The sequence below is a fragment of the Demequina activiva genome, assembly GCF_016862815.1.
Taxonomy (GTDB): domain Bacteria; phylum Actinomycetota; class Actinomycetes; order Actinomycetales; family Demequinaceae; genus Demequina; species Demequina activiva.
The window spans coordinates 280,970-332,541 of sequence record NZ_BONR01000003.1 but is presented as its reverse complement, the minus strand read 5'-3'; the positions used below and the strand labels follow the sequence as shown (position 1 = coordinate 332,541).

General features: G+C 70.4%; 58 protein-coding genes (1 of these 58 cut by a window edge). 36 read left to right on the top strand and 22 right to left on the bottom strand.

Going from position 1 to position 51,572, the window contains the following annotated elements; genetic code table 11:
* The 6 genes from Dac01nite_RS09035 to Dac01nite_RS09015 all read left to right on the top strand — a co-directional run.
* On the top strand, nucleotides 1–1,123 hold a 1,123-nt coding region (locus Dac01nite_RS09035), incomplete at its 5' end, for an RHS repeat-associated core domain-containing protein (RefSeq protein ID WP_203656137.1).
* Entirely contained in the window at nucleotides 1,120–1,575 is a 456-nt protein-coding gene (locus Dac01nite_RS09030; protein ID WP_203656135.1) for a hypothetical protein, read from the top strand. The genes Dac01nite_RS09035 and Dac01nite_RS09030, both read left to right, overlap by 4 nt.
* Before the next feature lie 537 nt (nucleotides 1,576–2,112).
* A complete protein-coding gene (locus Dac01nite_RS12255; RefSeq protein ID WP_505706976.1) occupies nucleotides 2,113–2,286 on the top strand; it encodes a hypothetical protein in 174 nt (57 codons plus the stop codon).
* A gap of 313 nt (nucleotides 2,287–2,599) precedes the next feature.
* Nucleotides 2,600–3,091: a hypothetical protein gene (locus Dac01nite_RS09025; protein WP_203656133.1), complete on the top strand. Its 492-nt coding sequence runs from the start codon at nucleotides 2,600–2,602 to the stop codon at nucleotides 3,089–3,091.
* 381 nt (nucleotides 3,092–3,472) lie between these two features.
* Nucleotides 3,473–5,485 carry a GMC family oxidoreductase gene (locus Dac01nite_RS09020; RefSeq protein ID WP_203656131.1) on the top strand — a complete coding sequence of 671 codons (2,013 nt, stop codon included), beginning with the start codon at nucleotides 3,473–3,475 and terminating at the stop codon, nucleotides 5,483–5,485.
* 82 nt (nucleotides 5,486–5,567) lie between these two features.
* The gene (locus Dac01nite_RS09015) at nucleotides 5,568–6,197 is read left to right on the top strand and encodes a DsbA family oxidoreductase (RefSeq protein ID WP_203656129.1); all 630 of its coding nucleotides are present in this window, start codon (nucleotides 5,568–5,570) and stop codon (nucleotides 6,195–6,197) included.
* A 7-nt stretch (nucleotides 6,198–6,204) separates the two neighbouring features.
* Here Dac01nite_RS09015 and Dac01nite_RS09010 read toward each other — a convergent pair whose 3' ends face one another.
* Entirely contained in the window at nucleotides 6,205–8,103 is a 1,899-nt protein-coding gene (locus Dac01nite_RS09010; protein WP_203656127.1) for a cation:proton antiporter, read from the bottom strand.
* Between the two features lie 94 nt (nucleotides 8,104–8,197).
* On the opposite strand from Dac01nite_RS09010, the gene Dac01nite_RS09005 reads away from it, so the two are divergent.
* Nucleotides 8,198–8,710, top strand: a complete 513-nt coding sequence (locus Dac01nite_RS09005) for an SRPBCC domain-containing protein (protein WP_203656126.1) — start codon at nucleotides 8,198–8,200, stop codon at nucleotides 8,708–8,710.
* Nucleotides 8,711–8,726: 16 nt separating this feature from the next.
* Here the strand turns inward: Dac01nite_RS09005 and Dac01nite_RS09000 are convergent, their stop codons facing one another.
* Complete coding sequence (locus Dac01nite_RS09000) at nucleotides 8,727–9,113, bottom strand: YciI family protein (protein WP_239066590.1); 387 nt, start codon at nucleotides 9,111–9,113, stop codon at nucleotides 8,727–8,729.
* Nucleotides 9,114–9,198: 85 nt separating this feature from the next.
* On the opposite strand from Dac01nite_RS09000, the gene Dac01nite_RS08995 reads away from it, so the two are divergent.
* The 6 genes from Dac01nite_RS08995 (at nucleotide 9,199) to Dac01nite_RS08970 (ending at nucleotide 14,827) form a co-directional block, all read left to right on the top strand.
* A complete protein-coding gene (locus Dac01nite_RS08995) occupies nucleotides 9,199–9,540 on the top strand; it encodes an ArsR/SmtB family transcription factor (RefSeq protein ID WP_203656122.1) in 342 nt (113 codons plus the stop codon).
* Nucleotides 9,541–9,562: 22 nt separating this feature from the next.
* Nucleotides 9,563–10,537: an SRPBCC family protein gene (locus tag Dac01nite_RS08990; RefSeq protein ID WP_203656120.1), complete on the top strand. Its 975-nt coding sequence runs from the start codon at nucleotides 9,563–9,565 to the stop codon at nucleotides 10,535–10,537.
* Nucleotides 10,534–10,803, top strand: a complete 270-nt coding sequence (locus tag Dac01nite_RS08985; protein ID WP_444542496.1) for a DUF4287 domain-containing protein — start codon at nucleotides 10,534–10,536, stop codon at nucleotides 10,801–10,803. The genes Dac01nite_RS08990 and Dac01nite_RS08985 overlap by 4 nt, the downstream gene beginning before the upstream one ends.
* A gap of 112 nt (nucleotides 10,804–10,915) precedes the next feature.
* On the top strand, nucleotides 10,916–11,344 hold the full coding sequence (locus Dac01nite_RS08980) for a cupin domain-containing protein (RefSeq protein ID WP_203656112.1): 429 nt from the start codon (nucleotides 10,916–10,918) through the stop codon (nucleotides 11,342–11,344).
* Nucleotides 11,345–11,474: 130 nt separating this feature from the next.
* Complete coding sequence (locus tag Dac01nite_RS08975; RefSeq protein ID WP_203656110.1) at nucleotides 11,475–13,082, top strand: ABC-F family ATP-binding cassette domain-containing protein; 1,608 nt, start codon at nucleotides 11,475–11,477, stop codon at nucleotides 13,080–13,082.
* Nucleotides 13,083–13,171: 89 nt separating this feature from the next.
* Nucleotides 13,172–14,827 (top strand): alpha-amylase family protein, encoded by a 1,656-nt coding sequence (locus tag Dac01nite_RS08970; RefSeq protein WP_203656106.1) that lies wholly within the window; start codon nucleotides 13,172–13,174, stop codon nucleotides 14,825–14,827.
* Between the two features lie 22 nt (nucleotides 14,828–14,849).
* Here the strand turns inward: Dac01nite_RS08970 and Dac01nite_RS08965 are convergent, their stop codons facing one another.
* Together Dac01nite_RS08965 and Dac01nite_RS08960 are read right to left on the bottom strand one after the other, a co-directional pair.
* Nucleotides 14,850–15,593 carry an NYN domain-containing protein gene (locus Dac01nite_RS08965; RefSeq protein WP_203656105.1) on the bottom strand — a complete coding sequence of 248 codons (744 nt, stop codon included), beginning with the start codon at nucleotides 15,591–15,593 and terminating at the stop codon, nucleotides 14,850–14,852.
* A gap of 88 nt (nucleotides 15,594–15,681) precedes the next feature.
* On the bottom strand, nucleotides 15,682–16,653 hold the full coding sequence (locus Dac01nite_RS08960; RefSeq protein ID WP_203656104.1) for an NAD(P)-dependent alcohol dehydrogenase: 972 nt from the start codon (nucleotides 16,651–16,653) through the stop codon (nucleotides 15,682–15,684).
* Between the two features lie 93 nt (nucleotides 16,654–16,746).
* On the opposite strand from Dac01nite_RS08960, the gene Dac01nite_RS08955 reads away from it, so the two are divergent.
* Complete coding sequence (locus Dac01nite_RS08955) at nucleotides 16,747–17,367, top strand: TetR/AcrR family transcriptional regulator (RefSeq protein ID WP_203656102.1); 621 nt, start codon at nucleotides 16,747–16,749, stop codon at nucleotides 17,365–17,367.
* A 10-nt stretch (nucleotides 17,368–17,377) separates the two neighbouring features.
* Here the strand turns inward: Dac01nite_RS08955 and Dac01nite_RS08950 are convergent, their stop codons facing one another.
* Complete coding sequence (locus Dac01nite_RS08950; RefSeq protein WP_203656100.1) at nucleotides 17,378–17,956, bottom strand: TetR/AcrR family transcriptional regulator; 579 nt, start codon at nucleotides 17,954–17,956, stop codon at nucleotides 17,378–17,380.
* Between the two features lie 99 nt (nucleotides 17,957–18,055).
* The gene (locus tag Dac01nite_RS08945) at nucleotides 18,056–19,501 is read right to left on the bottom strand and encodes an MFS transporter (protein WP_203656099.1); all 1,446 of its coding nucleotides are present in this window, start codon (nucleotides 19,499–19,501) and stop codon (nucleotides 18,056–18,058) included.
* A 75-nt stretch (nucleotides 19,502–19,576) separates the two neighbouring features.
* Between Dac01nite_RS08945 and Dac01nite_RS08940 the strand changes: the two genes are divergently transcribed.
* The 4 genes from Dac01nite_RS08940 (at nucleotide 19,577) to Dac01nite_RS08925 (ending at nucleotide 22,903) form a co-directional block, all read left to right on the top strand.
* On the top strand, nucleotides 19,577–20,203 hold the full coding sequence (locus Dac01nite_RS08940; RefSeq protein WP_203656097.1) for a TetR/AcrR family transcriptional regulator: 627 nt from the start codon (nucleotides 19,577–19,579) through the stop codon (nucleotides 20,201–20,203).
* A 26-nt stretch (nucleotides 20,204–20,229) separates the two neighbouring features.
* Nucleotides 20,230–20,805 carry a dienelactone hydrolase family protein gene (locus Dac01nite_RS08935; RefSeq protein ID WP_203656090.1) on the top strand — a complete coding sequence of 192 codons (576 nt, stop codon included), beginning with the start codon at nucleotides 20,230–20,232 and terminating at the stop codon, nucleotides 20,803–20,805.
* 101 nt (nucleotides 20,806–20,906) lie between these two features.
* On the top strand, nucleotides 20,907–22,391 hold the full coding sequence (locus Dac01nite_RS08930) for an AlkA N-terminal domain-containing protein (RefSeq protein ID WP_203656088.1): 1,485 nt from the start codon (nucleotides 20,907–20,909) through the stop codon (nucleotides 22,389–22,391).
* On the top strand, nucleotides 22,391–22,903 hold the full coding sequence (locus Dac01nite_RS08925) for a methylated-DNA--[protein]-cysteine S-methyltransferase (RefSeq protein WP_203656086.1): 513 nt from the start codon (nucleotides 22,391–22,393) through the stop codon (nucleotides 22,901–22,903). Before Dac01nite_RS08930 ends, Dac01nite_RS08925 begins: the two co-directional genes overlap by 1 nt.
* On the opposite strand, the gene Dac01nite_RS08920 is transcribed toward Dac01nite_RS08925, so the two are convergent.
* On the bottom strand, nucleotides 22,878–23,900 hold the full coding sequence (locus tag Dac01nite_RS08920) for a helix-turn-helix transcriptional regulator (protein ID WP_203656084.1): 1,023 nt from the start codon (nucleotides 23,898–23,900) through the stop codon (nucleotides 22,878–22,880). The genes Dac01nite_RS08925 and Dac01nite_RS08920 overlap by 26 nt on opposite strands.
* Nucleotides 23,901–23,977: 77 nt before the next feature.
* Here Dac01nite_RS08920 and Dac01nite_RS08915 point away from each other — a divergent pair, with 77 nt between their 5' ends.
* Nucleotides 23,978–24,607 carry a hypothetical protein gene (locus tag Dac01nite_RS08915; protein WP_203656082.1) on the top strand — a complete coding sequence of 210 codons (630 nt, stop codon included), beginning with the start codon at nucleotides 23,978–23,980 and terminating at the stop codon, nucleotides 24,605–24,607.
* Between the two features lie 51 nt (nucleotides 24,608–24,658).
* Nucleotides 24,659–25,051 (top strand): FKBP-type peptidyl-prolyl cis-trans isomerase, encoded by a 393-nt coding sequence (locus Dac01nite_RS08910; RefSeq protein ID WP_203656080.1) that lies wholly within the window; start codon nucleotides 24,659–24,661, stop codon nucleotides 25,049–25,051.
* A 12-nt stretch (nucleotides 25,052–25,063) separates the two neighbouring features.
* Here Dac01nite_RS08910 and proC read toward each other — a convergent pair whose 3' ends face one another.
* Both proC and Dac01nite_RS08900 read right to left on the bottom strand, forming a co-directional pair.
* Nucleotides 25,064–25,906 (bottom strand): pyrroline-5-carboxylate reductase, encoded by an 843-nt coding sequence (proC, locus tag Dac01nite_RS08905; protein ID WP_203656078.1) that lies wholly within the window; start codon nucleotides 25,904–25,906, stop codon nucleotides 25,064–25,066.
* 65 nt (nucleotides 25,907–25,971) lie between these two features.
* Nucleotides 25,972–27,225, bottom strand: a complete 1,254-nt coding sequence (locus Dac01nite_RS08900) for a hypothetical protein (protein WP_203656075.1) — start codon at nucleotides 27,223–27,225, stop codon at nucleotides 25,972–25,974.
* 81 nt (nucleotides 27,226–27,306) lie between these two features.
* Between Dac01nite_RS08900 and radA the strand changes: the two genes are divergently transcribed.
* The gene (radA, locus tag Dac01nite_RS08895; RefSeq protein ID WP_203656073.1) at nucleotides 27,307–28,680 is read left to right on the top strand and encodes a DNA repair protein RadA; all 1,374 of its coding nucleotides are present in this window, start codon (nucleotides 27,307–27,309) and stop codon (nucleotides 28,678–28,680) included.
* A 7-nt stretch (nucleotides 28,681–28,687) separates the two neighbouring features.
* Here radA and Dac01nite_RS08890 read toward each other — a convergent pair whose 3' ends face one another.
* Nucleotides 28,688–29,305: a hypothetical protein gene (locus tag Dac01nite_RS08890; RefSeq protein ID WP_203656071.1), complete on the bottom strand. Its 618-nt coding sequence runs from the start codon at nucleotides 29,303–29,305 to the stop codon at nucleotides 28,688–28,690.
* A gap of 56 nt (nucleotides 29,306–29,361) precedes the next feature.
* Here Dac01nite_RS08890 and Dac01nite_RS08885 point away from each other — a divergent pair, with 56 nt between their 5' ends.
* A complete protein-coding gene (locus tag Dac01nite_RS08885; RefSeq protein ID WP_203656069.1) occupies nucleotides 29,362–30,240 on the top strand; it encodes an HhH-GPD family protein in 879 nt (292 codons plus the stop codon).
* A gap of 99 nt (nucleotides 30,241–30,339) precedes the next feature.
* Nucleotides 30,340–30,879 (top strand): thermonuclease family protein, encoded by a 540-nt coding sequence (locus Dac01nite_RS08880; protein WP_203656067.1) that lies wholly within the window; start codon nucleotides 30,340–30,342, stop codon nucleotides 30,877–30,879.
* 89 nt (nucleotides 30,880–30,968) lie between these two features.
* Here the strand turns inward: Dac01nite_RS08880 and Dac01nite_RS08875 are convergent, their stop codons facing one another.
* Nucleotides 30,969–31,985 carry an aldo/keto reductase gene (locus tag Dac01nite_RS08875; protein ID WP_203656065.1) on the bottom strand — a complete coding sequence of 339 codons (1,017 nt, stop codon included), beginning with the start codon at nucleotides 31,983–31,985 and terminating at the stop codon, nucleotides 30,969–30,971.
* Between the two features lie 67 nt (nucleotides 31,986–32,052).
* On the opposite strand from Dac01nite_RS08875, the gene Dac01nite_RS08870 reads away from it, so the two are divergent.
* Together Dac01nite_RS08870 and Dac01nite_RS08865 are read left to right on the top strand one after the other, a co-directional pair.
* Nucleotides 32,053–32,868, top strand: a complete 816-nt coding sequence (locus tag Dac01nite_RS08870; protein WP_203656055.1) for an RHS repeat-associated core domain-containing protein — start codon at nucleotides 32,053–32,055, stop codon at nucleotides 32,866–32,868.
* Nucleotides 32,865–33,311 (top strand): hypothetical protein, encoded by a 447-nt coding sequence (locus Dac01nite_RS08865; protein WP_203656053.1) that lies wholly within the window; start codon nucleotides 32,865–32,867, stop codon nucleotides 33,309–33,311. Before Dac01nite_RS08870 ends, Dac01nite_RS08865 begins: the two co-directional genes overlap by 4 nt.
* A 739-nt stretch (nucleotides 33,312–34,050) precedes the next feature.
* On the opposite strand, the gene Dac01nite_RS08860 is transcribed toward Dac01nite_RS08865, so the two are convergent.
* A complete protein-coding gene (locus Dac01nite_RS08860; RefSeq protein ID WP_203656051.1) occupies nucleotides 34,051–36,645 on the bottom strand; it encodes an ATP-dependent Clp protease ATP-binding subunit in 2,595 nt (864 codons plus the stop codon).
* Between the two features lie 219 nt (nucleotides 36,646–36,864).
* On the opposite strand from Dac01nite_RS08860, the gene Dac01nite_RS08855 reads away from it, so the two are divergent.
* The 3 genes from Dac01nite_RS08855 to Dac01nite_RS08845 all read left to right on the top strand — a co-directional run bounded on the left by Dac01nite_RS08855 (nucleotide 36,865) and on the right by Dac01nite_RS08845 (nucleotide 38,854).
* Complete coding sequence (locus Dac01nite_RS08855; RefSeq protein ID WP_203656050.1) at nucleotides 36,865–37,473, top strand: hypothetical protein; 609 nt, start codon at nucleotides 36,865–36,867, stop codon at nucleotides 37,471–37,473.
* On the top strand, nucleotides 37,470–37,703 hold the full coding sequence (locus Dac01nite_RS08850; RefSeq protein ID WP_203656048.1) for a helix-turn-helix domain-containing protein: 234 nt from the start codon (nucleotides 37,470–37,472) through the stop codon (nucleotides 37,701–37,703). The genes Dac01nite_RS08855 and Dac01nite_RS08850 overlap by 4 nt, the downstream gene beginning before the upstream one ends.
* A gap of 155 nt (nucleotides 37,704–37,858) precedes the next feature.
* Nucleotides 37,859–38,854 carry an endonuclease domain-containing protein gene (locus tag Dac01nite_RS08845; RefSeq protein WP_203656045.1) on the top strand — a complete coding sequence of 332 codons (996 nt, stop codon included), beginning with the start codon at nucleotides 37,859–37,861 and terminating at the stop codon, nucleotides 38,852–38,854.
* A gap of 4 nt (nucleotides 38,855–38,858) precedes the next feature.
* On the opposite strand, the gene dtd is transcribed toward Dac01nite_RS08845, so the two are convergent.
* The 9 genes from dtd to Dac01nite_RS08800 all read right to left on the bottom strand — a co-directional run bounded on the left by dtd (nucleotide 38,859) and on the right by Dac01nite_RS08800 (nucleotide 44,008).
* Nucleotides 38,859–39,284 carry a D-aminoacyl-tRNA deacylase gene (gene dtd, locus Dac01nite_RS08840; RefSeq protein ID WP_203656043.1) on the bottom strand — a complete coding sequence of 142 codons (426 nt, stop codon included), beginning with the start codon at nucleotides 39,282–39,284 and terminating at the stop codon, nucleotides 38,859–38,861.
* A gap of 21 nt (nucleotides 39,285–39,305) precedes the next feature.
* Complete coding sequence (locus Dac01nite_RS08835) at nucleotides 39,306–39,668, bottom strand: DUF2516 family protein (RefSeq protein WP_203656041.1); 363 nt, start codon at nucleotides 39,666–39,668, stop codon at nucleotides 39,306–39,308.
* A 33-nt stretch (nucleotides 39,669–39,701) separates the two neighbouring features.
* Nucleotides 39,702–40,133, bottom strand: a complete 432-nt coding sequence (locus tag Dac01nite_RS08830; RefSeq protein WP_203656039.1) for a type II toxin-antitoxin system VapC family toxin — start codon at nucleotides 40,131–40,133, stop codon at nucleotides 39,702–39,704.
* 3 nt (nucleotides 40,134–40,136) lie between these two features.
* Entirely contained in the window at nucleotides 40,137–40,397 is a 261-nt protein-coding gene (locus tag Dac01nite_RS08825) for a type II toxin-antitoxin system Phd/YefM family antitoxin (protein WP_203656038.1), read from the bottom strand.
* Between the two features lie 49 nt (nucleotides 40,398–40,446).
* On the bottom strand, nucleotides 40,447–41,598 hold the full coding sequence (gene ygfZ, locus Dac01nite_RS08820; RefSeq protein ID WP_203656037.1) for a CAF17-like 4Fe-4S cluster assembly/insertion protein YgfZ: 1,152 nt from the start codon (nucleotides 41,596–41,598) through the stop codon (nucleotides 40,447–40,449).
* Between the two features lie 40 nt (nucleotides 41,599–41,638).
* Complete coding sequence (locus Dac01nite_RS08815) at nucleotides 41,639–42,193, bottom strand: heme-binding beta-barrel domain-containing protein (protein ID WP_203656036.1); 555 nt, start codon at nucleotides 42,191–42,193, stop codon at nucleotides 41,639–41,641.
* A gap of 146 nt (nucleotides 42,194–42,339) precedes the next feature.
* Nucleotides 42,340–42,789, bottom strand: coding sequence for a DUF4395 domain-containing protein (locus Dac01nite_RS08810; protein WP_203656035.1), 450 nt, complete (start codon nucleotides 42,787–42,789; stop codon nucleotides 42,340–42,342).
* A 22-nt stretch (nucleotides 42,790–42,811) separates the two neighbouring features.
* The gene (locus tag Dac01nite_RS08805) at nucleotides 42,812–43,246 is read right to left on the bottom strand and encodes a thioredoxin family protein (protein WP_203656034.1); all 435 of its coding nucleotides are present in this window, start codon (nucleotides 43,244–43,246) and stop codon (nucleotides 42,812–42,814) included.
* A 27-nt stretch (nucleotides 43,247–43,273) separates the two neighbouring features.
* Nucleotides 43,274–44,008: a hypothetical protein gene (locus Dac01nite_RS08800; RefSeq protein WP_203656033.1), complete on the bottom strand. Its 735-nt coding sequence runs from the start codon at nucleotides 44,006–44,008 to the stop codon at nucleotides 43,274–43,276.
* A gap of 56 nt (nucleotides 44,009–44,064) precedes the next feature.
* On the opposite strand from Dac01nite_RS08800, the gene Dac01nite_RS08795 reads away from it, so the two are divergent.
* The 8 genes from Dac01nite_RS08795 (at nucleotide 44,065) to Dac01nite_RS08765 (ending at nucleotide 50,878) form a co-directional block, all read left to right on the top strand.
* Nucleotides 44,065–44,793 (top strand): winged helix-turn-helix transcriptional regulator, encoded by a 729-nt coding sequence (locus Dac01nite_RS08795; protein ID WP_203656032.1) that lies wholly within the window; start codon nucleotides 44,065–44,067, stop codon nucleotides 44,791–44,793.
* Nucleotides 44,794–44,891: 98 nt separating this feature from the next.
* Nucleotides 44,892–45,026: a hypothetical protein gene (locus Dac01nite_RS12200; protein ID WP_275404540.1), complete on the top strand. Its 135-nt coding sequence runs from the start codon at nucleotides 44,892–44,894 to the stop codon at nucleotides 45,024–45,026.
* Between the two features lie 85 nt (nucleotides 45,027–45,111).
* The gene (locus Dac01nite_RS08790) at nucleotides 45,112–47,916 is read left to right on the top strand and encodes a DUF4040 family protein (RefSeq protein WP_239066589.1); all 2,805 of its coding nucleotides are present in this window, start codon (nucleotides 45,112–45,114) and stop codon (nucleotides 47,914–47,916) included.
* A complete protein-coding gene (locus Dac01nite_RS08785; protein ID WP_203656030.1) occupies nucleotides 47,913–48,287 on the top strand; it encodes a cation:proton antiporter subunit C in 375 nt (124 codons plus the stop codon). The genes Dac01nite_RS08790 and Dac01nite_RS08785 overlap by 4 nt, the downstream gene beginning before the upstream one ends.
* A complete protein-coding gene (locus Dac01nite_RS08780) occupies nucleotides 48,284–49,870 on the top strand; it encodes a monovalent cation/H+ antiporter subunit D family protein (protein WP_203656029.1) in 1,587 nt (528 codons plus the stop codon). Before Dac01nite_RS08785 ends, Dac01nite_RS08780 begins: the two co-directional genes overlap by 4 nt.
* Complete coding sequence (locus tag Dac01nite_RS08775; RefSeq protein WP_203656028.1) at nucleotides 49,867–50,232, top strand: Na+/H+ antiporter subunit E; 366 nt, start codon at nucleotides 49,867–49,869, stop codon at nucleotides 50,230–50,232. The genes Dac01nite_RS08780 and Dac01nite_RS08775 overlap by 4 nt, the downstream gene beginning before the upstream one ends.
* Nucleotides 50,229–50,486: an MrpF/PhaF family protein gene (locus Dac01nite_RS08770; protein WP_203656027.1), complete on the top strand. Its 258-nt coding sequence runs from the start codon at nucleotides 50,229–50,231 to the stop codon at nucleotides 50,484–50,486. The genes Dac01nite_RS08775 and Dac01nite_RS08770 overlap by 4 nt, the downstream gene beginning before the upstream one ends.
* Nucleotides 50,483–50,878, top strand: coding sequence for a cation:proton antiporter (locus Dac01nite_RS08765; RefSeq protein WP_203656026.1), 396 nt, complete (start codon nucleotides 50,483–50,485; stop codon nucleotides 50,876–50,878). The genes Dac01nite_RS08770 and Dac01nite_RS08765 overlap by 4 nt, the downstream gene beginning before the upstream one ends.
* 34 nt (nucleotides 50,879–50,912) lie before the next feature.
* Here Dac01nite_RS08765 and nth read toward each other — a convergent pair whose 3' ends face one another.
* Nucleotides 50,913–51,572, bottom strand: the 3' portion of a protein-coding gene (gene nth / locus Dac01nite_RS08760; RefSeq protein WP_239066588.1) for an endonuclease III. 45 nt of this gene lie beyond the right edge of the window; 660 of the gene's 705 nt are visible here — the last part of the coding sequence; its start codon lies off the right edge, out of view; it ends in the stop codon at nucleotides 50,913–50,915.

Sequence of the window (51,572 nt, the reverse complement as noted above, 5' to 3'; positions counted from 1 at the left end):
ACAGGGCAGCGCCCAGGTCGCGATCGCCCCCGACGGCACCGTGACCCGCGACGCCTACACGCCTTACGGTGTGACCCGCGGCACCGATGAGCTAGCCACGGAGCGGGGCTGGCTCGGTCAGATCGAAGACGACACCACCGGTTTGACGTATCTCAACGCCCGCTACTACGACCCTGCTGTGGGCCGGTTCCTGTCCCCCGACCCCCTCATGAGCCCCGGCGACCCACGCACCCTCGACCCGTACCGGTATGCCGACAACAACCCCGTGTCGTATACGGATGCGTCGGGGTTGAAGCCCGCCTGTGGGGCGACCACGAAGTGTCAGGCGTATAACAACGCGCCCAGCATGAACGACGTTGTCCAGGGCACCTACCACCCACCGGCTCAGCCCGCCGGCCCTAGCGGGCAGGGTGCGTCAGCCGCGATTGGGGATTCCGGCACCTCTTCCTGGACCGGCGCCGCTAAGGGTGCGGCGACGACCGCTGCGCAATCGCATGTCAACTACTTGGGCGGGATGCTGAACGGAGCGATCGACACAGTCAACCTCGGCCTCGCGCTGACCCCGGGCCAGCACCTTGCCGGATGGGTCACCGGCACAGGGGTGCCGCACTTTCCCTCTGTCGGCATCTGGGGCGACTACGAGAGCCAACGCTGGTTCAGCTACCTTGGCTCCGGAGCGTTCGTCGTCACGACGACCGTCCTGACCGGAGGAACCGGGTTGGCGGCAATTGGGGGGCGCGCAGCCACCACCGGAGCAAAGGCTGGGGCCGCCGCAAACCCCGTAGTCGGCTTCGCCGACGAAGCGGTTGGATCGGCATACCAGGGCATGCGGTCGGGTGGGGGGCATGCGATCAGGAACCTCCGTGACAAGGGGCTGATCGCCAACAAGGGCAGCTTGGCGTCGCAAGTCGCAGAGTTCCAGCAGTTGACATCTCCGATGTTGCGCTCGCCAGCGAAGACCTTCGACTGGAAGCTCGGTGCCACGATCACTCGCGGGTTTGCGGGAGAGGCGGGCGGTAGCCAAGTGGTCGTTTTCGTCGCCAAAGAAGGCCCGTATCAGGGCAGAGTCCTGTCAGCTGTCGTTCCCGATGCTGGTCAGATGGCCCAATGGGGGCTGCCATGAGCCGGCTGCTCTCCGCTCTAGCGTGGTCGGGGCGCGACACCATGCTGAGTCTTTTCGTTGCCTTTCCTCGCGGGGGCTCATCATCGCTCCAGCCGCCCGAATCGGATTCGGGACCAGACGCCCTGCGCTTCTACGAGCTAGAGGATCCCGAGAACATCCTGCCCGCCTTCGAATGCGTCGAGTTGGACCTCATCTACAACGAGCCGCCGTTACACCTGGCCGATGTCATCGCCGGGTGGTTGCAGCAAGCTCTCGCCGCAGGCGCGAAGCTTGCGTGGTTCGCATTCGAGGGGTCGTTCGACTTCGAGCATGTTCTTACGGCTGACATCGCTGACCAGGTGTACGCCGTCGCCACGCGGGATGGAGTCGAACTTGCGCTTGCGGACGAGCAGCGTGAGGGGGCGGCTTGGCCCGAGACGTTGGAAGCCGTGAGAAGGCGTGCCGGGCTATGAGGAGTGCGCTCACATGGGGACTGGTCATTGTGTCCATGCTTGCTGCCATGCTCGTGACCTTGGTGGCCGGAACCGCACCAACGACCGCGTATTCACTGTCAGTGTCGAGGCACGCCGCTGTCTACGACGCCGACGACCACGTGTGCCCCGCGGCGCTGCAAATCGCGTCGATTGAGCGCGGCCCGCCCTCGGCGTACGACCCCACCACCATTGTCGCCGGCAGCCGTTGGTCCCGCGCCGCTTGCGCAGTTGGCGCACGCCGCGGGTGCGACCCGGGAGCCAGTCCGGGCGCTCGAGGGAGATCTGGCTTCGCTCGCGCGGGCCGGTGTTGCCGCAAACGGCGGAGCGAGGCTCGGCGGTCGGATCGTTATCGAGGACGCGTTGGGAGACGTCGCGATCCGGAATGCGATGCGAGTCAAGCCGGAGGCCGGCGTGTTCGACGTCAACGGTCACGGCACGCCATCGAGCGTTTCCGAGATGTCTGCGAGCGAACTTGCTGGCGCGATTCGAGCGCGACCGAGCTGAGACAGACAAGCCATTCGGCTCCTGTCGTGTGGCACGGGTTGCCCGACTGGGAACCTCGCTCAAGGCCGCGCCAACGAGTTGCGAGTCGTTGTCCGAGCGCCGTCCACTGACATCTTCGTCTGCAGCCCCGGGGGCATTGCGTTCGAGAACGGCGGCGCCTGGCGTGTCTTCTCACCGGGCGGCTGATGTGGTGCTTCAACAGCTTGGCTACTGGGGTGAGGAGGGCGGCGATTTGCCCGCCCCATCCGCTCTCGTCGACATCAGCCCCGCCGAGTTCGAACGCCTTCACAACCGTGTCGCCGCTGCGGCATGATCAACACACCACCCGTGTCCACGGAACCGGGTCAGGCTCCGTAGTTGGTACCGGTGTGGGCGCTAGCGACTGGGCGTCGCCGACCAACGTGGCGCATTCGGGAATGGGGCCTCCGTCTCACACCGATACCTGGGAGTTGCTGTGCGCGCCCACTGGATAGCAAGTCACGCCACGGGTGGAACACTCGTGGCCTCTGTGATCGGCCTGGTTCTCGTGTTCGGCTTGGCGTGGCTGAGTTGGCGATGGGGATGGGTAGACCCCGATCCATTCGCGACGCACCGCCGCGTGGTCGGATTGCGGTTCTCGACGTTGTCACTGTCGGTTGTTGGATTGGCGCTTGCGTATCAATTTCTGACGGCGCTGGGATGGGTGCCTGTGATGTGGTGGACTCGGACCAGCGAAGGACGGCTCGTGATTGCCTCCATGCTCGGTCGCCCCGGCTTCACGCTCATGCGCCTCGAGGTGGAGGTGAGCGACGTCGTCGAGTTCGGCGTTCGGCCTCACCGGACGCTGGGTTGGACCCGGCTGCTCAAGCGCGACCACGTGGTCGTCGTGGCGGGTCGTCGCCAACTCAGCGTCTCGTCACACGGTCACCTGTCTGCAGCACGTGCGGTCCTGATTCACCGCGAGCTCGGCGGCGAGGCCACCGAGGTACCTCTTGAACCTCCCCGGGTCTAGTCGAGGGCTGGTTCTGCCAGGGCCGGCTGGTTCTGGGGGTTGTTCGCAGGGTAGTACGCGCCTTCGGAGCCTGCCTCTCTCTCGTGGACTGATCTGAGGTGGTGCTCTTATGGACCGTCGAGTCGCATCGGCGCTCAGCCGCCACTGCGTGTGCTTCCACCGCGCGGGCCGCTCCCGAACGCAGCGGAGCACGCCACAGCAGGGAGTGACGCGAGCCTCCAGAGCTTGGAACACTTCCCTTTGGCTTCCGGTCGCGGCGGATGCCGCCCGCGGGTCTCCTGATCGTGATGTGCGCGGGCGGCATGCGTCGTGTCGCGCGTGCCGCCGCCGCGTCCGCTCCCCGGAAATCTGAGCGTCATGAAGCCGCCGTAGGCTGGCGACATGACGGGGGTCGACAATGACGCGCTCGCTGCCTGGGCGGCTGCCGTCATCCCTGCCGGTGGACTGAACGGCAGCGGAACCGTCTCACGCGTGGCCGGCATCCTCGCCTCCGATCACCCCGAGTGGCAGGAGCGCTTCGCCGCCCTGGACCGTCGCGCGTCGCCGGATCACCCACGCCTGTTCGACACGGACCCCGACGCGCAGTGGCTGGCGCGCCTGATCGCTCAAGTGCACGTGTCGCATCCCGGCACCTGGCGCGAGATCGGCTGGCGCGAGTCGCACGCGGCCATCCCGGAGGGATCGGACCTGCCGGACGAGCTGGTCGCCTCGCTGATCGAGCGTCCCCAGCTCGAGGCACACTACGACGCGATCGTCATCGGCTCCGGCGCAGGCGGCGGTGTGGCCGCCCAGGAGTACGCGGAGGCCGGCCGGCGCGTGCTCGTGATCGAGCGCGGCGATGCACCCGTGACGGACGCCCTCGCCCGCGACCACCTTCGCAACCCGCGCGCCGATGCCATGCTCGACGTGCGCACCGGACCGCCCATCGCGGGCAACCCGCGCATCGGCGCGGACGGCACCACCTACGATCCGTCGCACCCGCGTTGGGGCAACAACGCGATGACCCTGGGCGGCGGCACCCGTGTGTATGGCGGTCAGGCCTGGCGCTTCAGCCCCCAGGACTTCGCGATGGCCAGCACCTACGGCGTCCCGCACGGCTCCGCGCTCGCGGACTGGCCCGTCACCTACGAGGACATGGAGCCGTACTACGCGCACGCCGAGTTCGAGTGGGGCGTCAGCGGCGCGCCCGGCGACCCGGCCACCGAGGGTGCACGCTCCGGCCCGTTCCCACTGCCGCCCATGCCGCGCACCGCCGCCGCGCATCGGCTCCGCGCAGGCGCGGACTCCCTGGGCTGGCGCACGCTCCACGTACCCCTGCTGATCAACTCGGAGCCCTACCGCGGCCGCGCGGCGTGCGTGCGCTGCGCGCAATGCGTGGGCTTCGCGTGCCCCGTGGGCGCCAAGGCGGGATCGCAGAACACCACCCTGTTTCGCGCGGCCCGCACCGGCCGGCTCGCGGTGATCACGGGGGCCCAGGCCGTCCGCCTGCTCGCGAACCGAGACGGCCGCATCACCGGGGTGCTGCTGCGAGGCCGCGACACGGAAGGGCCGTGGGAGGCCACCGTCGAGGCAGAGGAGTTCGCGCTCGCGGCCGGCGCCGTCGAGACCGCGCGGCTGCTGCTGGCGAGCCCCACCTCGCGCGAGCCGGACGGAATCGGCAACGACCACGACCAGGTGGGCCGCCACCTGCAGGCCCACGTGTACGCGGGAGCCGTGGGCGTGTTCGACGATCCCGTGGAGGACGGTCAAGGCCCCGGCCCAGCGATCGCCACCAACGACTTCCGCCACGGCAACCCGGGCCTGGTGGGCGGCGGCATGCTCGCGAACGACTTCGTTCCCACCCCCGCCTCCGCTCTCAGCTGCCTCCAGGACGCCGGGCTGCTGTCGCGCGCCGGCGCCGGCGTGGTGGACGGGCTGAGCGATCTGATGCCGCGCCTGCAGCGCGTCGTGGGTCCCGTGCACGAGGTCACGACGGCCGATGCGCGGGTCACCGTGGACACGCGTGTGACCGATGCGGCCGGCATGCCGGTGGTGAGGTTCACCGGGGACGTGCACCCGGAGGACCTGCGCGTGCAGTCCTTCCTGTCCGACCGCGCCGAGGAGTGGCTGCGGGCCTCGGGCGCGCGCGAGGTGGTGCGCCTGGGCGCGCGCGGTCACGGCGAGGGGCCCAGTGTGGGGCAGCACCAGGCGGGAACGTGCCGCATGGGCACCGAGCCGGCGAGCAGCGTGCTCGACCCGTGGGGCCGGGTCTGGGGTCACGCGAACCTGCGGGTGGTGGACGGCTCCGCCCATGTCACCAACGGCGGCGTCAATCCTGTGCTCACCATCATCGCGAACGCGTACCGCATCATGGACGCCGCGGTGAGCGAGGCCGCGGGCGACTACGCCGGGTGACCGCCGTGCGTGGCGTCGCGCACAGCGGGAATCCTCGCAGCGCTCCACGCGTTGCGCGGGCGTGACTGAAACCGCCAGCCCCATGACCGCCGTCCGCATCGACATCTGGGCAGACATCGTGTGCCCCTGGTGCTACGTGGGCGAGGCGCGCCTGCGTGCCGCAGCCGAGCAGGGCGACGTGCCCGTCGAGATGGTGGTCCACGCGTTCGAGCTGGACCCCTCGCAGAGCGAGCCCGAGCAGGTGCTCGGCATGCTGACGCGCAAGTACGGCGTCCCGCTCGAGCAGGCCCAGCAGATGGAGGATCGCGTGGCCGGCCTGGCCCGTGCCGAGGGACTGCCGTACACCACCGACCGCGTCACCTCGAACACGTTCGATGCCCACCGGCTCATCGCAGCTGCGGCGGAGTCCGGCCTGGGACTGGCCGTGCGAGAGGCCATCCAGCGCGGACACTTCGCGGGCGAGGTGGACATCTCGAGCCACGCCTCGCTGATCGATGCCGCCGCCTCCGCGGGCCTGGATCGCGACCTTGCCGCTCGCGTGCTGGACGGCGAGGACTACGCCGCCGCCGTGCTCGCGGACGAGGCCCAGGCGCGTGAGCTGGGCGCGACCGGCGTGCCGTTCACCGTGGTGGGCGGACGCCTCGCCATCCCTGGAGCCGTGGAGACGGACCAGTACGCGCAGGTGATCGCGCGGGTGGCCGCCGGCGAGTAGAGCCCGCTCAGGTACCGGGCGCGGACGGCGCTGAGTCCGCTGACTGCGCCGCATCGGCCCGTTCCTGTGCGCGCTCCCGCTTGGAGTGATCCGGCGCGAAGTACACCAGGGTCGAGCCGGTCTCCGGTGTGAAGGTCTGCTCGTGCGAGTACAGCCGGAACGTTCCCTCCGCCGTCACCTCGCCCACGAGCATCCACTCGACGCCGCGCTCGCGCTGACGCTCCTGCCACGCCTCCCAGCCAAAGCCCGGCGTGATCCTGGTGGTGTGAATGGACCAGCCGTGCTCGACGCGCTCGTTGAGCTCGAAGTAGTCCCACTCGCCGTCGAAGGCGAAGGACCCGCGGCGCTCGAACGCGAGTCGCCTGTCCTCGTTCACGGACTCCCCATGGGTGGCGATCATGAACGTGCGGTGGAAGCCCACCTCGGCGCCCTGCGAGCGGGCGACCAGGGCGTTGTAGTAGTCGTTGTCCGAGGCGCACAGCACATAGCTGAGCTCGGAGGTGTCGAGGGCATGCTCGGCGTGCTCGGAGAGGATCTCGCCAAAGTAGACCGGGACGCCATCCATGCGCAGCGGCTGCAGGCGCTGGTACGAGCCATCCGCCACCAGCACCGGTACCTTCAGCGAGCGCAGCGCGTTGGCCACCGACCGCGACCACGGCGACGCGCCCACGATCAGCAGCCCGTTCGACGCGCCGGACGCCAGCCCCAGCCTGCGTGCCACCCAGCCGATCGAGAATCCATGCGCCAGCACCGTCACGATGATGACCAGGAACACCGTGGGCAGGAACACGTCGCCGTCCTCGTACCCCGCGTCGATGAGCTCCGGGCCGAACACGCCGGCCGTGGCTGCGGCGACGATGCCGCGTGGCGAGATCCAGCCCAGCAGCACCCGGTCCTGCCAGCGAATGGGGGACTTGATGGTGACGAGCGCGATGGTGAGGGGTCGCACGACGAACATCAAGGCGAGGACGAACAGCCCGATGCGCCAGTCGACGAGCCGCAGCTGGCCCAGCTCGAGCTGTGCGGGGATGATGATGAACAGCGCGGACAGGATGACGACGCTGAGGCCCTCCTTGAAGTCGAGCAGCCGCTCGCGGTCCGCCAGCCTCACGTTGCCCAGGACGATGCCCATGAGCGTCACCGCCAACAGCCCGGACTCGTGCACGATGCTGTCCGAGATCGAGTACACCACCAGCACCGCCACCAGCAGCAGCGGGGACTTCAGGTGCGCCGGGATCCAGCCGCGCCGGAACACGATGCCCAGCCCCACCCCGGCCGCACCGCCCAGCAGCACCGCCGCGATGACGGCTCCCACAAGCGTCACTACTACGGACGCGACGCCCAGCGCCTGCGCGATCGACTCGAGATCGGGGTCGACGTCTGCGTCCGCGATGAGGAAGTACTGCAGCGTCATCAGCGCCAACAGCACGCCGATGGGGTCGTTGATGATCCCCTCCCACTTGAGCAGCGAGGCGGACTCCTTGTTGAGACGCGCCTGCCGCAGCAGCGGGATGATCACGGTGGGCCCGGTCACCACCAGCAGCGCTCCGAGCACCCACGCGACGGGCCACTCCAGGCCGCCCACGTAGTGCGCCGCGAGCGCGCCCAGGGTCATGGCGACCGGCGGGCCCGCCACCGTGAGCCGCCGGATGCCGATGCGCATGCCCCGTACCTCGCTGAGCCGAAGGTCCATCGCGCCCTCGAACAGCACCACCGCCACCCCGAGGCCGATGAGCGCGCTGATCTCCTCCGAGTTCGCCGGCACGCTCACGATGCCCGTGAGGGGTCCCAGGACCAGCCCGGTGGCGATCAGCACCACGATGGCGGGGATGCGAGCGCGCGCGGCGATCAGCTGGGCGGCGAGCCCCGCTCCCAGGATCACCACCAGCGTCGTTGCAAGAGTCATGGGCAGAGCCTAATCTCGCCCGGCCGATGCGGCGTGGCCTTTCGAACCGAGCCTTCCGGTTGCGCGCTGGCGGGATGGCGCGAGACTTGAGGGCATGGATGCCGTCGATGTGCCGGACCCGGCCCTGCGGGGCGAAGTGCTGAACGAGCCGGACGGCCCTGTGCTGCGCTTCGAGCGGATCGTGCCCGCCGGGCCCGCCGCCGTGTGGGAGGCGGTGACGTCGCGCGACGGCACGGCGGCGTGGTCGTTCCCGCTCGAGTTCGAGCCGCGCGCCGGTGGCTCGGTGCTGTTCGACTCCGGCGAGATGGGGACCATCAGCGGCACGGTCGTGGCCTGGGATCCCGGTGCGCTCCTCGAGTACGAGTGGGGCGGCCCCGAGGGCCGCTGGCACGTGCGGTTCGTGATCGAGCCGGCGGGGGACAGTGACGGCTCCGTGATCACCTTCGAGCACCTGTCGCCGGACCCGCATCACCCCGACTACGCGGCCGGCTGGCACTGGCACCTGGACCGCCTCGAGCAGTACCTCGCTGGCGACACTCCCGCTCAGGTGCCGCAGGACGAGCACTTCGAGGAGCTGCAGCGCCTGTACTCGGGCGCCGAGGGCTGACCGTGGCGAGCGCCCGTCACTCCTCGCCGAGGATCGGCCCGCCGAAACTGTGAACGGGCCGCACCTCGACGCGGCCCCAATGCGCGGCCGGGTTGCGCTGGGCGAGGTCGATGGCGTCCTCGATGCTCGATGCCTCGAGCAGCGCGAAGCCCGCTATCCACTCGCGGGTCTCGGCAAAGGGCCCGTCCGTCACGAGCGGCCTCCCGCCCCTGACGCGGACCATGCGCGCCGTCTCCCGCTCGTCCAGGCGGACCCCGAGGTCATACGCACCGCGCTCGCGCGCCGTCTCGAACCAGCTGTCCATGCTGGGCGCGCCCGCCTCGTCGGCCGCCGAGTGCTCGTCATCGCCGTGGATGATCATCATCACGTACTTCATGGTCCCTGCCTCCTCGGGCACGTCCACGCCCGTCACCATCATGACGAGCGAGGCCGGGCCCTCGCGACAGAGCTCTTGACACCCGCATCGGCCGGGCGTAACGTACAACCAAATGGTTGTAGAAACTGAACTCACCGACGACGAGGTGGACCGGATCTTCCGGGCCCTCGCCGATTCCACGCGGCGCGACATCGTGCGGCGGACCCTCACAGCAGAGTCCTCCGTCTCCGAGCTCGCCGCCGCGTACGACATGTCCTTCGCGGCGGTCCAGAAGCACGTCGCGGTGCTGGAGGGAGCCGGTCTCGTGACCAAGCATCCCCACGGCCGTGAGCGCATGGTTCGCGGCAACCCCGAGGCGATCACGCGGGCCCAGGCCCTCCTGGACGCCTACGAGCAGATCTGGCGTGCCCGCATCGGCCGTCTCGACGCGCTCCTCGCCGAAACCGAAGAGTAGAACCCACCAGGAAGGCCCCGCCATGCCCATCACCTCAGTCGACAAGGACCTCGACGCGCTCACCATGACGGTGATCGCGGACTTCGCCGCCAGCCGTCAGCGCCTCTGGGAGGCGTACACCGACCCCCGTCAGATCGAGAAGTTCTGGGGCCCCGTCGAGTGGCCGGCCACCTTCACCCGTCACGACGTGTACCCCGGAGGGCGCAGCCACTACGTGATGACCGGGCCCGACGGAGAGACCTCCGCCGGCTACTGGGAATTCCTCGCAGTCGACCCCGGCCACTCCTTCGAGGTGCGGGACGGATTCGCGGACAGCGACGGCACCGAGAACACGGACATGCCGTCGATGCGGATGACCTTCCAGTTCGAGGAGACCGAGGGCGGCTCGCGCCTGGTCACCACCACCCACTTTGGCTCGTTGGACCAGCTCGAGCAGCTGATCGGCATGGGCATGGAGGAGGGCATGACCTCCGCGATGAGCCAGATCGACCAGGTGCTCGCGGACCTCGAGTCCTTCGCCGCGGGCAAGGGCGTGGACCTCGCCATCCTGTCCGACACCAAGATCCGCGTCTCCCGCGTGATCCGCGGCACCGTCGAGCAGGTGTGGCGCGCCCACCACGAGCCCGAGCTGATGAAGAAGTGGCTGCTGGGTCCCGACGGCTGGTCGATGCCCGTCGCCGAGCCCGCCACCGAGGTGGGCCAGACCTTCCGCCAGGAGTGGGCGCCGAACGAAGGCGTCGAGGGAGAGCCCTTCGGCTTCACCGGAGAGCTGCTCGAGACGGACCCGCCGCACCGGGAGGTGACGACGGAGATGATGATCGGCATGGAGGGCGAGCCGGCGATCAACGAGCTCACCCTGACGCCGGTCGAGGGCGGCACGCTGCTGACGCTCGTGATCACCTACCCCAGCTCCGAGGTGCGCGACATCGTGCTCGGCACCGGCATGACGGACGGCATGGAGGCCAGCTACGCGAGGCTCGAGGAGGTGCTCGCGTGAGCGCTGACGCCGGGCAGGCCGGGGGCCACCGCGTGGTGGCCCCCGAGGTCGACCCCGACGCCAAGGTCAAGGGCCCCGCGAGCTACTTCCCGTCCATCGAGAAGACGTACGGGCGGCCCATCCAGGACTGGCTGGACATCGCCGCGGATGGGCTGGTCGAGGGCCGCGCCCACATGGAGGTCGTCTCGCGCCTCAAGGACGATCACGGCATGGGACACGGTCACGCGAACGCCGTGGTCGCCTACGTGAAGGCCAAGCTGCGCTGACTGCCGTGGAGCCCTCGCCACCTCCGAAGTAGGCAACTCACGCTCGCGAACGGAGCCGTCGGGCCCACGACGAGGCGCGTCATGCACAGGTGCCATGCCAGACTCGAGTGCCATGAGCGACTACCAGCGCATCGAGATCGGCCCCACCCAGGACTGGCGCGAGCACTTCGGCGGATTCGTCCCCGACCGCTCGCGCGACGGCAGGCGGGTGCTCGACCACGAGCTGCCCATGCAGTTCGTCGGCGTCACGGCGAACTCGCTGGTCCCGGGCGAGGAGGCTGGCTACTGGCACGCGCACAGCTCGGACGAGGAGCTCTACATCTTCCTCACGGGCACGGGCCAGATGGGCCTCGATGACGACGTCGTGGACGTGGGACCGGGAACGGCGATCCGGGTGGGCCAGGGAGTGATGCGGACGTGGCGCGCGCTCCCGGACAGCCCCGGCCCGCTCACGTGGTTCTGCATCCGTGGCGACGGAGACGCCCTGCCGCACCTGCCCGACGACGCTCACCGCATCACCGACATCCCCATGCCGTGGTGAGTCGCGAGCCCGCTGCGCTAGCCTGATGGCCGCACCCAACCGAGAGGACAGTCGGTTGAAGATCTAGGTTCGCCAGACGCTTGAGCTCTGGCCACGCGCATCCACGCCACCAGACGCATTGCGAGAACCTGTGCCTTCCCTGTCCTTCTCCCACCTCACCTTGGCCTGGCCCGACGGCCGCCCCGTGATCGCCGGCGCGACCGGCACGGTCTCGACGGGTCTCACCGCCCTCGTGGGCGCCAACGGCGCCGGCAAGTCCACGCTGCTGCGCATCCTCGCCGGCGAGATCACGGCCGATGCGGGCTCAGTTCAGCGCCCGCCTCACCTCGCGTACGTGCCCCAGGACGTCGCGCTGACGGCCCCGGCGCGCGCGGACGCCGTCATGGGCCTGGCCTCTGTCCGTGCCGCACTGCGTCGCATCGAGGCCGGGTCCGTCGATCCCGCCGACTACGACGTGGTGGGCGACGACTGGGACGTCGAGGAGCGCGCGTCCGCGACGCTCGCGAGCCTCGCCCTGCCACCGGACACCCTCGACCGCACGGTCGGGGAGCTCTCGGGAGGCGAGATCACCCGCCTGGCCCTCGCATCGGCGCTGTACGCGCGGCCGGACGTGCTGCTGCTGGACGAGCCCACCAACAACCTCGACGGCCAGGCAGCCGCGCAGGTGCTCGACGCGCTCGTCGAGCGGCAGGGCGCGACGCTGGTGGTGAGCCACGATCGCAGGCTGCTCGCGCGGGTCGACGCGATCGGCGAGATGCGTCGCGGGCAGCTGCGATGGTTCGGCGGTGCCCTCGCGGACTACGAGGCAGCCCTGGAGGCGGAGCGGGCCCACGCCGAGCAGGAGGTGCGGACCGCGAAGGCGGACGTCACTCGTCAGCACCGTGAGCTGCGCACCCACCTGGAAGGTGCGGCGCGCCGCTCCAAGGCGGGGGCCGCGACCGCTGCGGACATGCCCACGATCCTCGCCGGCGCCAAGAAGCGGCAGGCTCAGATGACGCAGGCTCGCGTGACCGGCGTCCATGAGGACCGCCTGGCGGCAGCCCGATCCCGTCTCGAGGAGGCGGAGGACGCCGCGGACCGGGACCGGGAGATCCGCGTCGACCTGCCGGACACCGCCGTGCCGGCGCGGCGCGACGTCGCCACGCTGCGCGAGTGCCGGCTGCGCACCGGCACCGTGGTGAACGCGCTGGTGCAGGGACCGGAGCGCATCGTGCTGGCGGGGCCCAACGGCTCCGGCAAGACCACGCTCCTGCGCACGCTCCTGGGAGACATCGAGCCGGAGGGTGGCACCGCGACCGTGCATGTCCCCGCAGGCCTGCTGCCTCAACGCCTCGACGTCCTGGACCCAGCGCTGTCCGTGGTCGACAACGTCCGTGCCCGAGCCGCGGGCACGAGCCCGCACGAGGTGCGCGAGGGCCTCGCGCGCTTCCTGTTCCGCGGCGCCGCCGGAGATGCCCTGGCCTCCACGCTGTCAGGAGGCGAGCGGCTCAGGGCAGCCCTCGCATCGGCCCTCCTGGCGCGACCAGCGCCCCAGCTGCTGGTGCTGGACGAGCCCACCAACAACCTCGACTTCGCCTCGCGGGCGCACCTGCTCGAGGCGCTCGCGGACTACCGGGGCGCGCTGATCGTGGTCAGCCACGACGCGGACTTCCTGGACCAGGTGGGGGTGCAGCGGCAGTGGCGATTCGACGGCGGCAGGTTCGTGGACGAACCCGCAGGCGCGGCGCCCCCGGCATAACGGGACCGCTGCGACCGTTGCCCCGGCATGGCATCCCACTGTTCGCACCCTGACCAGACCGCCCTCTCCGAGCACCCGAGGGGCCGGCGATGAGGCCCGCGGACCAGGCAGATGTGTGGTGGCGCAACGCGATCGTGTACAGCCTCGACGTCGAGACCTTCCAAGACTCGAACGGCGACGGGATCGGCGACTTCCGCGGACTCACCTCGCGCATCGACCATCTGGCGCGGCTGGGCGTCACCTGCCTGTGGCTCATGCCGTTCTACCCCACCCCCAACCGGGACGACGGCTACGACATCGCGGACTACTACGCCGTCGACCCTCGCCTGGGCACCCTGGGCGACTTCGTGGAGATGATGCGCACGGCACGCTCGCGCGGCATCCGCGTGATCGCGGACCTGGTGGTCAACCACACCTCGGACCAGCACCCGTGGTTCCTCGAGTCCGCGTCCTCGCGGGACAACCCCAAGCGCGACTGGTACGTGTGGCGCGACGAGCCGCCGCAGGACGGACCCCAGGGCGTCATCTTCCCGGACCAGGAGGACAGCCTCTGGCGGCACGACGAGCGCACGGGCGCCCACTACCTGCACCGGTTCTACCGCCACCAGCCGGACCTCAACATCACCAACCCGGAGGTGCGCGACGAGATCGCCCGCGTCATGGGCTTCTGGATGGAGCTGGGCCTGTCAGGGTTCCGCGTCGACGCCGTGCCGTACCTGATCGAGACCGCTGGTACGCACGACGGCCACCTGGTGGAGGACCCACACGCCTACCTGCGGGCGTTGTCCTCGTTCATGACGCGGCGCAAGGGCGACGCCATCATGCTGGGCGAGGTGAACCTGCCGTACGAGGGCCTCATGCCGTTCTTCGGCGACGGCGGCGACGAGCTGGACCTGTCCTTCGACTTCCCCGGCATGCAGGCCATGTACCTGTCGCTTGCGCGCCAGGATGCCGGGCCGATGCGCCAGGCGCTGTCCGCGCGGCCGTCACCTCCGCGGGACACGCGATGGGCGACCTTCGTGCGCAACCATGACGAGCTCACCCTCGACCAGCTCACCGCGAGCCAGCGCGACGAGGTGTTCGCGGCATTCGGGCCCGAGCCTGAGCATCAGATCTTCGATCGCGGCCTCCGGCGGCGCCTGCCGAGCATGCTGGGCGGCGACCAGGACCGTATTCGGATGGTCTACTCGCTGCTGTTCTCGCTGCCCGGGACACCGGTGCTGTACTACGGCGAGGAGATCGGCATGGTCGAGAACCTCGAGGTCCCCGGCCGCTGGTCCGTGCGCACGCCGATGCAGTGGGAGCCGGGGGCCGGCGGAGGGTTCACGACCGCGGACCAGGACGGCGCCGAGCGAGCGATGCCGGCGCGTCCCTACGGCCCGGACCACATCTCCGTCGCGGACCAGCGCGAGGATCCGCAGTCATTGATGACGTACATCGCGCGGCTCGCGGCGCTGCGGCGCGAGACCCCGCACTTTGGCTGGGGCTCGATCGAGTGGCTGGCGTGCGACGAGCCGTCGGTGCTCGCGCACCACGCGGTGGTGGATGGTGACAGCGTGGTCGCGGTGCACCACCTGGGCGACGCACCGGTCGAGGTGACATTGCCGGTCGCGGGCCTCGAGCCCGGGACGCTGCTGCGCGACCTGCTGGCCGAGGGCCCTGGCATGCCGGAGCCCGTCGAGGTGGCTCACGATCGCACCATCACTCTGACCCTCGGACGCTACGGGGCGTGCTGGCTGCGGTGACCTCGGGCGTCGCCCTTGCCGGTCAGCGACGGCGCTTGGCGGGCTTGCGCCTCACCATGACGGTGCTCTGCCGGCCCTCGCCGTTGGACTGGTGGCTGACCTCGTAGGAGGGGTGCGCGCCCATGAGGTCCTTGAGCTTGGAGAAGCCCCAAGTGCGGGAGTCGAAGTCGGAGGCCAGCCGTGACAGGTTGCTGCCCACCTCGCCCAGCGTCGCCCAGTCGTCGTCGCGCGCGGCGGTGGTGACGGCCTCCTTGAGCAGTGAGTCCAGCTTGGGGTCGTGCTTCCACTCCGAGCGGTCGATGGTCTCCTCGGGAGTCTCCGGCGCGACCAGGTTCTCGACGTAGACGAAGGTGTCGCAGGCGGCTACGAACGGCTTGGGCGTCTTGCGCTCCCCGAAGCCGTACGCCGTGAGGCCCTGCTCCCTGACGCGCGCTGCCAGGCGGGTGAAGTCGCTGTCGCTGGACACCAGGCAGAAGCCGTCCACCGTGCCGGTGTGCAGCAGGTCCATCGCGTCGATGATGAGGGCGCTGTCCGTCGCGTTCTTGCCCTGCGTGTAGCTGAACTGCTGGATGGGCTGGACGGAGTGATCCAGCAGCGTGTCCTTCCACGAGCGCAACTGGTTGGTGGTCCAGTCTCCGTAGGCGCGGCGCACGCTGGCGGTCCCGAACTTGGCGACCTCCACGAACAGCGCCTGAAGGTACTTCGCGTGCGCGTTGTCGGCGTCGATGAGGACGGCGAGGCGGGCCTGATCGTTGGGTCGGGTCATGTGCTCACTCTCGCACACCGCCCCCGTGCGCTGAGCCTGAGGAGTGCTCGCCTTCCTCCGGCGACGGGTGGGGTGGGGTGAGGTGGGTTCACGGGAGAGTCAGGATCAGCTTGCCCGCGACGTGGCCCTCCTCGAGCTCCTCGAGCGACGCGTGCGCCTCCGTGAGCGGCCGTGCCGATTGGATCACCGGCCGCAGCGACCCGTCCGAGAGCCAGGAGGCCAGCAGCGTGAGATCCGCAGGCGTGGGCTCAGCGAGCATGCCGCGGTGCCGCACCCGCAATGGGCCGGCTGCCACGATCCTGCGCAGCAGCGCACTCGCGGGTCCCAGGAGCCGCCCGCCGCCCACCGCTCCCACGGTGACCACGCGACCGCCGTCCGCGAGCAGCGTGCGCAGCGACCGCAGCGACTGGGTGGCGACGGTGTCGAGGATGACGTCGAACGGGCCCTCGGGACGCTGGTCGCGGGTGTAGTCATGGACGGCATCGGCGCCGGCGGCCGTCACCATCGCGGCGTTGCGTCCTGAGCAGACGGCCTCGACCCGCGCCGCTCCCAGGCCGCGCGCGATCTGGACGGCCAGATGGCCCACCCCTCCCGACGCTCCCCACACCAGCACTCGCTCGCCCTCGGCGAGCTCGCCCGCGTCGCGCAGGGCCTGCAACGCGGTCAGACCGGCCATGGGCGTCGCCGCGGCGGTCGCGAACGCGACGCCCTCCGGGATGCGCACCACCGCATCGGCGCTCACCGCCACGAGCTCGGCGCCGCCGCCCAGGCCCACCTCTCCCATCACCCGGTCGCCGACCGCGAGTGCGCTCACCCCCGGACCGAGCGCCTCGACCGTGCCCGCCACGTCCGCGCCGATGATCCGTGGCTCCTTCACGCTCAGGCCGCTCTGGAGGCGCATGAAGGTGGGCTCGCCGCGATACTGGTGCCAGTCCCACGCGTTGAGCCCCACCGCCGCGACCCGGATCAGCACCTCGCCCTCGGCTGGCGTGGGCGCGGCGAGGTCGCGAAGCGTGACGCCGCTGGCGTCCGTGTAGCGGTCGAATGCGAGTGCCTGCATGAGCCACCTCTCAAGGGTGTCGAGAAAACATACGGTGTAAGTGACAACTGCACGCTACGCTTACGCCGTAAGTACGTCAAGAGGAGATCGCTCATGGTGCGCGCCGGCCTGACCCGTGATGCGGTGCTCGACGCCGCCGTCGCGCTCGCGGACGCGGAGGGCCTGGCGGCCCTGAGCATGCGTCGGCTGGCAGCGGACCTGGGCGTCGAGGCCATGTCCCTCTACAACCACGTGGCCCACAAGCGGGACCTGCACGAGGGGATGGTGGACCGCGTGTGGGGCGAGGTGGACCTCGCTGCGGACGAGCCCGAGTGGCGCGCGCGCCTGCACCGGATCTGTCGCTCGGCGCACGAGTCGATGGTGACCCACCCGTGGTTCTTCTCGTTCCCCGTCACCTACGGCGGCATCAACCGCATCGCGATGATCGAGGCCATGCTGGGCACCATGCGCGAGGCGGGCATCCCCGCCGATGCCGCGTATCACGCGCAGCATGTGATCGACGGCCACGTGTTCGGTTACTCCTGGCAGGACACCGACTACGCCAACGGCCCTGGCCTCCAGGAGCGAGCGGACGCCATGCTCTCCGCGATCGATGCGGAGCGCTTCCCGTACCTGATGGAGCACGCTCGCCAGCACATCGGCACCCCGCCGGTGGGGGACGGATTCGTGATCGGGCTCGACACGCTGTTCGACGCCCTGGAGGCGCGCCGCTGAGCCGGTGCGGTCAGGCGGAAGTACCGCTGTTGCGCACCCAGCGCTCGAGGTGATCGCCCTCGAGAGTGAGGGGCTCGGTGGACTGCAGCGCGTTGCTGAGCGCGGCGGCGCCCTGCATCACCGAGACCAGGTGGATGGCACGCGCGTGCGAGGCCGCCGCCGAGTACCCCAGCAGCTCGAACTGCGACGCGATCCACCCCACCAGAGTCTCGAACACCTCCGCGCCGGCCGCGCCCAGCTCGGGCGAATGCTTCGACAGCTCCGTGCACACCGAGCCCAGCGGGCAGCCGTGCTCCATCACCATGGTCGACTGCGTGCGGTAGGAGTCGATGAACGCCACGAGCCTGTCGCGCGGGTCCTCGAGCGTCTCCCAGCCCGCCATGGCGGCGCCGTAGCGCTCGCCCAGCTCGCCCGCGATCGCGAGCCCCACGTCCTGCTTGGTCTTGAAGTAGTAGTACACGGAGCCGGGGGCGACGCCTGCGGCAGAGGCGATGTCCGTGATCGACGCTCGGTCGAATCCGTCGCGGTAGGCGAGGTCGAGTGCGGCGGCGGTGAGGCGTTCGCGCTTGTCGGTGGCGGGACGGGGCATCGCTGTCCTCCTGAGTCAGTGGATCGACTCAGTATGACGCACCTGCGCGACGCCGTCCGTGTGCGGCGTCGCGCAGGTGCGCTGTGTCAGTGCGCCGGGTCAGTGAGCCGGGACCAGTGCGGGCACGGGCTCTCCGGCGTCGAGCTCGCGGGCCTGGGCGGTGGCGCGGGCCTGTGCCCTGGAGGGCAGGAACAGGCCCACCACGGTGGCCACGGCCAGTGCCGCGGCGCCCACGAAGACCGCGTCGCTCGCGGCATCGGTGTAGCCGGTGGGCGTGAACTCCCCGCCGGAGGCGGTGAACACCGCCGCGAGCACGGCGATGCCCAGCGCGACTCCGATCTCGCGCATGGTCGAGTTGGTGCCGGACGCCTTGGCGTGGTCCGCCTCTCGCATGTTCGCGAGCACCGCCGTGGAGGACGGCGCGAACACGAGCGCCATGCCGATGCCGCACAGCAGGAACGCCGGCACGAGCTGCCCGTAGCTGACGGCGGGGTCCAGGATGGCTGCCAGCCACGCCAGTCCCACCGTCTGCGCCGCGAGCCCCGCGACGATGAGCGCCCGGGTGCCCACGCGTGGAGTGAGCAGGCCGGTGAGCGGCGCCACGAACAGCGGAGCGAGCGTCCAGGGCATGGTCATCACGCCGGCCTCGAGCGGCGAGTTGGCCTGCACCACCTGGAGGAACTGGATGAGGATGAAGATGGATCCGAACATGCCGAGGCTGAAGATCAGCCCCACCGTGTTGGCCGCCGTGAACGAGCGATCGCGGAACAGCGTGAGCGGCAGCAGCGGAGCGGACGTGCGTCGCTCCCACAGCGCGAAGGCGATCAGCATCGCGCCGCCGCCCACGAGTCCGGCCAGCACCTGGCCGCTGGTCCAGCCGGCCTCGTTGCCGCGCACGATGCCGAACACCACGCCGAACACGCCTGCCATGCCCAGCACCAGTCCGGCGAGGTCCAGGCGCACGCGGTCTCCGTACGTCTCCTTGAGGGCGAAGCGGATGAGCGGGATGGACAGCAGGCCCACGGGCACGTTGAGCCAGAAGATCGCGTGCCATGTCAGACCCTCGACCACGGCGCCGCCGATCACGGGGCCGAGTGCCACGCCCAGGCCGCCCACGCCGCCCCAGATGCCGATGGCGAGGGGGCGCTGCCGAGGCTCGACGTTGGTGGTGAGGATCGCGAGCGACAGGGGCAGCAGTGCCGCGGCGCCGATGCCCTGGATGGCCCGCGCGGCGATGAGGAACTCGGGGGAGGTGGCGAGCGCGCACAGGATCGAGGCCGCGGTGAACACGCCCACGCCCCACATGAAGACCCGGCGCCTGCCAAAGCGGTCGCCGAGTGCGACAGCCATGAGGATGAAGGAGGCGAAGGACAACGAGTACGCGTTGATGAACCATTGGAGGTGCTCGAGCGAGGCGTTCAGATCCGTGGCGAGCACGGGAAGCGCGTTGGTGACCACGAGGTTGTCGAGCATCGCCATGAACATGGGCAGCGAGGCGGCCGCGATCACGACGGCGAGGGGAGCTCGTCTCTGGGTGGGGGACATGAGGTTTCCTTCCTTGATGTAATCAACTGATTACTACAACTCGAGACGATAGTTATCGGTTGATAACATGTCAACATGTCTCCAGAGGAAAATCAGCGACTCACTGCCGAGGACCGCCGCGAGCAGATCCTCGCCGCCGCCTCCGTGGTGTTCGGCGAACGCGGCTACGCCGGCGGCACCACGGACGCGATCGCGAAGCAGGCCGGGGTCTCCCAGGCCTACGTCGTCCGCATGTTCGGGGGCAAGGAGAACCTCTTCCGCGAGGCGGCCCAGCGCGCCTCCGCCCGGGTGCGGGAGGCGTTCCGCGTCACCATCGCGAGCTTCACCGGCGAGGAGACGCTGCACGAGAAGCGCCTCGCGCTGTCCATGAGCTACGTGGGCCTCATGGCCGATCGCGGGCTGCTCATGACCCTGCTTCACCTGTTCTCGCTCGGCCACGATCCCGCGTTGGGCCCGCTGGCGCGCTCGTGCTTCCTCGAGGTCTATCGCGTCACGCGCGACGAGGCGCAGATGGACGCCCAGGACGCCACGGACTTCTTCGCACGCGGCATGCTCACCACCGTGCTGCTCGCGATGCGCATGACCGACATCCCTGACGATCCCTCCGCGCAGGAGCTCATGGCATGCACGTTCGGCGATCGCACCACGGACCTCATCTCGCTCATGCAGGGCCAGCAGCCCATCGACTCGACCCTGCGCTGAGGCGGGCGCGGGAGTAGCGTCGGCTCATGGCGACCGTCGTGCTGCTCCACTCCGCGCTCGGGCTCACCCGACACGTCCACGACTGGGCCGATGCCCTGCGCGGGGACGGTCATCGAGTCGAGACTCCGGACATGTTCGGCGGCGAGACCTTCCATGACCTCGACACCGCCGTGGCCTTCGCGGACGGCGAGGGCGGACCCCCGGCGTTCACCCGGCCCGTGATCGCGCAGGTGCGAGACATCGACGGACCCGTGATCTACGCGGGCTTCTCGCTGGGGGCGTGCGTCGCACAGCTGCTCGCGATGCGGCGCGAGCACGCCGCGGGCGCCGTCCTCATGAGCGGACTGGTCGCGCCCGACTGGCTCGACGGCGAAGCCTGGCCGGACGGCCTTCCCGCCCAGCTGCACCGGGCCGCGGGCGACGACTGGGTCAGCGACGAGGAGGCGGCCGCGCTCCTCGCCTTCACGGACGGCGCGTGCGAGGAGTTCGTCTACCCGGGGGACGGGCACCTGTTCGGCTTCGAGGGCTGGCCCGAGTACGACGACGACGCCTCGCACCGCATGTTCGAGCGGGTCAGCGACTTCCTCGGAGAGCTCGACTAGCGCCGATGCGCGGTGCAGTGCCGTTCGGCACTCGCCACGAGCTGGAGCGCGGTGTCCGAAAACCGCTAGCGCGCGCGCGTGGTCACCGGCATGCTGGGGGCATGAGCCCTACCGTTCTCGACTTCGACCGCTGCTACGCGGCGTCCTCGGGACGGGACGCGCGCTTCGACGGCCAGTTCGTGCTCGCGGTCAGGTCCACCGGGATCTACTGCCGCCCCAGCTGCCCCGCTCGTACCCCCAAGCGCGAGCACTGCACGTTCTACGTGACCTCCGCCGCCGCCCATCTCGCGGGATACCGCGCCTGCAAGCGCTGCCTCCCGGAGGCCGTCCCCGGCAGTCCTGAGTGGAACGTCCGGGAGGACGTGGCGGCTCGAGGGATGCGGCTCATCTCCGAGGGCGTGGTGGACCGCGAGGGAGTCACCGGCCTCGCCCACCGTCTGGGCTACTCCGAGAGGCAGCTGTCCCGCATCCTCGTCGACGAGCTGGGCGCTCCACCGTTGGCGCTCGCGCGCGCCCAGCGCGCCCAGACGGCGCGCCACCTCCTGGTCGCGACGGCGATGCCCGTGAGCGACGTGGCCTTCGCCGCCGGCTTCACGAGCATCCGCCAGTTCAACGACACCATCGTGCAGGTGTTCGCGATGACCCCCACGCAGCTGCGAGGCACCGCGCGCGCCCAGGACCGCACGGAGGCCGCCGCCACGTCCGGGTCGCTGTCGCTGCGGCTGCGCGCACGGGAGCCCTTCGACGGCGCGGCGGTGATCGACTGGCTGGGTGCGCGCGCCATCGACGGCCTCGAGCGCTCCGACGCCGGCGGCTTCGAGCGCGCGGTGCGCCTCGCCGGCGGCCTCGCGACCGTGGTGGCCCGTCCCGCCTGTGACCACCTCGCCGTGACCGCGCGCCTCGAGCATCTGGCGGACCTGCCTGAGCTGCTGGCTCGCATGCGGCGCCTGTTCGACCTGGACGCGGACCCGCTCGCGATCGATCAGGCCCTGGCAGAGCATCCCCTCCTGGCGCGGGAGATCGCCACGCATCCGGGCACGCGGCTGCCGGGCACGGTGGACGCCACGGAGGTGCTGGTCCGCGCGATCCTGGGCCAGCAGGTCTCCGTCGCGGCCGCGCGCACCGCGGTCCAGCGGGTGGTCGATGCGCTGGGCGTGGCGCTGCCTGCGGCGCTCGCCACGGAGCACGTGCGTGTCGCGTTCCCGAGCGCCGCGGCGATCGCCGAGCAGGCAGAGCACGTGGTCCGCGGCCCCGCCGGCCGGCGTCGCGCGCTCACGGAGGCCATGGCCCCGATCGCCAGCGGCGCGCTGACCCTCGACTCGAGCCGCACGCTGAGCGAGCTCACCCGAGACCTCGAGGCGCTGCCGGGAATCGGCCCCTGGACGTCCCAGTACGTGGCGCTGCGGGTGCTCGGCCATCCGGACCTGCTGCTCACGGGGGACAGCGCCGTGCGCGCGGGCGCGAAGAGGCTGGGCCTGCCCCACGAGGCGCGCCCGTTGGCCGGCTACGCCGAGCGCCACCGCCCGTGGCGCAGCTACCTGATGATGCACCTGTGGCAGGCCTCGGCCGCCCGAAAGGAGCCGTGATGCTCACCTACGAGACCCTCGACACCCCTGACGGCCCCTTCACGGTGGTGGAGGCGGACGCGGCCGTGGTGGCCGCCGGATGGAGCGCCGATGCGGACGAGCTCCTGGCGCGCTCGCGTCACCGTGGCGAGGCGGCGTCCCCGGGCGCCGTCGCATCGGCCGATGCCGTGCGCGCCTACTACGACGGCGACGCCGACGCGGTGGCCGCGACCCGCATCGGCCCGGTCGGAACCGAGTTCCGCGTGCGCGTGTGGGATGCGCTGCACGCGATCCCCGCGGGCGAGACCCGCACCTATGGCGAGGTCGCCGCAGCGCTCGGCAGCCCGAACGCCAGCCGAGCCGTGGGCGCGGCGTGCGGGGCGAACGCGATCGCCCTGTTCATCCCGTGTCACCGCGTGACCGGAGCGTACGGCGCGCTCACGGGCTTCGCGTGGGGCGTCGACGTCAAGCGCTCGCTGCTGGAGCGGGAGAGGGCGCGCCTGGCGGTCAGCTCGAGATCTGACGCGCCCTGAGGATCGCCGCACCCCGGCTCGGCACGCCCAACGTGCGGAATACGGCCTCGAGGTGCTTCTTCACGGTCCCCTCCGACACCCCGAGCGCGCGTGCGAGGTCCCCATTGGAGCCGCCGGTGCGCGCGAGCTCCCACAGCACGCTCGCTTGCCGCCCGGTCAGGCCGGCACCCTCGAGCCGCTCGATCTCCGCCGCTCGGTCGCCCACGCGCCGCAGCAGCAGCACGGCCGGACCCAAGGGCACCGGGTGGATCACGCACTGCCAGGTGTGCTCGCCCAGCACGACCTCGTGCCGCGACGGCTCGTGAGGGGGCGAGCCGTGCGACGAGATCAGCGCAGCGATCTGCGGCGGAACTGCGGTGCCCGTGGACAGTTCACGGGTGGACGACGCCTCGACCATGCCGTCGGAGCGCACCGACACCACGGCCCACGCATTGCGCTCCATCTCGGCGGTGAGAATATCCGTGCGGTCCCTTTCGATCGCCACGCGGTGATGGAGCGCGAGCAGTCCGCTCAAGGAGTTGATCACCTCGACGTCGCGGCTGCTGAACTCGCCGGCGGACTCACTGCGATTCAGGACGTAGGCGACCACGACGTCCGGAGGGGACGGGAGCTGTGCTGCGAGCTGATAGCTGATGTCGAACGGCGCGTAGAACTCCCGGTAGAGATCCGTCGACCTGAAGCGGTCGCCGTCCTCGACATCACAGAGCCGGAGTGCTCCCGCAGCCGGGCGCTTCGCCACCGCGATCAGCAGCGGATGCTGGTGGATCCAGGCGTCGTACTTGGGCTTGAGGCTCGCCACGACCCTGGCTTCGCTGGAAGGCACGATCGCGTAGCGGTAGTCGCTTGTGGCCAGCGCCATGTCGTTGAACGACGCGCTGTCGCAGTCGATGAGAGAGCGCAGGACGTCCAGGACGCCCGCGAAGTCCGGCGCGGGGGTGGAAGCCAGTGCCTCGGCCGCGCTGAGCACCGCTCGTGCGTCGCGGTCGTCGAGTGACATGGTCCCCGAAGCGTATCCCGGTGCCTACGTCGAAGGTCGTATTTCCCGGGGGCTGACGGGCGCCGACGATGTGTCACATGAGACACCACACGAAGTCCGACGCCCCATCCATCCGCGCCGTCGTCGTCGCGCTCGCTCTGCTGGGGTCCGTCACGCTGACGGGCTGCGCGGCCGGGGACGAGGGTTCGGAGCCCGTCGATCCAGCAGAGAACGAGGTCACGGCCGACGTCGCCCCCACCGACGAGGGAGGCGAAGCTGCGGACAGTGCTGAAGCGGAGGCGGAGGAGGAGCCAGTGGAGGAGCCTGCCGACCTGCCCGACGGCGGCGTGCTGCGCGTCGACGGCGTCGAGTCCCCCGACTTCGAGGGCGAGTGCGACATCAACAGGAACAACGGCAGGGAGGACGTGGGCTCCCTGGAGGAGCCAGGCCTGAAGGTGCTCGTCGCGCTCAGCAACTCCGAGGCGAATCCCGAGGGGCCGATGATCTACACGGCTCTCGCTGAGGACACCTTCACGCTCAGGGATGCCGTCAACCGGCCGGGTGCGTCGAGCGCGGACAACCGCGGCACTCTCGAGTCGATCACCGAGCTCGGTGAGAGGAGCCCAGACGGCTCTCGTGAGCTGGTCCTTGTGCGCTTCGCCGGCACGCTCAGCGGTGGCAGCGCCGTCGAGGCGGACGTGGTGTGCGAGCTGCAGAACGCGTTCTGACCTCGGCGGTCGCCTAAGGTGGTGGGACACCCCAGTGCACGAGGAGGCGCCATGTCCCTGCCCACCATCACCCGCGACGCCAACGGAGCTCCGTCCGTCGACTTCACCGGAGCGGTCAAGCCCGACGCCCTGGTGGTCGAGGTGCTCGAGACCGGCGATGGTCCCGAGGTGCAGGAGGGCCAGTCCATCACCGTGCACTACGCCGGCTGGCTGTGGGATGGCGCGAAGTTCGACGCCTCCTGGGACCGCGGCGAGCCCATCTCGTTCGGCCTTGCGCGCGGCTCGCTCATCGAGGGCTGGGTCGACGGCCTCGCGGGCGTGCCGGTGGGCTCGAAGGTGCTGCTGTCCGTGCCGCCGGAGAAGGGCCACGGCCAGCGCTCCATGGGCCCCATCCCTGGAGGCTCGACGCTGGTGTTCGCGATCGACATCCTCGCCGCCCAATAGGCGGAAGGGCCGTCAGCCCGCGAGCTCCTCGCCCAGCTGCTGGGATCGCGCGGCGGCCGCATCCGCTCCCGCCTTGATGACGGCCGGGAGCCCGGCCTCCTGCATCGCCTCGAGTGCCGCGATCGTGGTGCCGCCGGGCGAGCTCACCCGCTGGCGCAGCGTCGACGGGGTGTCGCCGGACTCCATCAGCAGTCGCGCTGCGCCCACGAAGGTCTGCGCCGCGAGCTGGGTGGCGAGAACGCGGTCCAGGCCCTGCTGCACGCCGGCCTCCGCCAGCGCCTCCACCACTGCGTAGAAGTAGGCGGGACCGGATCCGGACACCGCGGTCACGGCATCGAGCTGCTCCTCGTGCTTGACGGCCACCACCAGGCCCGTCGCGCGCAGGATCGCACCCGCGAGACCCAGGTGCTCCTGCGTCGCGTGCGCGCCCGCAGCGATGGCGGTCGCACCGTGCGCGACGATCGCGGGCGTGTTGGGCATGCAGCGCACCACGGGCGAGCCCTCCGGGAGGCGAGCCTCGTAGAAGGACGCGGGCAGGCCCGCGGCGACCGTCAGCACGAGCGCGCCAGGCTTGTAGGTCTGCGCGACGGCGTCCATGGCCTCCGCTGCATCCTGGGGCTTGACCGCGATCACGATGGCCTCTGCGCCCTCCACGGCCTCGCTGATCGAGCCCGTCGCGTGGATGCCGTGGGCCTCCGCCAGCGCGTCCCGACGGCCGCGGTCCTGCTCCGCGACCACGATCTTCGCGTCCGGCCAGCCCCCCACGCGCAGCGCGGTGAGGATGGTGCCGCCCATGACGCCTCCGCCGACGACGGCGATGCGCGGGGCCTGGGACTGCGTCGTCTCTTCGCTCATGCTGTCAGGCTAGTACGGAAGAGCGACCGTCCGATGCGCGGCCGGGTCCCACTGGCCGGGCGCCGCTAGAGCGGGTACAGCGCGTAGAAGTCCTCGAGCGCATCGGCCGGGCCGGTGAGCACGAACACCGCCGAGCCGTTGCGCCAGAGGATCGAGTCGCCGTCCTCGCCGCTCACGCTCGCGCGCTCGCCTACGGGGGTGTCGCCTGCCATCACGCTCTCGCGCGCGGTGGCGTCGACGGCGAGAGCCTCGAACTGAGCCGTGGCCGCCTCCGCGTCGTAGTGCTGGATCGCGCGCAACGACAGCTCGACCTCGCCGTCGCTGTAGGTGAGGTCGTCGACCTCCGCGGCGCGGACCTCGAGGCCCGCCGCCTGCGGCGCCGGGCTGTCGATCGCCGTGAGCGCGTAGGGGCCCACCACGCTCGGCAGCGCCGCCTGGAAGTCGGTGGGCTCCTCGATCTCGATGGGGTCGAGCGCAGGCTCGGCGGGTGCCTCGACGATGACCTCTGGCGTGAGCTCGACGGTCTCCGCCTCGGGGGCGAGCAACAGGAAGAGCCCGTAGCCGATGCCGCCCATCACGAGCAGGCCCACGACCACGAGGAACGGCACGGAGCGCCACCACGGGGTGCGCTCGTGCGGCTGGGCAGGGGGCTCGTCCCCGCCACCCGAGCCCGCACCGTCTGGCTCCGTGTCCTCGACGGAGTCGCCAGGCCCGGCATGGGCGGCAAGGGGGACACCGAAGCGCGGCGTGTACGCAGGCTCATCGTCCTCGAGCTCGGGGATGTTCGGAGGCGGGACGGCCGCCGGCTCGCTTTCCGGCTCCGGCCTGTCCACCGTGCCGGCGGACCATTCGGCGGCGCCCTCGGGCGCGTTCTCCCGCGGGTCGCCCATGAACCACGCCGTGGTGGGTGCTGCCGCCCCGGGAGAGGATGGAGCCGATGCGGCGGAGGACGGCACCTGGGGCACTCCGCCCAGGGGAGTGTGGGCGCCGGAGGCGGACAGGGATGCGTTGCGCACGGCGGCGTCGCCCAGGTCGCGGACCGGGTCGCTCGCGGAGCCCGCGGCCGGCTCCGCGGCCGCGGGCGGCGGGTCCGCGGACCAGACGGTGCCGCGGGCCGAGGGCATGATCTCCTCGTCGGGAGGTGAGGCCACAGGAGCCACGACGTCCGCGTCCTCGGCCTCGATGGGCTGCGGGACCACGGGGATCTGACCGGTCGAGGGCATCGCGGGCTTCGAGGGCGCGACCGACTCACGTGCGGGAGTGCCACCGCTCACCGCGTGCCACGGCTGGGGTCGCTCGGAGGGAGTCGGGTTCGCCATGGACCCCAGACTACGGCGCGCCCCAGAGGGTGAGCCGGATAGGCGCGCATGCGTGTCCGAGCCTGCCGCTAGCGTGAGGGCATGGCCACCACCACACGCACCGCGAAGCCCGGATACCGCTGCACGGAGTGCGGATGGACCGCCGCCAAGTGGGTGGGGCAGTGCGGGGAGTGCCAGGCGTGGGGGACCGTCGTCGAGGCGGGCGCGGCGCCGTCCGGGCCGGCGACCAAGGCGACGGTCGCGACCAGCGCGGCCAGGCCCATCGGCGACGTGGACGCGACCGCCTCGGAGCGCCGCGCCACGGGCGTCGACGAGTTCGATCGCGTGCTGGGCGGCGGGCTCGTGCCGGGAGCCGTGGTGCTGCTCGCGGGCGAGCCCGGGGTCGGCAAGTCGACGCTGCTGCTGGACGTGGCCGCTCGCGCGGCGCGGGCGCAGCGCACCGTGCTCTACGTGACAGGCGAGGAGTCCGCGGGTCAGGTGCGGCTGCGCGCCGAGCGCATCGGTGCCCTGGACTCCGGGATGCTTCTGGCGGCGGAGACCGACCTTGGAGCGGTGCTCGCGCACATCGAGCAGGTGGGTCCTGACCTTCTCATGGTCGACTCGATCCAGACCATCGCCTCTGCCGCGATCGACGGCACGGCCGGTGGCGTGAGCCAGGTGCGCGAGGTGGCGTCGGCGCTCATCCAGGCCGCCAAGACGCGAGGCTTCCCCATGGTGCTGGTAGGCCACGTGACGCGTGAGGGCACGGTCGCCGGGCCGCGCATCGTCGAGCACCTCGTGGACGTGGTGTGCCAGTTCGAGGGCGAGCAGCACTCGCAGCTGCGGCTGCTGCGCTCGATCAAGAACCGGTTCGGCTCGGTGGACGAGGTGGGGTGCTTCCAACTGCTCGACACCGGCATCGAGGGAGTGGCAGACCCGTCCGGTCTGTTCCTCTCGCGCGAGGGCGCCCACGTCGCCGGCACCTGCGCGACCATCACCATCGACGGCAAGCGGCCTCTGCCAGCCGAGATCCAGGCGCTCGTGGCCCCCAGCGCTCTCAGCAACCCCCGTCGCGCGACGTCGGGGATCGACTCCTCCCGCGTGGCGATGATCCTGGCGGTGCTGCAGCGGCGCGTCGGCGTCGCGGTCGCGGCGGACGATGTCTACGTCTCGACCATCGGCGGCGCGCGAGTGACGGAGCCGGCCGCGGACGTCGCGCTCGCGCTCGCGCTGGCCTCCGCTCGCATCGACGCCCCGGTGCGACCGGGGCTCGCGGCGATCGGCGAGGTCGCGCTCTCCGGCGCCGTGCGGCCCGTCACCGGGGTGGGTCAGCGCGTGGCGGAGGCGGCGCGGCTGGGATTCACGGAGGTGCTGGTTCCAGCGAGCGGCACGCCCGTCGACGCACCCCGGGGAGTACAGGTCCACACTGTCGCGAGCCTGCGGGAGGCCGTCGAGCTCGCGGTGCCGCGTCCGTAGAGTCGCGCTACTCGACCATCTGGAACTGAGTCTCGCCGGCGGAGACGCCGCCCACGGCGATCTCCGCCACGAAGTAGCCGGCGGGCGCGACGTCCCCCGGCTCGCACGCCTCGTTGTAGCGCTGGCCCGTCCACGTGGCCTGGAGCGCCTCGCGGGCGCCCTCCTGGAGGATCCAGTCGGCATCCGTGAACACCGGCTGATCGGGGCACCATGCGGAGTCGTAGTAGACGTCGGTGCCGGAGCGCACCACGAGAGCGGTGCCCTCACCATTGCTCGACAGGGAGCAGGGCGAGGCGCCGGTGTGCTCGACCGAGACCTCGAACGCCGGCATCGAGCCCACGTTGACCTGGGTGGGAGAGGCGACGGCGCTGACCGTGACGTCCTCCGCCGTGCACGCTCGCGACGGATCGTCGGCTGCGGTCGACTGAGCCGCCGGAGACACGGTGGAATCGGGCTCCGTGCTCGCGGGCGCAGCCGGATCCTCCTCACCGCCGCTCGACACGAGCGAAGAGACGATGAACCACAGCGCGCCCACCAGCACCACGGCCGCGAGCAGCACCAGCGCGCGTCGCACCCAGTACACCTGGGCGGGCTGTTCGCCCACCGGCCTGCGCAGTCCGTCCACGGCACGCTCCTTCCTCGCTTCACGGTAGCCCCGGGCGCGCCTGGGACAATGAAGCCATGCCGCGTTCCGATGACTCCGCGATGGTGGGCGCCGTCATCGAGTGGTTCTCCCAGGAGGCCCGCGATCTTCCATGGCGGCACGCGGACTGCTCGCCGTGGGGCGTGCTCGTGTCAGAGGTGATGCTGCAGCAGACGCCCGTGGTGCGCGTCGAGCCCGTGTGGCGGGAGTGGATGCGGCGCTGGCCCACACCCGGCGATCTCGCGGCCGAGCCTCAGGCGGAGGCGGTGCGCGCGTGGGGGCGGCTGGGGTATCCGCGACGGGCCCAGCGACTGTGGCTGTGTGCCGCGGCGATCGTCGATCGGCACGATGGCGAGGTGCCCCAGGACACGGAGGCGCTGCGCGCCCTGCCGGGCATCGGCGAGTACACGGCGGCTGCGGTGAGGACCTTCGCGTTCGGCGAGCGGGACGTGGTGCTGGACACGAACGTGCGCCGGGTGATCGGCCGCGCCTGGCGCGCCGAGCCGCACCCCGCCGCACACCTGACCCGTGCGGAACGAGAGGCAGCGGCAGGTCTGGTGCCCGAGGATCCGCTCGAGGCGGCCGCCTGGAACGCCGGCGCCATGGAGCTGGGGGCGCTGGTGTGCGTCGCGCGCGCCCCGCTGTGCGAGCGGTGCCCCCTCGAACGTGACTGCGCGTGGGTGGGAACGGGGCGGCCAGGGCTGGGCGTCTCGACGGGTCGCACCCAGGCCTGGCACGGCACGGACCGGCAGGTGCGCGGACGCATCATGGCGCTGCTGCGTTCCGCTGACGGGCCCGTGACGATCGCCGGCCATGCCGAGCTGGAGGACGTGGAGCCGGCGCAGCTGATGCGCTGCCTGCGCTCGCTCGAGGGCGATGGGCTGGCGGTCGCCTCGCCAGCCGGTCACTCCCTCTAGCGACTCCCGCCCGAAGGTAGGCAACACATGTCCACAGTCGCGCCCGCTCAGCCCTGACGAGGCAACTCATGCTCGCTGCCGCCTGAGACACTGATCCCCATGCGATCCATGTCCACCGTCTACCGAGCGCTGCTGATCGTCTCGATCATCGCGGTGATGATCTGGGGCTGGTCCTTCCTGCTGCCCGCGATCTTGGGAGATGACGGCGACGGGGAGGGCCAGGCGACCGGCGCATCGGCCGTGCCGGAGCTCTGGACGGTCACTCACGTGTACGACGGCGACTCCATGGAGGTCACGCGCGACGGCGTGGTCGAGGATGTGCGCGTGATCGGCATCGACACCCCTGAGCGCGGCGAATGCGGGGCGGACCAGGCCCGAGAGGCCGCGCAGGTCACGCTGCTGGACCAGCAGGTAGCGCTCATCCCGGGCGCGCAGACCGATCGCGACACCTACGACCGCCTGCTCAGGTACGTGGAGATCGGGACCGAGGACTACGGCCGCGAGATGATCGAGTTCGGCTTCGCGATCGCCCGCTACGACTCGCGCAGCGGCCAGCCGCACGACCGCGAGGACGACTACCGCGAGCTCGATGCCCAGGTGGAGCACCTGTGCCCGGACTTCGACGGCGCCGCGGGCTGACGCGAGCCTGCGCGGATGGCGTGCACGCCCGGACACGACGACGCCCGGGCCTCTGAGCGGGACCCGGGCGGCATCGGCCGTCGTGACGGCTACGAGCTGTGGTGCGTGTGATGCACGGCGTGGGGCTCGATGGCCGCGATCTCGTCGTCGGTGAGCGCGGGGAAGTCCAGCGCGGCCACGGTGTTGCGCAGCTGCGCCGCGCTCGAGGCGCCCACGAGCGCGGACGTGATGCGGTCCTTGCGGAGCACCCACTGGATCGCGAGCTGCGCGAGCGACTGGCCGCGCTGCTGAGCGATGTCGTTCAGCGCGCGGGTGCGCTCGAGGTAGGTCTCCGACAGCTGGTTCTCCTGCAGGAACTGCGAGTGTGTGACGCGTGAGCCCTCCGGGACGCCGTTCAGGTAGCGGTCCGTGAGGAGGCCCTGCGCGAGCGGCGAGAACACGATCGAGCCCACGCCCTCGTCCTCGAGCGTGCCGATGAGGGCCTCCTCGGGCGAGCGCTCGTACATCGAGTACGAGAACTGGTGGATCAGCAGCGGGGTGCCGAGCTCCCGCAGGATCCGCACCGCCTCGCGAGTGTCCTCCGCGTTGTAGTTGGAGATGCCGGCGTACAGCGCCTTGCCGGAGCGCACCGCCTGGTCCAGGGCCATCATCGACTCTTCGATGGGGGTGTCCGGGTCCGGGCGGTGGTGGTAGTAGATGTCGACGTAGTCGAGGCCCATGCGGGTGAGCGACTGATCCAACGAGGACAGCAGCGTCTTGCGCGATCCCCACTCGCCGTAGGGGCCGGGCCACATGTAGTAGCCGGCCTTGGTGGAGATGATCATCTCGTCGCGGTAGGGCTTCAGGTCCTGGTGGAAGATCGTCCCGAAGTTGGTCTCCGCGGACCCGGCCGGCGGGCCGTAATTGTTCGCGAGGTCGTAGTGGGTGACGCCCAGGTCGAACGCGGTGCGGAGCGTCTCCCGCATCGTGTCCGCGTCGTTGGCGCCCCCGAAGTTGTGCCACAGGCCCAGGCTCACGCCCGGCAGGCGCAGGCCCGAGCGGCCGGAGCGGCGGTAGTCCATGGTCTCGTATCGGTCCTCGGCGGCGAGGTAGGGATCGTGAGTCATGCCTCCCAGCCTACGGCCGATGCGGCAGATTGGCTGACCGAGTGGTAAGTGCCGTGAGGCAGCCACGGTGGGCTGGAACGGCGAGTACGCGGACCCGGACACCGGCATGGTGTGGCTGCGGGCCCGTTGGTACGACCCGGCCTCGGCCAGGTTCATCACGGCCGATCCGTGGCACGGCGACCCATCGGTGCCGGCGTCACTGAACCGATACCTCTACGCGAACGCGGATCCGGTCAACAACACTGACCCGACGGGTCTGTCTACGATGATCGAGCAGCAAGCCTCGATGCAGCTCAGGCTCGAAATCAACTCGATCTCGGCGGGATACTACCTGGGGCTGCTCTCGACCTTGAGGACAGCGACCGCACTTCTGGCAACCACGGCGGGCGTGCTTGCCGCCGGGGGAGCTGCATACTGGGCGGTCGCAGGGCACGCTGGCGATCCGAACGATCAGGACGGTATCGATGGCCCCCGTCCAGAGCCTCAGCCTCAACCGCAGGGGCCGCGCGGTCCGAACAGCCCTCCGCCTACGGCCGTCGACACGTGCCAGATACCACCCGGGTCCGAGCCAGAGACCCTCTATCACTACACGAGATGGGACACAGTCTCGTATGTCGAGAGGGATGGTGTCCGAGCGGTCTTGGGTGCAGGCAAGATCTGGCTGTCGCCGACGCTCTACACGTCGGCAGGTGCCGCGCAGACAAACCTCGCTCTCCCCGATCCGCCGCCAGATGGCTACTATGAAGTGCCTCGCGAGCGTCTTGAGGACATCTATGGGCCGTACTGCGTCGATCCCCTGTTCGGACAGCCCGGCGGCGGAATCGAGTACTGGACGACCCGCCCGATCAACATGGAGGGGCTGACATTCCATCCGTTCCCGTGAAACGTGAGTTCGTCGGCATCCTTGATGATGTCAACGGGGGTATTTGGTTCATCGTGCGCGCTGAGAGCGCGGAGCGTGTATCCCGCGCGCTTCCGCAACTCCACGTGTTCGAGATCGCGGAAGCTCCTAGTGTGGAGATGATGGATCTCGACCGCCTCCGGGCTCAAGTGGGCGCAGGAGTGGACCCTCGTGAGCCAGTAGCTGATCGGGATCTCGCCGCCCAAGAGGAGTTTCTGCGCTATCGCGAGCGAGTGATGGAGCAGCTTCGCGACGTCGAAGCCCGTTCGCAGGTGCCGCGGGAAGTTCGCGAGCGAGTGGCGCCGCTTCCTCGCTGGTTGGACATAGACGACTGCGGCGAGCTCGCGGCCTACCTGAAGACCCGAGGGGGTGCAGGACCGTCCGCTTCAGCGGCCACTCGAGCACAGCGCAGCCGCCGAGACTGATCGAGGGTGTGATCGCGCGTGGCGCAACCATCGTCGATATTGGCGCCGCCGCATCGCGACCGGCTAGATACGCGACGCACCCGCCGTTGAGGCGATGGACCTGGATCGGCTGCGCGCATTCGTCCTGCCTTCGGAGGACCCCATGCGCCCGGTGCAAGACAGGCCCCTCCACCACCAGCGCGAGTTCAGCGCGATGCGCTCTCGTCTCCTCGACGCGGCGCGTCAACGGTTGGCAAGCCTGGAGTCGATGTCGCCATCGCCGCTGCCAGGGCCCCCGCCCGCGCGATGGGTGGTGACCGACAATTTCGACGAGCTGCTCGACTACCTACGAGCGTTGCCCCCGTCCTCCGGTCGAGTGTGAAGGTGTGACAGACGCTGTGGACACGGCCCCCGCTTCTGGCGGATTCGCAACGCCAACCACGCCTGAGGTCGACGTCACATATCCACTGGTGCGGATGCGCAAGGACGGCGCACACTCGCGAGACGTCATCGCGGTGCATGCACGCGGTTTGCGACAAGAGGCTCTTGACCGAGCGGCGTCAGGCATGGTGTCCGGGTTCCGGCGAGGCTCAGGTGCTTCCTTCCGATGCGGCTGAGGTCATCGGCTCGGTCCCCGATGTACTCACTGGGTGAGGGATGGGCCGGGCCTTCTCTCGGCAGCGATGTGACGCGCCTGGATGCACGAAGGCCCGGCCCCCTCGCGGGGACCGGGCCTTCCGTGACTGGCTGAACTGAGCGGCTACTCGCGAGCGGCCTGTGCGTCGCCCTCAGGGCCGTTCGAGGCTCCGGGGTCGCGCGGCACGTCGGCGCCCTCGGTGTCGCCGCCGCCCACCTTCACCTCGGGGTCGGTGCCGAGCGGCTCGCCCACGACGTCGTCGCGGTCGATGCCTTCGAACGAGAACTCGCCCAGGATGCCCTCGCCCTCGGCGTCCACGCGGATGATCTGGCCGCTGGTGACCTCGCCGAACAGGATCTTCTCGCTCAACGGGTCCTCGATCTCGCGCTGGAGTGCACGACGCAGGGGTCGCGCTCCGAGCACGGGGTCGTAGCCCTTCTCCGCGAGCAGCTTCTTGGCCGCCTCGGTGAGCTCGATGCCCATGTCCTTGTCCCGCATGCGCTCGTCGAGACGAGCGACCATGAGGTCGACGATCTGGATGATCTCGTCCTGCGTGAGCTGCGGGAAGACCACCACGTTGTCGACGCGGTTGAGGAACTCGGGCTTGAAGTGCTCCTTGAGCTTGCCGTTGACCAGCTTGACCATCTCGTCGTAGCTGTGGCCGGTCTCGGACTGCATCGAGAATCCCGTCGCCTGACGGCGCGAGATGGTGTCCGCACCCAGGTTCGTGGTCATGATGATGATGGTGTTCTTGAAGTTCACCTCACGGCCCTGGGCATCCGTCAGCTTGCCGTCCTCCAGGATCTGGAGCAGCGAGTTGAAGATGTCCGGGTGGGCCTTCTCGACCTCGTCGAACAGCACCACGGAGAACGGCTTGCGGCGCACCTTCTCGGTGAGCTGGCCGCCCTCCTCGAAGCCCACGTAGCCGGGGGGCGCTCCGAACAGGCGCGCGACGGTGTGCTTCTCGCCGTACTCGGACATGTCGAGCGAGATCAGCGAGTCCTCATCGCCGAACAGGAACTCGGCGAGCGCCTTGGCGAGCTCGGTCTTTCCGACACCGGTGGGGCCGGCGAAGATGAACGAGCCGCCGGGACGCTTGGGGTCCTTGAGGCCGGCACGGGTGCGGCGCATCGACTGGGCGAGGACCTTGATGGCCTGCTCCTGTCCGATGACCCGCTTGTGCAGCTCGGACTCCATCGACAGCAGTCGCGAGGACTCGTCGCTGGACACGCGGGTGACGGGCACGCCGGTGGACATCGCGAGCACCTCGGCGATCAGGTCCTCGTCCACCACGGCCGCGACGTCGAGGTCGCCCGACTTCCAGGCCTCCTCCTTCTCCGCGCGCTCCTCGGACAGGCGGCGCTCCACGTCACGCAGCGACGCGGCCTTCTCGAAGTCCTGCTCGTCGATCGCGGACTCCTTGTCGCGACGCACGTTCGCGATCTTGTCGTCCAGGTCGCGCAGCTCCGGCGGGCTGGTCATGCGGCGGATGCGCAGGCGCGCTCCCGCCTCGTCGATCAAGTCGATCGCCTTGTCCGGCAGGAAGCGGTCCGAGATGTAGCGGTCCGCCATCTGCGCGGCGGCGACGATCGCATCGTCCGTGATGGTGACGCGGTGGAAGGCCTCGTAGCGGTCGCGCAGACCCTTGAGGATCTCGATCGCGTGGCTGAGCTCCGGCTCCGGCACCTGGATGGGCTGGAAGCGGCGCTCGAGCGCGGGGTCCTTCTCGACGTGCTTGCGGTACTCGTCGAGCGTGGTGGCGCCGATGGTCTGCAGCTCGCCTCGGGCCAGCATGGGCTTGAGGATGCTGGCGGCGTCGATCGCGCCCTCGGCGGCTCCGGCTCCCACGAGCGTGTGGATCTCGTCGATGAACAGGATGATGTCGCCACGGGTGCGGATCTCCTTGAGCACCTTCTTGAGGCGCTCCTCGAAGTCACCGCGGTAGCGCGAGCCGGCCACGAGCGAACCGAGGTCCAGCGTGTAGAGGTGCTTGTCCTTGAGCGTCTCGGGCACGTCGCCGCGCACGATCGCCTGGGCCAGGCCCTCGACCACGGCGGTCTTGCCGACGCCGGGCTCGCCGATGAGGACCGGGTTGTTCTTGGTGCGGCGCGACAGGACCTGCATCACGCGCTCCATGATCATCTCGCGGCCCACGACGGGGTCGAGCTTGCCCTCGCGCGCGGCCTGCGTGTAGTTGCGGCCGAACTGGTCGAGCACGGTCGAGCCGGAGGGCGTGCCCTCCTGCGGGCCGCCGGCGCCGGAGGTGGCGGGCTCCTTGCCCTCGTAGCCGCTCAGCAGCTGGATGACCTGCTGGCGAACGCCGCCCAGGTCCGCGCCCAGCTTGCCAAGCACCTGCGCTGCCACGCCCTCGCCCTCGCGGATGAGGCCCAGCAGGATGTGCTCGGTGCCGATGTAGTTGTGGCCCAGCTGCAGCGCCTCGCGCAGGGACAGCTCGAGCACCTTCTTGGCGCGGGGCGTGAAGGGGATGTGGCCGGACGGGGCGTGCGACCCCTCGCCGATGATCTCCTGGACCTGCTCGCGCACGCCGTTCAGGGAGATGTCCATGGCCTCGAGCGCCTTGGCGGCGACGCCTTCGCCCTCGCGGACAAGGCCGAGGAGGATGTGCTCCGTACCGATGTAGTTGTGGTTGAGCATGCGCGCCTCTTCCTGCGCGAGCACGACCACACGACGGGCCCTGTCAGTGAACCGTTCGAACATGGTTTCCTCCTCACATCATCCGGCCGTATCGCCGGGGTCGCCGCAGTCACCTGTGGCATTGGATCCAGGCTAACGAGGGGGAGGTCGTGCTCATGCCCATGTTCGCCACCGGCGTGACAGGTGTGACCTTGTCGTGACAGACGGCCGATGCCCGCTTGCCTTATCGACTATCGTTGCGTATTGTTTGTCGATAACAACGAAGAACGATATGGAGGAGTCATGAACGAGAGCATGCAGCTCAGCAAGTCGGACAGGATCGGTATGGTCATGTCGATCGTGATAGTGGCCTTCGGCGCCGGCATCACTGTGCTCGCGGCCGTGAGGCGGCTGCTCGAGGTGGGTGATGGACGGGATGTGCCGGTCACCGTTCCGCTCGCCGGCGAGTCTGCATCGTTGCCGCTCGGACCGGATGGGGCAGGTGTGACCGCCACCGTCGAGATGGCGACCGTCACCGTCCCCGACCCGGCGCCCGCCACGGCCTTCGCGCTGTACGCGGAGCCCGTGTGGATGGCCGTCATCACGCTGCTCGGCATCGGCGTCGCCGCCCTCTTCTTCCTCAGGCTCGCCAGGGGGCATGCCTTCACTGCTGGCTCCTCGCGCCTGGCATACATGGCCGCAGGGATCGTCGCCGTCGGATGGCTCGGATCATCGATCCTGACCAACATGACCACTAACGGCGCACTCTCGGCGATCAGCGACTACACGTACGAGGCCGTCACGTTCGAGGTCAGCCTCGCACCGGCCCTCGTCGTGCTGGTCGTCGCGGCCGTAGGTGCGGCGCTGCAGATCGGTGAACGTCTCCAGCGCGAGACCGAGGGCCTCGTATGAGCCCCGCGGACGCGCCCGACGACGGCACGGGCATCCACTGCCGGCTCGACGAGCTGCTCGAGGATCGCGGCATGACGCTCACCGCGTTGAGCGAGGCCGTGGGGGTCTCCGTCGTCAACCTCTCCGTCCTCAAGAACGACCGCGCCAAGGCGATCCGCTTCTCGACCCTCACCGCGATCTGCGACGTGCTCGGCTGCGAGGTGGGGGACCTGCTGGTTCGCTCCCCCTGAGCCGTCCCCGGCACGGCCTCCGGATGCTCTCCGGATGGTGCCTGGGCCCGCGATTCGGACGCCGCTGCCTCCCCCGTTGTCCTCAGGTCCCATCGGTTGTCCACAGATTGCCAGGGTGTCCCCCGCTCGGCGACCATTGCGGGTACCCGTGGAACATGAGCGTCGAGTCGCAAGCCCTCATTGACTACCTCGAGGGCTCGGCCCTGGCCCTGCCGCGCCAGGAGATCCAGCGACGGTGGTCGCGCGCGGCGCTGCGGGCTGCGATCCGCTCCGGCCGAGTGTCCCGCCTGCTGCCATCCGTCTACGCCGCAGCGCTACACGCTCGCTCCTTCCGCACGCGTGCGTCCGCAGTGGCGGCCCAGTACGACGCCGTCATCATCGGCCCCGCCGCGTGCCACCTGCTTGGCCTCCTGGAGGCTCCGCGCGTCATCATCATCGCTGGCGCTCCGGGCCAGACGGAGCCAGCGACGCCGTGGCTCACGTGCCAACGCTTGAGCGTGCCGATCCCGCATGTCAGGCTACGAGACCTGCCCGTGCGCGTCGCCGCGCCTGCCTTTGCGGTGGCGACGGCGTACGGCCGGCTCGAGCCAGCGGTCGGGGCGGACTTGGTCTACCGCTCCGTGCAGCGCCGCAGGGTGAGGCCGGCCGAGCTCGAGAGCGCCGTAGCGGCGCTTCCGAGAATCCCGGGCCGAAGGAGGCTCGAGGCGCTGGTGCGGGCGGTGGCCGGCGGGTCCGAAAGTCACCTCGAGACGCGTGGCCTGCAGCGAGTCTTCAACACTCGCGACTTTCGCGGGTTCGTGCGCCAGCATGAGGTGGTCGTTGAGGGTCAACTGTCGCGCCTCGACATGTACCACCCAGCAACCCGGACGGCAGTCGAACTCGACGGGGCCGGTCACGCCGAGCCCGGTCAGCGCGAGCGCGACATCGCCCGCGACGCGCGCCTAGCCACCGCGGGAATTCTCACGGTGCGGTTCTCATGGCGCCAGCTCACGACGCAGCCGGAAGAATGCCGGATCCGAGTGCGGCAAATCCTTGAAGCGCGGGCTCGTGGGACGCCGCGCAATCTGGGGCGGGCCAAGCTCCAGGAGATGGGCCTCAGAACAATCCGGGCCGCAGCGAGCGATCCTGAGACAGGCTGGCTCGACAGCTGACGGCTCACGCCTCCAGCAGGATGGTCATGGGTCCGTCGTTCACGAGCTCGACGTCCATCATCGCTCCGAACACCCCGGTCCCCACCTCGAGTCCGCGCGCCCGCAGCGCCTCGACCACGGCCTCGACCATGGGCTCCGCTATGTGGCCTGGCGCCGCGCCATTCCATGACGGCCGCCTGCCCTTGCGCACGTCCGCGTACAGCGTGAACTGCGAGACGACGATGATGGGCGCCCCCGCGTCGGTCGCACTCCGCTCGCCCTCGAGGATGCGCAGCTCCGCGATCTTGCGGGCGATGGTGTCGATCTGCTCGGGGCCGTCGTCGTGCGTCGCCCCCACGAGCGCGACCAGGCCCTGCCGGTCGAAGGACGCGGTCACGGTGCCCTCGACCGTCACCGAGGCGCGCGAGGCGCGCTGAAGGACCGCGCGCATCGGCTCAGCTCCTGTGGCCCGTCACCAGCCGCCGTTGGCGCGGTTGCCGCGCCCGCCGCCGCCGTAGTTGTTCTCGCGCACCTTGGGGCGCACGTCGACGAAGTAGTAGAGCACCACGGCGATCGCCGCGATGCCCAGGAGGCCCAGCGCGCCACCGCCGCCGAACCCGAAGAGGTTGGGACCGAAGGGCAGCGGCGGCATCGACACGAAGGCGACCACAGCTGCGACTCCCAGCAGCACCAGCCACAGCGCCTTGGACTTCTTGCCTGCGTTGACGAAAGCGGAGTCCGGGTACTTGACGGCGTCGATGAGCGCCCAGATGGAACCCACCAGGGCGCCGGCGGAGATGAGCCAGACGACCAGGGCCTGCAGGAATCCGAACACGGGCGAGTCCTCCGTCGAGCTAGGGGGCGGGGCTCAGGCCAGTCTAGGCGGCAGGACGGTGAGCCCCTCCGCTCGTGCGGCGTCCGCGAGACGGTGGTCCCAGGCGGCGAAGACCGGCGAGGCATCGCGCAGCAGGAGTGCGCTCGCGAGATGCAGGGCGTCCCCGGCCCTCAAGGGCCGACGGTCCGCGAGGTCGCCGGCATGCTGGGCGAGCTCGGCCGTGACCTCGACCTTGGTGAGGGAGGGCCACAGCTCCTTCCACTTGTCGCGCGCCTGCGCGGCCGGCGCGGCGTCGATGCGGCCGATGCGCTCGGCGGCTGCCAGCACCGAACGCACCTCGGCGTCCGCGATGCGCGAGGTGACCAGCGCATCGGCGTGCTTCCACAGGCCCACCGCGAGAGGGGAGCCGGTCTCGAGCACGCACAGCTTCACCAGCGCGGAGGTGTCGAGATAGACGAGTGCCACGCCCTACCTCCGCATGCGGCCGAGCAGACTCGACAGCGCATCCTTGGCGGCCTCGGCCTGGGGCAGGCGGGGGACGGCGCGGGACCCGGCGGGCGGCGTCACCAGACCCTCGGCCTCGAGACGCGAGAGCAGGTCGGCGGACTCCACGCCGGTGAGACGAGCGACAGGCACGCCGCGTTCGGTGATCACCACGGACTCGCCCTCCTTGGCGGCGTCGACGGCCTTGGAGAGGTCCTTGCGCAACTGCGTCACTGAGAGTTCCACACGAGCCACGGTACTCCGGCGAGTGCGCGCGCGAGCGAGAACGCGCGGGTCAGGAGGGCAGGTCGCCGCCGTCCGCGGCGCAGCCCTTGCCCATCAGCAGGCCCTTCATGGTGGGACCGGGCTTGTCGGGGCGGTCCGCAGAGAAGCCATCCGCATTCACGATGAGCTCCTGGGCGGCGGCCAGCGGCCCGCCGTCAGACGGCACCATCAGGACCGTCGAGGGGTCCACCGAACGCTTGAGCATCGCCAGGGCGATGGGACCCAGCTCGTGGTGGCGTGCCACCGAGGTGACGCGACCCACCTGCTTGGCATCGTCGCCGTCGCCCTGCATCACCGGCGCACCGGGCTCAGGAAGGGCATGCCCGGAGCCGTCGAGGTGCAGCATCGTGAGGCGGCGCGGCGGCCGGCCCACGTTGTGGACCTTGGCGACGGTCTCCTGGCCGCGGTAGCAGCCCTTGTGGAGGTGCACCGCGGTGCGCAGCCAGTCCAGCTCGTGCGGCAGCGTGGTCTCGTCCACCTCGCGGATGGCGCGTGGCCGATGCGCGGCGATGCGGGCCGCCTCGGTCGCCCAGGTGCCCACGAGGGTCCAGCCCGCGGCGACGCGGGCATCGATCTCGCCCTCCAGGCTCGCGCGAGGGACGATGACCAGACGCCAGGCGCGCTCGGCGCCGGGGTGAGGCTCGTCAGGGCTCTGCGCATAGGTGGTGCCGCCTGCGGTGACCCCCGGCCAGGGGTCCACCCACGTGACGGGCTCGCCATCGCTCGCAGGAGCGCCCACGGCCTCGCCGATCGCCGCCCACTCGGCCGTCGCATCCGCCACCTCGACGCGCAGCATGAACCGCATGCGGTCCAGGAAGGCTGCGAGGCGCGCCGCCGTCTCCGAGATGAGCCAGGCGGTCTCGCCATCGTCCACCACGCTCGCGACGTGCTCGATCCGGCCCTGGGGCGACAGGATCATCGTCTCCGTGGACTCGCCGGGGGCGAGGGCGCCCAGCTGCTGGCTCGTGAGCGAGTCGAGCCACGTCAGCCGGTCCGGCCCCGTGACGGTGACGATGCCCAGGTGCGACTGGTCGGCGACCGCACGGCCCGCCTCGAGCGCACGCTGCTCAGCGGTGGGGTCGCCGTAGTGCCAGGCGACCCCCGCATCGGCACCCGTGTCGTCGACCGCGCCGTGGCGCGCGAGGAGAGGTGAGGAAGTCATGGCGGGGGAACGTTCTGCCTGCGCGGGGGATTCCACGGCGTCACTCGCCCGCGGTCGCGTCCGGTGCGTCCGCGCGAGTGAGCTCCGCGCTCATGTAGGACTGCAGCTCCTCGCCAAAGGCCGCCAGGTCCCACGCCCACATCAGCGTGCCGCCCACGTTGCCGTACATGCGGGTCGCGCCGCGCACCTCGGGGCCGGACTCGGTCGCGGCGGCGAAGCGGGTCGCGAGGTCCACGCGGCCGTTGCCCACGGCGCCCATGTAGCAGGTGAGCAGACCCGAGGCGTCCGTGAGGACCACTTCGAGCGGGTGCTGGAAGTCCTGGAGCTCCACGCCCTCGGGCGCCTGCGGGGCCACGCGCCAGAAGCCAGACTCGACAGCCCACACCTGGACGGGCTCGCCGTCCTCGCCGCGCAGCGAGGTGGTCGCGGTGTAGGTGAGGTAGGGGCCGCCGTCGTGGTCGAACACCACCTCTTGGAGGATCTGCGCTCGCGGCACGCCGGGGTACGCGACCTCGCCATGGCCGGTCCACCGGCCCACGAGCCACGCGAGCGGGTAGACCTCCGGTGCGAGGCCCTCGGGAAGGACGAACGTCACCGGCGCGGGCTCCGCAGCACGCGCCAGCCGATGATCGCGGTGATCCAGGCGGTGGCGCCGAACGCCGCGACGGCGAGGGCGGTGAAGACGATCTCGAGTCCAGTCATGATTCTCCGATCCTAACGCGGGTGAGCGCGGGGACGGCCTCAGGCGGCGCGGGCACCCGCGCGCTTGAGCAGGAGGTAGATCTCGCAGCCCAGGCAGAACTCGAACACCGCGTTGAGGAACGATGCGACGGTCACCAGTGCGGCGAACAGCCAGAAGCCCCATGCGAGGCCCAGCAGGCCCAGCACGAGGGCTGCCGTGCTCATCGCGAGACCCATCTGCTGGGCGAAGCGGGGCGGCCGGAAGGACTCGGTCTCGCTGGGAGCGCCGATGCGCGGGCGAACGAGTCGCTTGAACAGCGCGGCCTGCACGGTCGCCTGCGGCCCCACGGTTGCGCCTGGCAGGAAGAGAAGAGCGAGCAGCGCCATGACGGCGAAGCCGGCGGTCGTCGCGCCCAGCACCAGCGCGAGAAGCGCGAGCACCAGTGTGACGCCGGCGCCGAAGCGATAGCCGCGTGGATCGATCTGCAGGTCCTGGGTCTGTGCTGACATGGCTGCCTCCTTGGCGAGGATTCTAGATGGAGTAGCCGGAGGCCCGGCGCCCGACCGCGTCGAGCGCCTCGCGTGCCTGCTCGACGGTGGGAGCGCCGTCCATCCGTGCGACCACGACGCCGGTGCCATCCAGCACCAGCGTGGTGGGAGTGCGCATGATGTGGTGCTCGCGCGCGAGGTCCAGTCGCTCGGAGGCGTCGATCTCTAGGTGGGTGACACCCACGCGCTCGCCCGCCACGCCCTTGAGCAGACGCGCGGTGCCGGGGCACTTCGAGCACAGCGGGGTGCTGAACTGCACGAAGGTCGCGTGGGGACCGCGCGGTGCGCCCAGCACATCGGCCGTCAGCTCTCCCTCGCGGACCACGTCACGCACCCGGCCCTGCCGGCGCTGCCACCACGCATACGCGAGGCTCGCGGCGGCGAGCAGCGCGACGATGAGGACGATGCGTATGAGCATGGGTGCGAGGGCTCCTAGGTGGGCGGGCTAGCCGATGAGGAGGCGCCCGCCCAAGTAGACGAGCACCCCGGCCACCAGAACAGGGGTGACGGCCGAGGCTATTCCCGCCCACACCGAGTGCGGGCGGGGCTCGCGCCGGTACAGCTCGGCCAGGAGCACCACGGACACGCCCGCGGCGATGCCCACGAGGATTCCTCCGTACCACGTGATCGAGTCGAACAGGAAGCCGGTGACGCCCCCCGACGCGGCGCCGAGCACGAGCGCGAGCACCGTGTTGATGGTCGCGTGGTTGGTCACCACCGAGGCCACGGCGGCCATCGCGAGCGCAGCGGCGCCGGCCACCACGAGGTCCTCGGCTCCTGCGGTGCGGCTCGATGCGACCCATGCGGCCCCTGAGGCGGCGACCGCCCCGCCCGCGGCGGTGGCTGCCACCGAGGTGACCGCCCGGCCCGGTGCGGAAGGCAGAAAGATCTCCGTGACCAGCGCCGCGACCACGATGCCCGCGACCGCGACCACCATGTAGCGCAGATAGGGCTCGTCGCGGCCCAGGATCACGGCGATCAGGGCGACGATCGAGCCGGCGCCGATGATCGCGGTGCTCACCCAGTGCCGCGACGTGCGCGTGAGGATGGGCCACCCGACTGCGAGGCCGGCCATGACGAGCAGCACTCCTGCGGCCAGATACCGCGTCCCGAGGAACCCCGTCGCCGCGATCACCGAGGCCGCGACAGCAGTGATCGTCGCCCGGGTGGTGGGATTCATGGGGGTTAGTGTCTCACTTGTCTCGCCGCTACAGTTAAGGCCGAACGGAGGTGGCGATGGCAGACCTGCTCGTGCTGACCCCGTCCCAGGACGGGCCGGCCGAAGTCCTGCCTGCGCTCGGACTGCTGTCCCACCGCACGCGCGTGCTGCCGCCCGAGCCGTCCGCCATGCTCGACGCTCTCGACGCGGACGTCGTGATCGTCGATGGCCGTCACGATCTCGCCGAGGCGCGCAACAACTGCAAGCTCGTGCACGTCACGGGCGTGTCGGTGCCGCTGCTGCTGGTGCTGCGCGACGGCGGGATGTCCATCGTCAACGCGGACTGGGGCGCGCACGACGTGGTCCTCGCAGACGCCTCGCCCGCCGAGGTCGAGGCACGCATCCGCCTGGTCATCGGCCGCGCGAACACGGAGGATCCCCTCGAGAAGGCCGCCGAGTTCATCTCCGGCGACCTCACCGTCGACGTGGGCGGCTACACCGCCCGCCTCAAGGGCGTCCCCCTCGACCTCACCTACAAGGAGTTCGAGCTCCTCAAGTACCTCATGCAGCACCCGGGCCGCGTCTACACCCGCGACCAGCTGCTGCAGGAGGTGTGGGGCTTCGACTACTACGGCGGCACGCGCACCGTCGACGTCCACGTGCGTCGCCTGCGCGCCAAGCTGGGCGCGGAGCACGAGCACCTCATCGGCACGGTCCGCAACGTGGGCTACCGCTTCGACCCGCCGCAGCCCAAGCCCCTCAAGGAGCCCGCGGCGTCGCAGGATGAGGACAAGCCGCGCGTCTAGAGGGCGGCGCTGGAGTGCGTCGGGGCCCTCTCCGAGCAACGTGACGCTCTCCCTGAGCCCGGGGGAGGCGAAGAATGGCGCCAGGTAGGATGTCCAGCATGGCCCACCACTGCTCACGTGACGCGATCGCGCCACCCGAGCTGCTGGTGACGCCCCAGCCCGGCACCAACGGCTATGTGTCGACGTGGGGTGCGCTGTGCTCCGGATGCCAGCCCCCGGCAGCCGTCGCCTGAGCGTTGGCGCCGTGGTGCGATCTCACCGCCGTGAGATACGTGCCCCCGGCCCGACGGTGACCCTGATCCGACGACCCCCGGGACCGTGTTGATAGCTCTGAGCGTTCTCATCGTCTTCCTGACGGCGCTGGCCGCGCCTGTGCTCGGCCGGTACGTCGGGAGGGCCGCAGGCTGGCCGTTGGCCGGCGCGCTGCTGGCCGTGGCGGCCATCATCGCCTCGGCGTCCTCGGGCGGCGTGCGGGAGGAGACGCTGGCATGGATGCCCACGCTCGGCGTGGAGCTGTCCCTGAGGCTCGATGGCCTGTCGCTTGTGTTCGCGCTCCTCGTGCTCGTCATCGGCGCCGTGGTCCTCGCCTACTCGGCTGGATACCTCCCGCACGGGCGGCACAGCTCCTTCTACGGCCTCATGACGCTGTTCGCCGCGGCCATGCTGCTGCTGGTGCTGGCCGATGACGTGGTGGTGCTCTTCGTGGCCTGGGAGGCGACCACGCTGTGCTCGTTCTTCCTCATCGCGCGCTCCGGCGCGGGCGGCCGGGAGCCGGCGATCCGCACGCTCCTGGTGACGGTGCTGGGCGGTCTCGCCCTGCTGTCCGCCGCCGTCGTGATGGCGGTGGGAGTGGGGTCGACGCGCATCAGCACCATCCTCGCGGATGGGATCTGGGCGGAGGATGCCGCCTTCACCGCCACCGTGGCGGCGCTGCTGGGCATCGCGGCGTTCACCAAGTCAGCGCAGTTCCCGTTCCAGGCCTGGCTGCCTGACTCGATGGTCGCGATCACCCCCGTGAGCGCCTACCTCCATGCTGCGGCGATGGTGAAGGCCGGAATCTACCTACTGTTCCGCTTCTCGCCCGCGCTGGCCGGCGTCCCACTGTGGTCCTCCCTGCTGGTCACGGCCGGTCTGATCACGGCCGCGCTCGGATCCATCGCCGCGCTCAAGCGCCACGACCTCAAGGAGCTGCTGGCGTACTCCACCATCAGCCAGCTGGGCTTCCTGGTCGCCATGATCGGGGTCGGGACGCCGGAGGCGCTCGCGGCGGCGATCGTCCACACCATCGCCCACGCACTGTTCAAGTCCTCGCTGTTCCTCGCCGTCGGCGTGATCGACCACACCGTGGGCACGCGCGACATCCGCAAGCTCGGCGGGGTGGGCGCCCGCATGCCCGTCACCGCCACCATCACCATCCTGGCGGCCGCGTCGATGGCGGGCATCCCGCCGCTGCTGGGCTTCGTCAGCAAGGAGAGCCTGCTCGACGCGTTCTGGGAGGCCCCCGGCGCCGCCTGGCTGGGGCCCATGCTGGCCATCCTCATCGCCGTGTTCGCGGTGTTCACGTTCGCGTACTGCGCACGCCTGGTGATCGGTGCGTTCAGCAGCACTGCGGACCACCCCGACAGTGCGACGCCTCTCCAGGAGGCGTCGCCGCTGCTGTGGCTGCCAGTCGCGCTGCCGGCCGTGGCAGGCCTCGTGCTCGGGCTGGTGCCCGGCGCGCTCGACGGCCTGGTGAGCGGCGCGGCCACAGCGGCCTCAGGGACCACCGTCGACAAGCACCTCAGCCTGTGGCACGGCGTCACCCCGGCCCTGATCCTGTCCGTCCTCGTGATCACCGCTGGCGTGCTCATGGCCGTGGGACGGCGCCGCGTGGATGCCGTTCTCCAACCTCTGCACTGGCCGTGGTCCGGACTCGCGGTGGTCGACAGCGTGCGCGCGGGCACGGAGCGGCTGGGCGCGTGGGTGGGCGGACTGACCGCCACGACCTCCCCGCGCCGGCACCTGCTGATCCCCATCCTGTGCCTGCTGGGACTCGCGCTCGCGGCCGGGATGGGCGGTCTCGATCTCGCGGAGCGCGTGACCGGCCCCTCGACCGCGCTGGACTGGGGCCTCCTGGTGCTGGTGCTCGCCGGCGTCGCGGGTGCGGTCGCGTCCCGCACGCGCATCACGGCCGTGGTCGTCATCGGCGTGGTCGGCTTCGCCATCACGGCCTGGTTCTACTCGCTCGGCGCCGCGGACGTCGCGATGACCCAGCTGCTGGTCGAGATCCTCACGGTGGTGGTCATGGTGCTGCTGCTGCGGCGCCTGCCCCGCACGTTCGCCAAGCAGACCCGTCGCGGCGCCATCGTCCCCGCCCTGATCGCGGTGGGCGCCGGCATCGCCACCACCGCCGCAGTCATGGCTCTGACGGGGCGCCGCAGCCTGTCGAACGCTGGCGACTACTACGTGCGCGAGGGCGAGAGCGAGACGGGTGGCGCGAACATCGTCAACACCATCCTCGTCGACTTCCGCGCGCTCGACACCCTCGGGGAGCTCACGGTGCTGGGCATCGCAGGACTGACCATCGTGATCCTCCTGCGGGTGCGTCGCGAGCTCGACGACCGGCAGCCCGAACCGCCGATCGACCGCTCGCAGGCATTGGCTGATGCCCTGGCGAACTCGGTGTTCACGCGGACGCTCACGCGTCTCGTGGGCCCTCTCACGGTCCTCCTGTCCGTCATCCTGCTGCTGCGGGGGCATCAGGAGCCGGGAGGCGGCTTCATCGCCGCGCTGATGGGCGGCGCCGGCTTCGCGCTGCTCTACCTGGCGGCGCCCACGGACGACGTCGCGCGACTGCGGCAGCCGTTCCTGGTGCTCATCGGCGCCGGCGTGCTGGTCGCGACGGTGACGGGGCTCCTCGGCTACCTGAACGGATCGTTCCTCGCCACCCTGCACCTGTACGTGGGCAGCCTGCACCTCACGAGCGCGCTGCTGTTCGACATCGGCGTGTACCTCGCCGTGATCGGCGTCGTGCTCGCCGCGATGAACCTGCTGGGCCTGCCTCGCACGCCACGGCCGCCGCTGGCGGAGGACGCGACGCCCGCCCCGGCCCAGCCCACCGAGGAGGAGGTGGCTCGCTCATGAGCATCGCGATCGCAGCCGGAGTGCTCGTCGCCGGCGCCGTCTACCTGTTCTCGCGCCGCGAGATGCTGCGGGTGATCCTGGGGTTCGTGCTCCTGAGCCACGCCGTCAACCTGATCATCATCGCCGCGGGAGGCACGGACAGGCGGGACGAGCCCATCGGCGGCGACCTGGACCCCTCGCTCGTCGCGGACCCCTTGCCGCAGGCCTTCGTGCTGACGGCCATCGTGATCGCCTTCGCGATCACGATCGTCATGCTCGTGCTCGCCGTGACGGGCCGTCACGACGACGACATGTCGCAGCCCCCGCAACGGGACAGCGAGCCGGGCACACAGGCGTCCCAGCCCACGCGGGAGCAGGGAGGGACCTCATGACTGGGGCCATGCTTCCGCTGCTGGTCGCGGTGCCGCTGGTCGCCGCAGCGGTGCTCGTGCTGCTGGCACGCCGCACCCGGTCCACGCTCGTGGTGCTGACAGCAGTGCTGGCGCTCGGCCTCGCCGGGGCCGTGGCCACCGTGGTCGCGAGCGCGGACGGCGGCACCCTCGCGCACGGAGTGGGCCTGTGGCCCGTGGGGATCGCGATCCCGTTCGCCGCGGACATGCTCACAGCGCTCATGCTGACCGCGACCATGCTCCTGACGCTCACGTGCACGGCCTTCGCCATCGCCTCGGGCTTCGCGCGGCGCCGCTACTTCGCCCCGCTGGTGCTGGTGCTGACCGCGGGTGTCAATGGCGCGCTGCTCACTGCGGACCTCTTCAACCTCTTCGTGTTCATCGAAGTGATGCTCCTGCCGTCCTACGCGCTGTTCATCCTGGCCGCGCCGGGCAAGGCGAGGCTGCGGAGGATCGCCGGCGCGCGCATGTACGTGCTGGTGAACCTGTTGACGTCCACGGTGTTCCTCGCCGGAGTGGCGTTCGTCTACGGCGTCGCAGGCACGGTGAACCTCGCGGAGCTGGCCGGTGCCGCAGCATCCTCGGACGCCGTGGCCGTGGCCATGGCGATCTGCCTGTTCGCTCTCTCGATCAAGGCGGCGGTGTTCCCCGTCCACGGGTGGCTCACGCAGGCGTACCCCGCCACCTCTCCGGCGATGACGGCGATGTTCTCCGGCCTGCACACCAAGGTCGCGATCTACGCGATCTACCGCATCTATGCCGTGGTGTTCGAGGGCGACAGCCGCTTCCTGTGGATCGGCGTCGTGGCGTTCACCGTGACGATGATCGTGGGCGTGCTCGGCGCCGTGGGAGAGAAGAGCCCGCGCGCCATCCTCACGTTCAACATGGTGAGCGGCATCGGCTACATCCTCATGGGCGTCGCCCTGTTCGGCGTGGCCGGACTCGCGGCGGGAATCTTCTATCTCATCCACCACATGATCGTGAAGGCCTCGCTCTTCCTGTCCACCGGGGCGATCGAGGTGCGGTACGGCACCGGATCCCTCGACCGGCTGGGCGGGCTGGCGCGCCGCGAGCCGCTGATCGCGGTCGCGTTCTTCGCGGCGGCGCTGTCGCTCGCCGGCATTCCTCCGTTCTCCGGATTCGTCGGCAAGCTCGGGCTGGTCCTGGCCTCGGTGTCCGAGGGACAGCTGGTGGCCGCGGGCGTGATGGTGCTGGCCAGCCTGGTCACGCTCATGTCGATGCTCAAGATCTGGTCGAACGCGTTCTGGGGCAAGCCCCAGGCACCGGACGGCTCCAGCCCGGCTCCGCACCCCTGGCCCCTCGAGCGCGGCGCTCACGCCCACCACGAGGCCAGCACGGTGCTGTCGCCGGTGCAGCACCCCGAGGACGCGACGCACCACGAGCGGAGCCGCATCAGCCTCCCGCTCGCGCTCCCCGCCGTGTTCCTCGTGGTGGTGAGCCTGGCGCTCGGCCTCGGCGCAGAGTTCCTGCTGGGGCTATCGGAGACCGCGGCCCAGGGCCTGGTCGACACCAGCGGCTACGTCGAGGCGGTGCTGAACTCATGAGCATCATCACCTGGCCGGTCAGGCTCGTGTGGTTCGCGATCTGGTTCGCCACACGGGTGGTGATCTCCAATGCCACCGTGGTGTGGGACAACCTCACTCCAGGCCAGCGCTCCGATCCCGGGGTCGCGATCCTGCCCACGCGCTGCCGGACGGATGCCGAGCTCACCGTGCTCGCGGCCCTCATCACCCTGACGCCGGGCACGCTGACGCTGGGCACCTCGAGAGCGGCCTCGGACGACAGCCCCCGCGACCTGTACGTGCACGGGATGTATCACCCCGACGCGGAGTCCCTGCGCAGAGAGCTGCGCGACATCGAGGGGCGCATGCTCCATGCCATGCGACGTCAAGGAGGTCCGCAGTGATCGGCATCGACATCGGGCTCGGCCTGCTCGTGGTGGCATGCCTGGCCAGCACCTATCGCATGATCGCCGGCCCGTCCGAGGCGGACAGGGTGGTCGCGGCGGACCTGCTGTTCTTCGGCATGATCGGCATCATCGCGCTCGTGGGAGTCCGCATGGCCTCTGCCGCGACCTTCGACCTCGTGCTGGTGGCGAGCGTGGTGGGATTCCTTGCGACGCTCTCGCTCGCGCGAGCGCTCACGAGGGGGACCCGATGAGCGTCCTCGAGATCCTGGGGCAGGTCCTGATCGTGGCGGGTGGGCTCGTGTTCCTCACGGCGGCGTTGGGAATCGTGCGGTTCCCGGACGTCTACACCCGCATCTCCGCCGTGGGCACCGCCGCCGGCCTGGGCATCGTCCTGGTCGTGACCGGCGCGCTGCTGATGCAGCCCGGCATCAGCAACGCGGTGAAGGTGGCGGTGATCATCGCGCTTCAGCTCGCGACCTCCTCCGTGGGCTCCATGGCCGTCGCGCGCTCGTCCTACCTGATCCGCACCCCCATGCGTGCGAAGGCGTTCCACGAGCTCGCTGATCTCGACGCGCGCGTCGCCGACGGCGATGGGTCGCCGCAGACGTCCGAGCAGCCGTCAGAACGAGGCGAGGCTCACTGAGCTCACCCGGGAGTGCGCACCCTCGCGGGACCCGTCACGCCGCCGGCTTCGACCTCGCGCCGGGAGCCGAAGGACACAGTGCCGCGATCTCGCACGCGCCGCACTCCGGCTTGCGCGCCTTGCAGCGCCGCCTGCCATGGAAGATGATCCGGTGCGACCACAGCGTCCACTCGCGCCGCTCGATCAGCGCCATCAGGTCGCGCTCGATCACCACGGGATCCTCGCTGACGGTGAGGCCCAGCCGGCGCGCCAGCCGGCCCATGTGGGTGTCCACCGTGATCCCGGGAACGCCGAACGCATTGCCCAGGACCACGTTCGCGGTCTTGCGTCCCACGCCCCGCAGCGTGGTCAGCTCCCCCAGCCGGCCAGGCACCTCGCCGTCGTAGCGCTCGACGATGTCGCGACTGAGGCCCAGCAGCGACTCCGCCTTGGCCCGGTAGAAGCCCGTGGGCCTGATGAGCGCCTCGAGCTCGTGCCGATCCGCGCCGGACAGGGCCGTGGCGTCAGGGAAGCGGGCGAACAGCGCGGGCGTGACCTGGTTGACCCGCACGTCGGTGCACTGCGCGCTCAGCACGGTCGCGACGAGCAGCTGGAAGGGCGTCCGGTAGTCCAGCTCGCAGTGCGCATCGGGGTACACCTCCGCGAGCATTCGGTTGATGGAGCGCGCGCGGCGCGTCAGCGCGACAGGCGGCGC

Coding starts and splice junctions, on each gene's coding strand:
- Dac01nite_RS09020 (WP_203656131.1), top strand. CDS start 3,473: ATGACGGGGGTCGACAATGACGCGCTCGCTGCCTGGGCGGCTGCCGTC.
- Dac01nite_RS08885 (WP_203656069.1), top strand. CDS start 29,362: ATGCCGCGTTCCGATGACTCCGCGATGGTGGGCGCCGTCATCGAGTGG.
- proC (WP_203656078.1), bottom strand. CDS start 25,906: ATGAGCGAAGAGACGACGCAGTCCCAGGCCCCGCGCATCGCCGTCGTC.
- Dac01nite_RS08875 (WP_203656065.1), bottom strand. CDS start 31,985: ATGACTCACGATCCCTACCTCGCCGCCGAGGACCGATACGAGACCATG.
- Dac01nite_RS08960 (WP_203656104.1), bottom strand. CDS start 16,653: ATGCAGGCACTCGCATTCGACCGCTACACGGACGCCAGCGGCGTCACG.
- Dac01nite_RS08785 (WP_203656030.1), top strand. CDS start 47,913: ATGAGCATCGCGATCGCAGCCGGAGTGCTCGTCGCCGGCGCCGTCTAC.
- Dac01nite_RS08970 (WP_203656106.1), top strand. CDS start 13,172: ATGAGGCCCGCGGACCAGGCAGATGTGTGGTGGCGCAACGCGATCGTG.
- Dac01nite_RS08795 (WP_203656032.1), top strand. CDS start 44,065: ATGGCAGACCTGCTCGTGCTGACCCCGTCCCAGGACGGGCCGGCCGAA.
- Dac01nite_RS08775 (WP_203656028.1), top strand. CDS start 49,867: ATGAGCATCATCACCTGGCCGGTCAGGCTCGTGTGGTTCGCGATCTGG.
- Dac01nite_RS08805 (WP_203656034.1), bottom strand. CDS start 43,246: ATGCTCATACGCATCGTCCTCATCGTCGCGCTGCTCGCCGCCGCGAGC.
- Dac01nite_RS09005 (WP_203656126.1), top strand. CDS start 8,198: ATGGATGCCGTCGATGTGCCGGACCCGGCCCTGCGGGGCGAAGTGCTG.
- Dac01nite_RS08800 (WP_203656033.1), bottom strand. CDS start 44,008: ATGAATCCCACCACCCGGGCGACGATCACTGCTGTCGCGGCCTCGGTG.
- Dac01nite_RS08995 (WP_203656122.1), top strand. CDS start 9,199: ATGGTTGTAGAAACTGAACTCACCGACGACGAGGTGGACCGGATCTTC.
- Dac01nite_RS08945 (WP_203656099.1), bottom strand. CDS start 19,501: ATGTCCCCCACCCAGAGACGAGCTCCCCTCGCCGTCGTGATCGCGGCC.
- Dac01nite_RS09015 (WP_203656129.1), top strand. CDS start 5,568: ATGACCGCCGTCCGCATCGACATCTGGGCAGACATCGTGTGCCCCTGG.
- Dac01nite_RS08900 (WP_203656075.1), bottom strand. CDS start 27,225: ATGGCGAACCCGACTCCCTCCGAGCGACCCCAGCCGTGGCACGCGGTG.
- Dac01nite_RS08915 (WP_203656082.1), top strand. CDS start 23,978: ATGAGACACCACACGAAGTCCGACGCCCCATCCATCCGCGCCGTCGTC.
- Dac01nite_RS08980 (WP_203656112.1), top strand. CDS start 10,916: ATGAGCGACTACCAGCGCATCGAGATCGGCCCCACCCAGGACTGGCGC.
- Dac01nite_RS08920 (WP_203656084.1), bottom strand. CDS start 23,900: ATGTCACTCGACGACCGCGACGCACGAGCGGTGCTCAGCGCGGCCGAG.
- Dac01nite_RS08935 (WP_203656090.1), top strand. CDS start 20,230: ATGGCGACCGTCGTGCTGCTCCACTCCGCGCTCGGGCTCACCCGACAC.
- Dac01nite_RS08780 (WP_203656029.1), top strand. CDS start 48,284: ATGACTGGGGCCATGCTTCCGCTGCTGGTCGCGGTGCCGCTGGTCGCC.
- Dac01nite_RS09010 (WP_203656127.1), bottom strand. CDS start 8,103: ATGACTCTTGCAACGACGCTGGTGGTGATCCTGGGAGCGGGGCTCGCC.
- Dac01nite_RS08850 (WP_203656048.1), top strand. CDS start 37,470: ATGAGCCCCGCGGACGCGCCCGACGACGGCACGGGCATCCACTGCCGG.
- Dac01nite_RS08910 (WP_203656080.1), top strand. CDS start 24,659: ATGTCCCTGCCCACCATCACCCGCGACGCCAACGGAGCTCCGTCCGTC.
- Dac01nite_RS08880 (WP_203656067.1), top strand. CDS start 30,340: ATGCGATCCATGTCCACCGTCTACCGAGCGCTGCTGATCGTCTCGATC.
- Dac01nite_RS08930 (WP_203656088.1), top strand. CDS start 20,907: ATGAGCCCTACCGTTCTCGACTTCGACCGCTGCTACGCGGCGTCCTCG.
- Dac01nite_RS09030 (WP_203656135.1), top strand. CDS start 1,120: ATGAGCCGGCTGCTCTCCGCTCTAGCGTGGTCGGGGCGCGACACCATG.
- ygfZ (WP_203656037.1), bottom strand. CDS start 41,598: ATGACTTCCTCACCTCTCCTCGCGCGCCACGGCGCGGTCGACGACACG.
- Dac01nite_RS12200 (WP_275404540.1), top strand. CDS start 44,892: ATGGCCCACCACTGCTCACGTGACGCGATCGCGCCACCCGAGCTGCTG.
- radA (WP_203656073.1), top strand. CDS start 27,307: ATGGCCACCACCACACGCACCGCGAAGCCCGGATACCGCTGCACGGAG.
- Dac01nite_RS08955 (WP_203656102.1), top strand. CDS start 16,747: ATGGTGCGCGCCGGCCTGACCCGTGATGCGGTGCTCGACGCCGCCGTC.
- Dac01nite_RS08860 (WP_203656051.1), bottom strand. CDS start 36,645: ATGTTCGAACGGTTCACTGACAGGGCCCGTCGTGTGGTCGTGCTCGCG.
- Dac01nite_RS08845 (WP_203656045.1), top strand. CDS start 37,859: ATGAGCGTCGAGTCGCAAGCCCTCATTGACTACCTCGAGGGCTCGGCC.
- Dac01nite_RS08925 (WP_203656086.1), top strand. CDS start 22,391: ATGCTCACCTACGAGACCCTCGACACCCCTGACGGCCCCTTCACGGTG.
- Dac01nite_RS08810 (WP_203656035.1), bottom strand. CDS start 42,789: ATGTCAGCACAGACCCAGGACCTGCAGATCGATCCACGCGGCTATCGC.
- dtd (WP_203656043.1), bottom strand. CDS start 39,284: ATGCGCGCGGTCCTTCAGCGCGCCTCGCGCGCCTCGGTGACGGTCGAG.
- Dac01nite_RS08950 (WP_203656100.1), bottom strand. CDS start 17,956: ATGCCCCGTCCCGCCACCGACAAGCGCGAACGCCTCACCGCCGCCGCA.
- Dac01nite_RS08765 (WP_203656026.1), top strand. CDS start 50,483: ATGAGCGTCCTCGAGATCCTGGGGCAGGTCCTGATCGTGGCGGGTGGG.
- Dac01nite_RS08965 (WP_203656105.1), bottom strand. CDS start 15,593: ATGACCCGACCCAACGATCAGGCCCGCCTCGCCGTCCTCATCGACGCC.
- Dac01nite_RS08855 (WP_203656050.1), top strand. CDS start 36,865: ATGAACGAGAGCATGCAGCTCAGCAAGTCGGACAGGATCGGTATGGTC.
- Dac01nite_RS08990 (WP_203656120.1), top strand. CDS start 9,563: ATGCCCATCACCTCAGTCGACAAGGACCTCGACGCGCTCACCATGACG.
- Dac01nite_RS08940 (WP_203656097.1), top strand. CDS start 19,577: ATGTCTCCAGAGGAAAATCAGCGACTCACTGCCGAGGACCGCCGCGAG.